Origin of the sequence: uncultured Algibacter sp. (genome assembly GCF_963976535.1) — a bacterium.
In the GTDB taxonomy this organism is placed as follows: Bacteria; Bacteroidota; Bacteroidia; order Flavobacteriales; family Flavobacteriaceae; genus Algibacter_B.
The window spans coordinates 1-57,671 of record NZ_CAXBLF010000014.1; the positions used below are offsets into that span (position 1 = coordinate 1).

At 31.8% G+C, this 57,671-nt stretch carries 53 protein-coding genes, 1 tRNA gene and 2 pseudogenes (1 of these 56 running past the window's edge); 35 read left to right on the plus strand and 21 right to left on the minus strand.

Annotated features, from left to right (window positions below; all coding sequences use genetic code 11):
* Positions 1-351 precede the first annotated feature (351 nt).
* The 3 genes from AAC024_RS05930 (at position 352) to murA (ending at position 2,677) form a co-directional block, all read left to right on the plus strand.
* The gene (locus tag AAC024_RS05930; protein ID WP_339894290.1) at positions 352-645 is read left to right on the plus strand and encodes a DUF493 family protein; all 294 of its coding nucleotides are present in this window, start codon (positions 352-354) and stop codon (positions 643-645) included.
* A gap of 67 nt (positions 646-712) precedes the next feature.
* Entirely contained in the window at positions 713-1,363 is a 651-nt protein-coding gene (locus AAC024_RS05935; RefSeq protein WP_339894291.1) for a DUF4290 domain-containing protein, read from the plus strand.
* Between the two features lie 6 nt (positions 1,364-1,369).
* Positions 1,370-2,677 (plus strand): UDP-N-acetylglucosamine 1-carboxyvinyltransferase, encoded by a 1,308-nt coding sequence (gene murA, locus AAC024_RS05940; RefSeq protein ID WP_339894293.1) that lies wholly within the window; start codon positions 1,370-1,372, stop codon positions 2,675-2,677.
* A 2-nt stretch (positions 2,678-2,679) separates the two neighbouring features.
* Here murA and AAC024_RS05945 read toward each other — a convergent pair whose 3' ends face one another.
* Complete coding sequence (locus tag AAC024_RS05945) at positions 2,680-2,916, minus strand: hypothetical protein (protein ID WP_339894294.1); 237 nt, start codon at positions 2,914-2,916, stop codon at positions 2,680-2,682.
* 143 nt (positions 2,917-3,059) lie between these two features.
* Positions 3,060-5,294, minus strand: a complete 2,235-nt coding sequence (locus tag AAC024_RS05950; RefSeq protein ID WP_339894296.1) for a M1 family metallopeptidase — start codon at positions 5,292-5,294, stop codon at positions 3,060-3,062.
* A gap of 126 nt (positions 5,295-5,420) precedes the next feature.
* On the opposite strand from AAC024_RS05950, the gene AAC024_RS05955 reads away from it, so the two are divergent.
* The 4 genes from AAC024_RS05955 (at position 5,421) to AAC024_RS05970 (ending at position 11,696) form a co-directional block, all read left to right on the plus strand.
* The gene (locus AAC024_RS05955; protein WP_339894297.1) at positions 5,421-5,948 is read left to right on the plus strand and encodes an inorganic diphosphatase; all 528 of its coding nucleotides are present in this window, start codon (positions 5,421-5,423) and stop codon (positions 5,946-5,948) included.
* Positions 5,949-6,078: 130 nt separating this feature from the next.
* Complete coding sequence (locus AAC024_RS05960) at positions 6,079-8,493, plus strand: sodium-translocating pyrophosphatase (protein ID WP_339894298.1); 2,415 nt, start codon at positions 6,079-6,081, stop codon at positions 8,491-8,493.
* A gap of 295 nt (positions 8,494-8,788) precedes the next feature.
* Positions 8,789-9,784: a phosphatase domain-containing protein gene (locus tag AAC024_RS05965; RefSeq protein ID WP_339894300.1), complete on the plus strand. Its 996-nt coding sequence runs from the start codon at positions 8,789-8,791 to the stop codon at positions 9,782-9,784.
* A 166-nt stretch (positions 9,785-9,950) separates the two neighbouring features.
* Positions 9,951-11,696: a chondroitinase-B domain-containing protein gene (locus AAC024_RS05970; RefSeq protein WP_339894301.1), complete on the plus strand. Its 1,746-nt coding sequence runs from the start codon at positions 9,951-9,953 to the stop codon at positions 11,694-11,696.
* Positions 11,697-11,716: 20 nt separating this feature from the next.
* On the opposite strand, the gene AAC024_RS05975 is transcribed toward AAC024_RS05970, so the two are convergent.
* The 3 genes from AAC024_RS05975 to AAC024_RS05985 form a co-directional block, all read right to left on the minus strand.
* Positions 11,717-13,333: a glutamate synthase-related protein gene (locus AAC024_RS05975; protein ID WP_339894302.1), complete on the minus strand. Its 1,617-nt coding sequence runs from the start codon at positions 13,331-13,333 to the stop codon at positions 11,717-11,719.
* Between the two features lie 357 nt (positions 13,334-13,690).
* Complete coding sequence (locus tag AAC024_RS05980; protein WP_339894303.1) at positions 13,691-14,305, minus strand: deoxynucleoside kinase; 615 nt, start codon at positions 14,303-14,305, stop codon at positions 13,691-13,693.
* Positions 14,306-14,308: 3 nt separating this feature from the next.
* Positions 14,309-15,088: a hypothetical protein gene (locus AAC024_RS05985; RefSeq protein WP_339894305.1), complete on the minus strand. Its 780-nt coding sequence runs from the start codon at positions 15,086-15,088 to the stop codon at positions 14,309-14,311.
* Positions 15,089-15,490: 402 nt separating this feature from the next.
* On the opposite strand from AAC024_RS05985, the gene AAC024_RS05990 reads away from it, so the two are divergent.
* The 4 genes from AAC024_RS05990 (at position 15,491) to AAC024_RS06005 (ending at position 20,736) form a co-directional block, all read left to right on the plus strand.
* Positions 15,491-16,378 (plus strand): GLPGLI family protein, encoded by an 888-nt coding sequence (locus AAC024_RS05990; protein ID WP_339894307.1) that lies wholly within the window; start codon positions 15,491-15,493, stop codon positions 16,376-16,378.
* 254 nt (positions 16,379-16,632) lie between these two features.
* A complete protein-coding gene (locus AAC024_RS05995; protein ID WP_339894308.1) occupies positions 16,633-17,502 on the plus strand; it encodes a GLPGLI family protein in 870 nt (289 codons plus the stop codon).
* Between the two features lie 46 nt (positions 17,503-17,548).
* Positions 17,549-20,287, plus strand: coding sequence for a TonB-dependent receptor (locus AAC024_RS06000; RefSeq protein WP_339894310.1), 2,739 nt, complete (start codon positions 17,549-17,551; stop codon positions 20,285-20,287).
* A gap of 367 nt (positions 20,288-20,654) precedes the next feature.
* Positions 20,655-20,736 (plus strand) — tRNA-Tyr (locus AAC024_RS06005).
* A 346-nt stretch (positions 20,737-21,082) separates the two neighbouring features.
* On the opposite strand, the gene AAC024_RS06010 is transcribed toward AAC024_RS06005, so the two are convergent.
* The 6 genes from AAC024_RS06010 to AAC024_RS06035 all read right to left on the minus strand — a co-directional run bounded on the left by AAC024_RS06010 (position 21,083) and on the right by AAC024_RS06035 (position 27,672).
* The gene (locus tag AAC024_RS06010) at positions 21,083-21,451 is read right to left on the minus strand and encodes a DUF2200 domain-containing protein (RefSeq protein ID WP_339894311.1); all 369 of its coding nucleotides are present in this window, start codon (positions 21,449-21,451) and stop codon (positions 21,083-21,085) included.
* Positions 21,452-21,511: 60 nt separating this feature from the next.
* On the minus strand, positions 21,512-23,131 hold the full coding sequence (locus tag AAC024_RS06015; RefSeq protein WP_339894312.1) for a M28 family metallopeptidase: 1,620 nt from the start codon (positions 23,129-23,131) through the stop codon (positions 21,512-21,514).
* Between the two features lie 130 nt (positions 23,132-23,261).
* On the minus strand, positions 23,262-23,699 hold the full coding sequence (locus AAC024_RS06020; RefSeq protein WP_339894313.1) for a GNAT family N-acetyltransferase: 438 nt from the start codon (positions 23,697-23,699) through the stop codon (positions 23,262-23,264).
* A gap of 57 nt (positions 23,700-23,756) precedes the next feature.
* Positions 23,757-24,380 (minus strand): tRNA (guanine-N1)-methyltransferase, encoded by a 624-nt coding sequence (locus AAC024_RS06025; RefSeq protein WP_339894314.1) that lies wholly within the window; start codon positions 24,378-24,380, stop codon positions 23,757-23,759.
* Between the two features lie 300 nt (positions 24,381-24,680).
* Complete coding sequence (locus AAC024_RS06030; RefSeq protein ID WP_339894315.1) at positions 24,681-26,129, minus strand: glyceraldehyde-3-phosphate dehydrogenase; 1,449 nt, start codon at positions 26,127-26,129, stop codon at positions 24,681-24,683.
* Between the two features lie 139 nt (positions 26,130-26,268).
* Complete coding sequence (locus AAC024_RS06035) at positions 26,269-27,672, minus strand: trypsin-like peptidase domain-containing protein (RefSeq protein WP_339894317.1); 1,404 nt, start codon at positions 27,670-27,672, stop codon at positions 26,269-26,271.
* A 427-nt stretch (positions 27,673-28,099) separates the two neighbouring features.
* On the opposite strand from AAC024_RS06035, the gene dapF reads away from it, so the two are divergent.
* From dapF to AAC024_RS06060, 5 genes are all read left to right on the plus strand, one after another.
* Positions 28,100-28,873: a diaminopimelate epimerase gene (gene dapF / locus AAC024_RS06040; RefSeq protein WP_339894318.1), complete on the plus strand. Its 774-nt coding sequence runs from the start codon at positions 28,100-28,102 to the stop codon at positions 28,871-28,873.
* Positions 28,870-29,394, plus strand: a complete 525-nt coding sequence (locus AAC024_RS06045; protein ID WP_339894319.1) for a GNAT family protein — start codon at positions 28,870-28,872, stop codon at positions 29,392-29,394. The genes dapF and AAC024_RS06045 overlap by 4 nt, the downstream gene beginning before the upstream one ends.
* Positions 29,395-30,438 carry an endolytic transglycosylase MltG gene (gene mltG, locus AAC024_RS06050; protein WP_339894320.1) on the plus strand — a complete coding sequence of 348 codons (1,044 nt, stop codon included), beginning with the start codon at positions 29,395-29,397 and terminating at the stop codon, positions 30,436-30,438.
* Positions 30,438-31,349 (plus strand): DUF2279 domain-containing protein, encoded by a 912-nt coding sequence (locus AAC024_RS06055; RefSeq protein ID WP_339894321.1) that lies wholly within the window; start codon positions 30,438-30,440, stop codon positions 31,347-31,349. Before mltG ends, AAC024_RS06055 begins: the two co-directional genes overlap by 1 nt.
* Positions 31,350-31,459: 110 nt before the next feature.
* Positions 31,460-32,119 (plus strand): peptidoglycan-binding protein LysM, encoded by a 660-nt coding sequence (locus AAC024_RS06060; protein ID WP_339894322.1) that lies wholly within the window; start codon positions 31,460-31,462, stop codon positions 32,117-32,119.
* A 72-nt stretch (positions 32,120-32,191) separates the two neighbouring features.
* On the opposite strand, the gene AAC024_RS06065 is transcribed toward AAC024_RS06060, so the two are convergent.
* The 3 genes from AAC024_RS06065 to dnaA are packed head-to-tail and all read right to left on the minus strand — an operon-like array spanning position 32,192 to position 34,849.
* Positions 32,192-32,908, minus strand: a complete 717-nt coding sequence (locus AAC024_RS06065) for an SAM-dependent methyltransferase (protein WP_339894324.1) — start codon at positions 32,906-32,908, stop codon at positions 32,192-32,194.
* Positions 32,909-32,959: 51 nt separating this feature from the next.
* Positions 32,960-33,409, minus strand: coding sequence for a low molecular weight protein-tyrosine-phosphatase (locus tag AAC024_RS06070; protein WP_339894325.1), 450 nt, complete (start codon positions 33,407-33,409; stop codon positions 32,960-32,962).
* 12 nt (positions 33,410-33,421) lie between these two features.
* Positions 33,422-34,849, minus strand: a complete 1,428-nt coding sequence (gene dnaA, locus AAC024_RS06075; RefSeq protein WP_339894326.1) for a chromosomal replication initiator protein DnaA — start codon at positions 34,847-34,849, stop codon at positions 33,422-33,424.
* 188 nt (positions 34,850-35,037) lie between these two features.
* Here dnaA and AAC024_RS06080 point away from each other — a divergent pair, with 188 nt between their 5' ends.
* Positions 35,038-35,436, plus strand: a complete 399-nt coding sequence (locus AAC024_RS06080; protein WP_339894328.1) for a thioesterase family protein — start codon at positions 35,038-35,040, stop codon at positions 35,434-35,436.
* 198 nt (positions 35,437-35,634) lie between these two features.
* Here the strand turns inward: AAC024_RS06080 and AAC024_RS06085 are convergent, their stop codons facing one another.
* Genes AAC024_RS06085 through AAC024_RS06100 form a run of 4 tightly spaced genes read right to left on the minus strand, consistent with a single transcriptional unit; the run spans position 35,635 to position 38,320 of the window.
* The gene (locus AAC024_RS06085; RefSeq protein WP_339894329.1) at positions 35,635-36,249 is read right to left on the minus strand and encodes a YigZ family protein; all 615 of its coding nucleotides are present in this window, start codon (positions 36,247-36,249) and stop codon (positions 35,635-35,637) included.
* A 4-nt stretch (positions 36,250-36,253) separates the two neighbouring features.
* On the minus strand, positions 36,254-36,865 hold the full coding sequence (locus AAC024_RS06090) for an HAD family phosphatase (RefSeq protein WP_339894331.1): 612 nt from the start codon (positions 36,863-36,865) through the stop codon (positions 36,254-36,256).
* Complete coding sequence (ribD, locus tag AAC024_RS06095; RefSeq protein ID WP_339894332.1) at positions 36,858-37,862, minus strand: bifunctional diaminohydroxyphosphoribosylaminopyrimidine deaminase/5-amino-6-(5-phosphoribosylamino)uracil reductase RibD; 1,005 nt, start codon at positions 37,860-37,862, stop codon at positions 36,858-36,860. The genes AAC024_RS06090 and ribD overlap by 8 nt, the downstream gene beginning before the upstream one ends.
* Before the next feature lie 2 nt (positions 37,863-37,864).
* Positions 37,865-38,320: a hypothetical protein gene (locus tag AAC024_RS06100; RefSeq protein WP_339894333.1), complete on the minus strand. Its 456-nt coding sequence runs from the start codon at positions 38,318-38,320 to the stop codon at positions 37,865-37,867.
* 155 nt (positions 38,321-38,475) lie between these two features.
* On the opposite strand from AAC024_RS06100, the gene AAC024_RS06105 reads away from it, so the two are divergent.
* The 6 genes and pseudogenes from AAC024_RS06105 (at position 38,476) to AAC024_RS06130 (ending at position 44,095) form a co-directional block, all read left to right on the plus strand.
* The gene (locus tag AAC024_RS06105) at positions 38,476-38,979 is read left to right on the plus strand and encodes a GNAT family N-acetyltransferase (RefSeq protein ID WP_339894335.1); all 504 of its coding nucleotides are present in this window, start codon (positions 38,476-38,478) and stop codon (positions 38,977-38,979) included.
* Positions 38,980-39,030: 51 nt separating this feature from the next.
* Entirely contained in the window at positions 39,031-39,897 is an 867-nt protein-coding gene (prmC, locus tag AAC024_RS06110) for a peptide chain release factor N(5)-glutamine methyltransferase (RefSeq protein WP_339894336.1), read from the plus strand.
* A gap of 56 nt (positions 39,898-39,953) precedes the next feature.
* Positions 39,954-42,395, plus strand: coding sequence for an NAD-dependent DNA ligase LigA (gene ligA / locus AAC024_RS06115; RefSeq protein WP_339894337.1), 2,442 nt, complete (start codon positions 39,954-39,956; stop codon positions 42,393-42,395).
* Positions 42,392-42,982 (plus strand): annotated as a pseudogene (locus tag AAC024_RS06120) (3'-5' exonuclease); the annotation flags it as partial. The gene ligA and the pseudogene AAC024_RS06120, both read left to right, overlap by 4 nt.
* A 54-nt stretch (positions 42,983-43,036) precedes the next feature.
* Positions 43,037-43,270 (plus strand): annotated as a pseudogene (locus AAC024_RS06125) (BRCT domain-containing protein); the annotation flags it as partial.
* Positions 43,271-43,357: 87 nt separating this feature from the next.
* Positions 43,358-44,095: a hypothetical protein gene (locus tag AAC024_RS06130; protein WP_339894339.1), complete on the plus strand. Its 738-nt coding sequence runs from the start codon at positions 43,358-43,360 to the stop codon at positions 44,093-44,095.
* A 3-nt stretch (positions 44,096-44,098) separates the two neighbouring features.
* Here AAC024_RS06130 and AAC024_RS06135 read toward each other — a convergent pair whose 3' ends face one another.
* The 3 genes from AAC024_RS06135 to AAC024_RS06145 form a co-directional block, all read right to left on the minus strand.
* Positions 44,099-44,479, minus strand: a complete 381-nt coding sequence (locus AAC024_RS06135) for a DoxX family protein (protein ID WP_339894340.1) — start codon at positions 44,477-44,479, stop codon at positions 44,099-44,101.
* A gap of 66 nt (positions 44,480-44,545) precedes the next feature.
* A complete protein-coding gene (locus AAC024_RS06140) occupies positions 44,546-45,463 on the minus strand; it encodes a metallophosphatase (RefSeq protein WP_339894342.1) in 918 nt (305 codons plus the stop codon).
* Between the two features lie 2 nt (positions 45,464-45,465).
* Entirely contained in the window at positions 45,466-46,158 is a 693-nt protein-coding gene (locus AAC024_RS06145) for a 5'-nucleotidase (RefSeq protein ID WP_339894343.1), read from the minus strand.
* A 125-nt stretch (positions 46,159-46,283) separates the two neighbouring features.
* On the opposite strand from AAC024_RS06145, the gene AAC024_RS06150 reads away from it, so the two are divergent.
* The 12 genes from AAC024_RS06150 to AAC024_RS06205 form a co-directional block, all read left to right on the plus strand.
* Positions 46,284-46,802: a hypothetical protein gene (locus AAC024_RS06150; RefSeq protein ID WP_339894344.1), complete on the plus strand. Its 519-nt coding sequence runs from the start codon at positions 46,284-46,286 to the stop codon at positions 46,800-46,802.
* A gap of 5 nt (positions 46,803-46,807) precedes the next feature.
* Positions 46,808-47,686 (plus strand): 4-hydroxy-tetrahydrodipicolinate synthase, encoded by an 879-nt coding sequence (gene dapA / locus AAC024_RS06155; RefSeq protein ID WP_339894346.1) that lies wholly within the window; start codon positions 46,808-46,810, stop codon positions 47,684-47,686.
* Between the two features lie 119 nt (positions 47,687-47,805).
* Positions 47,806-48,645 (plus strand): outer membrane protein assembly factor BamD, encoded by an 840-nt coding sequence (gene bamD / locus AAC024_RS06160; RefSeq protein ID WP_339894347.1) that lies wholly within the window; start codon positions 47,806-47,808, stop codon positions 48,643-48,645.
* Positions 48,646-48,657: 12 nt separating this feature from the next.
* Positions 48,658-48,987 carry a DNA-directed RNA polymerase subunit omega gene (locus AAC024_RS06165; RefSeq protein ID WP_339894348.1) on the plus strand — a complete coding sequence of 110 codons (330 nt, stop codon included), beginning with the start codon at positions 48,658-48,660 and terminating at the stop codon, positions 48,985-48,987.
* A gap of 88 nt (positions 48,988-49,075) precedes the next feature.
* Positions 49,076-50,308 carry a bifunctional phosphopantothenoylcysteine decarboxylase/phosphopantothenate--cysteine ligase CoaBC gene (gene coaBC / locus AAC024_RS06170; protein WP_339894349.1) on the plus strand — a complete coding sequence of 411 codons (1,233 nt, stop codon included), beginning with the start codon at positions 49,076-49,078 and terminating at the stop codon, positions 50,306-50,308.
* Positions 50,301-51,188 carry a DUF4835 family protein gene (locus tag AAC024_RS06175; protein ID WP_339894350.1) on the plus strand — a complete coding sequence of 296 codons (888 nt, stop codon included), beginning with the start codon at positions 50,301-50,303 and terminating at the stop codon, positions 51,186-51,188. Before coaBC ends, AAC024_RS06175 begins: the two co-directional genes overlap by 8 nt.
* 71 nt (positions 51,189-51,259) lie before the next feature.
* Positions 51,260-52,912 carry a DNA repair protein RecN gene (gene recN / locus AAC024_RS06180; RefSeq protein WP_339894351.1) on the plus strand — a complete coding sequence of 551 codons (1,653 nt, stop codon included), beginning with the start codon at positions 51,260-51,262 and terminating at the stop codon, positions 52,910-52,912.
* A 120-nt stretch (positions 52,913-53,032) separates the two neighbouring features.
* Complete coding sequence (locus AAC024_RS06185) at positions 53,033-53,848, plus strand: SDR family oxidoreductase (RefSeq protein WP_339894352.1); 816 nt, start codon at positions 53,033-53,035, stop codon at positions 53,846-53,848.
* Positions 53,849-54,325: 477 nt separating this feature from the next.
* Positions 54,326-55,333, plus strand: a complete 1,008-nt coding sequence (locus AAC024_RS06190) for a glycosyltransferase (RefSeq protein WP_339894353.1) — start codon at positions 54,326-54,328, stop codon at positions 55,331-55,333.
* 15 nt (positions 55,334-55,348) lie between these two features.
* Positions 55,349-56,305 carry a YbbR-like domain-containing protein gene (locus AAC024_RS06195; RefSeq protein WP_339894354.1) on the plus strand — a complete coding sequence of 319 codons (957 nt, stop codon included), beginning with the start codon at positions 55,349-55,351 and terminating at the stop codon, positions 56,303-56,305.
* On the plus strand, positions 56,302-56,886 hold the full coding sequence (gene coaE, locus AAC024_RS06200) for a dephospho-CoA kinase (protein ID WP_339894356.1): 585 nt from the start codon (positions 56,302-56,304) through the stop codon (positions 56,884-56,886). Before AAC024_RS06195 ends, coaE begins: the two co-directional genes overlap by 4 nt.
* A 115-nt stretch (positions 56,887-57,001) precedes the next feature.
* Positions 57,002-57,671 carry the 5' end (the start) of a HAMP domain-containing sensor histidine kinase gene (locus AAC024_RS06205; RefSeq protein WP_339894357.1) on the plus strand. The gene runs 863 nt beyond the window's last position, so 670 of the gene's 1,533 nt are visible here — the first part of the coding sequence; its start codon is at positions 57,002-57,004; its stop codon lies beyond the right edge, outside the window.

Consider the following 57,671-nt stretch of genomic DNA (forward strand, 5'->3'; position numbering starts at 1 on the left):
GAGTAAGAAACAAAATTCTATAATTAAGAAGAAATAAAACCTCCACTTAGTTTCCTGTGTTTATGTTTTTTGTCATTCCGACGCAGGAGGAATCTCGTCCTGAATTTAAAAGCTTATTATGTAATTTCTCCTTTGTCGAAATGACAAACGGGTTTCAGATAAGAACTGTACTTAGCGGATAAGTGGTTAGGGATTGAACGCCCCGATAGCTATCGGGATGTTTGAGCTCCCCGACGTAGGAGGGAGCGTGTAGTGAAAGCCCGACCCTTTTTTGGGAAGCGCCCAAATAATATTGCTATATTTTTTAAAATGTATTTTGGTGCCGTATATTTGCATTTTATTTTTACACTTATGAGCACACCTCCAAATCCTGAAGAATTTTATAAAAAATTAAAGGCGCAATTACTTGATACAGCGCTTTGGCCAACAGCGTATCTGTATAAATTTATTGTGATTACTGATAAAGAAAAGATAAAGCAAATAGAAGTGATTTTTAATCACCTAGGAGCTGTTATTGAAACTAAAGCATCGAAAAACGGTAAATATACTAGTTTGTCAATTCATGTTAATATGAAAAACCCTGATGCAGTAATCGAAATATATAAGGAAGTTGCAGAAAAAGTTGAAGGCGTTATAAGTCTTTAATTATTTTTTGTATTTTGCGCTGGCATAAGAACTTCGTGCAACAACATTTAACTCTACACATTTTATTTTGATAGATAATTTAGAATACAACACAGAGCGTGAACATTTAATCATTCCGGAATATGGTCGCCATATGCAAAAAATGATTAATCATGCAAAAACACTTGAAACAAAAGAGGAACGGAACAAAGTAGCAAAAGGTATTATTGCTGTAATGGGCAATATGCAACCGCACTTAAGAGATGTTCCAGATTTTCAGCATAAATTGTGGGATCAACTCTTTATCATGTCTAATTTTGAATTGGATGCTGATTCTCCTTTTGAAATACCTACCAAGGAAATTTATGAGGAGCGCCCAGAGGTATTAGAATATCCGCAAAATTTTCCTAAATATCGTTTTTACGGAAACAATATTAAAACCATGATTGATGTGGCTAATACATGGGAAGATGGAGATTTAAAGGAAGCATTGACCTACACGATTGCTAACCACATGAAGAAGTGTTTTTTAAATTGGAATAAAGATACGGTTGAAGATGCCGTAATTTTCGATCACCTTTTTGAACTTTCTGGAGGGAAACTTAATCTAAAAGATTCTGAAGAAGGTTTATCCGACTCAGCCAGTTTGTTGCGTACAAAAGGTAAATATTCAAGTAATACTAGTAAGAAACCTCACCACAAGAAAAACACAAGCAACCGCCAAAGAAAACGCTACTAATCAAGCATGGGAACATTTAAAATTGAAGGTGGTCACCAATTAAAAGGAAGCATTCAACCTCAAGGAGCCAAAAATGAAGCGTTACAAATTTTATGTGCTGTTTTGCTGACTCCAGAACTTGTAACAATTAACAATATACCTGACATCGTAGATGTAAATAAACTGATTAGTTTATTAAAAAAGCTTGGTGTTAAAGTTGAAAAACTGGGTAAAGGTTCTTTTAGTTTTCAAGCAGATGAAGTTGATTTAAATTACCTAGAATCAGACCAATTTAAAATAGATGGACGTGGTTTACGAGGTTCAATTATGATTGTTGGCCCTTTATTAGCTCGTTTTGGTAGAGGATATATTCCTAAACCTGGAGGCGATAAAATTGGTCGTCGTCGTTTAGATACGCATTTTGATGGCTTAATAAAACTTGGTGCCAAATTTGGCTATAGCAAGGAAGAACAGTTTTATGGTGTTGAAGCAAAAAGGCTAAAAGGGACTTATATGTTGCTTGAAGAAGCTTCTGTAACTGGTACAGCAAATATTGTAATGGCTGCCGTTTTAGCTGAAGGGCAAACGACTATTTATAACGCCGCTTGCGAACCATATTTACAGCAATTATGTAAGATGCTGAATAGAATGGGCGCTAAAATTAGTGGTGTTGGTTCTAACATGTTAATTATTGACGGTGTTGATAATTTAGGTGGTACCGATCATACTATGCTTCCAGATATGATTGAAATTGGAAGTTGGATTGGTCTTGCGGCTATGACCAAAAGTGAGTTAACAATAACCAATGTATCTTGGAATGATTTGGGAGTGATACCAAACGTGTTCAGGAAATTAGGAATTACTGTTGAAAAGCAAGGTGATGATATTCACATTCCGGCACATACAGATGGGTATGAAATTCAAAGTTTTATTGATGGTTCTATATTAACTATTTCTGATGCACCTTGGCCAGGGTTTACTCCAGATTTATTGAGTATTATTTTAGTTGTCGCAACACAAGCAAGAGGAAGCGTTTTGATACACCAAAAAATGTTTGAAAGCCGATTGTTCTTTGTGGATAAACTAATAGATATGGGAGCGAAAATTATACTTTGCGATCCACATCGTGCTACAGTTATTGGTCATGATTTTAAGTCTACATTAAAAGCAACTACAATGACTTCACCAGATATACGTGCTGGTGTATCATTATTAATTGCAGCACTTTCTGCAAAAGGAACATCGACTATACAGAATATAGAGCAGATTGACCGTGGTTATGAAAATATTGATGAACGTTTGCGTGCTATTGGAGCTAGAATTGAACGTATTTAGAGTTAAGAGACGCTTTTAAAATTAGAATAAACTATTTTTAAATTCGATTGGAAGGGGTCTACGTTTTCTATAATTTCTTCTTGTTTTAATGATTCTACGTACTCTTCTAGAATGGATAGCGGAATTTTTATGTGTTGGGCAGTTTTTATGTTACGCTTGAACTCTATTTCTAAAGTTTTATCCTTTTCATTAAAACTAAGATTTTTGATAATTGAAGGGTTAAAATTTAGACGTATCATAACTTGTTGTTTTTTAGATTCGTATATAAGTAAAGGTAAGTCTAAAATTTATCAAATGAAATACGTAGAAGTACGTACTTTAAGTTTGTGAAGATGATTTGAGTATTATTTTGATAGAAATTATAAGTAAATCACTTTATTCACTAAATACGAGATTTTTTATCCTTAAAGTTTTCAAAATTTGATTTTGTATTGGCTTTTGGAAAACTATTATTTTTCATATCCGTATCTGCAAATTCAAAATTAGGATCTAAATTTACTTGACGTACTTCTTTTTCTTTTATAAACGTTTTCTGAATTTTATATTCATTTCTTCGCCAAATATCTGAAGGTAAAGTATCAATTTCTGAAGTGCCATCTGTAAAAATCCATTCAATTGAAACGGGCATTACTAGTCCACCTAAATTCTTAATTGTCACCTCATAAATATTTTTTCCAGAGAGTTGTTTACGAATTTCAGGCTCATTTATTCTAGATAAAAATTGGCCGTAAGCCTTATCTGGAGTAGAAGTCATAGTTACTACTTCAGGACCATTAGAAAAATCTTTAGCTTCTATTTCAGCATTATTACCATCAGCTGTAATTTTTACCTTTGAAGTGCTTTTTTGATCTTCAATATTAGAATTTTCTTCATAAACTTTAAACCATTTTACATGACTTAGTTCCATGTCAACATGATCAGTAGTAAAAAACCAACCTCTGTAAAACCAGTCTAAATCGGTTGCGGTAGCATCTTCTAATGTTCTAAATAAATCAGCAGGATTTGGGTGTTTATATTTCCAGCGGTTTGCATATTCTCTAAAAGCTTCATCAAAGAGTTCTTTTCCAATAATAGAGTTTCTAAGCATCTGTAATCCAACCGTTGGTTTTAAATAGAAATTAGCGCCAAATTGCGACAATAATTCATTGTCAGAAGTGGTCATAATAGGTCTTAATATGTTTTTATCACCACTCATAAAAGGCACAATGCTTTTTGGTGTTACATTATTGAAATTTGGGTAACGTTCTTTTACTGTTCTTTGATGAAGAAAAGTATTTAAACCTTCATCCATCCACATCCATTTACGTTCGTCCGAGCTTACAATCATAGGGAACCAATTATGTCCAACTTCATGAATAATAGTACCAATCATACCTTGTTTTGCCTTATCACTTATTTTTCCATTTATTGGTCTTCCGCCATTAAAACTAATCATTGGGAATTCCATTCCAATATTTGAAGTGTTAACTGAAATACATACAGGATAAGGATAATCAAAAGTAGCTTCAGAATATACTTCTAAGGCATGCATAATGGCTGTTGTAGATGATTCTTGCCATATTGGTAATCCTTCTTTAGGATAGAACGACATGGCCATAACCGTATTAGTTGGTAATTTTACAGCTTGGGCATCCCACATAAACTTTCTAGAAGATGCAAATGCAAAATCTCTAACATTTTTCGCATTAAACTTCCACGTTTTTTGTTTTGTTGATTTTTGTTTTTCGTTAGCCTCAGCTTCTTCTTTGGTGATAATCATTACTGGTTTATCTAAATATTTTTTAGCTTGTTCTAACCTTTTTCGCTGCGTCTTGGTTAATACGGATTCGCTATTTAGAAGCACTCCCGTAGAAGCAATAATATGGTCTTCGGGCACAGTAATTTCAACTTCATAATCACCAAATTCTAAAGCAAACTCTCCTAGTTTTTGAAACTGTTGATTTTGCCAACCTTCTGTATCATTATAAACGGCCATTCTTGGAAACCAATGCGCAATCAGGTAAACGGTATTATCATCTTCAGGAAAGTATTCATAACCCTCTCTTGATAATATATACATGCTTCTATCAGTAATGGGGTAAGACCAAGCAATAGAAAGTTTAGTAGATTCACCAGACCTTAAAATAGTATTCAATTTAACTTTCATCATGGTATTATTAACCATGGTTTTTATATTGTTACCATTAGCATCTTTAACATGCTTTATTGAATAACCGGCAGGAAAATCGATAGCTCTAGTAAGAAATTGCAAATTTCTAGTGTTTATAGAATCCTTCATTCTATTATTCATACCACCAAAATCTTCATTCTCTTTTTTATTGACGTTTTGTTCAAGTTGCATCCATAAATAACTTAAATCATCAGGAGAATTATTAAAATAAGTTATGGTTTCTTCACCGTTTAACGTATTGTTTTTTTCGTCAATTATTGCCTTAATTTTATAATCTGCACGTTGCTGCCAATAAGCGCTTCCTGGTGCTCCACTAGCTGTTCTATAAGTATTTGGGGGATCAATCATTTGATCTATAGGTTCAAATTTACCTTGCCAAGGTTTCGTTTGTGCTTTTATTGTTGAAAACGAGAAAAATGTCAGAAATGCTAAAAAAAGAAATCGCATAATCTTTAAATTATTTTAGAATTAGTTACGTGCAAGATAGCAATTAATTAATATAAACTACTTGGTTTTTTGTTGCTTAAAGCATAAGTGTTCAGTACATTTGCAGCCCTAAATAGAAATTAAATCATGACTAAGAAAAAAGATTTAACCTTTGATGTGTTAATAGAAATACCAAAAGGAAGTAGAAATAAATATGAATACGATTTTACACTGCATAAAATTCGTTTTGATCGTATGTTATTTTCATCAATGATGTACCCTGGAGACTATGGTTTTATTCCAGAAACTTTGGCATTAGACCAAGATCCTTTAGATGTATTGGTAATGGGAACAGAGCCAACTTACCCTATGGTAGTTATGGAAGTACGACCTATTGGAGTTTTTCACATGACCGATGAAAAAGGACCAGATGAAAAAATTATTTGTGTACCTGTTTCTGATCCTATTTGGAGTAATAATAAAGATATTAGCGATTTAAACCCACACAGATTAAAAGAAATTGAACACTTTTTTCAAGTTTATAAAGATTTAGAAAAGAAAAAAGTTGATACTGGAGGTTGGGGAAATGCTGAAGAAGCTGTTAAAATATATCATGAATGTGTAGCACGTTATGATAAAAGTGAGCACAAGAAAAAACGCACATTTACAATCTAATAATCAGATTCTTAAAATACCTACTGAAAAATGAGTCATCTTTAATTAAAGGTGGCTTTTTTTATCACTAATATTTTCATATTTTCGTCGAGTTAAAAAAAAATATTTAATTTAAACTAACTAACTGAATATGGAATTAATAGTAAAATTTTTACCACTTTTTGGTGTTGTAGCTTTAATTTTCGTTTTTCTAAAAAGCGGATGGGTTTCAAAACAAGAAGTTGGTAATGAAAAAATGTCGCGTATAGCTAAGAATATTGCAGACGGAGCCATGGCATTTTTAAAAGCCGAATACAAGGTTTTAGCAATTTTTGTGGTAGCAGTAGCTATCTTGTTATATTTTAAAGGTGCTACTGAAACAGGGTCTAACGGAATGGTAGCATTATCATTCATTGTAGGAGCTATTTGTTCTGCTTTAGCTGGATTCATCGGGATGAAAGTGGCAACCAAAGCCAATGTTAGAACTACGGAAGCTGCAAGAACATCATTAGGACGCGCATTAGAAGTGGCGTTTGCAGGAGGAGCCGTAATGGGCTTAGGTGTTGTAGGTTTGGGTATTTTAGGATTAAGTGGCTTATTTATGGCATATCAATGGATGTGGCCTGGAGCTGAAAATCTATCGATGGTATTAAATGTGCTTTCAGGATTTTCTTTAGGAGCATCATCTATAGCTTTATTTGCACGTGTTGGTGGAGGAATTTATACAAAGGCAGCCGATGTTGGTGCAGATTTAGTTGGTAAAGTTGAAGCCGGTATCCCTGAAGATCATCCATTAAACCCAGCAACTATTGCAGATAATGTTGGTGATAATGTTGGAGATGTTGCAGGTATGGGCGCTGATTTATTTGAATCTTATGTTGGTTCTATAATTGGTACTATGGTATTAGGAGCTATTATTATAACACCTAATTTTGATGGTTTAGGAGCTGTTTACTTACCTTTAGTTCTAGGAGCTATAGGAATTGTAATGTCTATCATAGGAACATTTTTTGTAAAAGTAAAAGATGGTGGCAATCCTCAAACAGCATTAAATATTGGCGAATTTGGTTCTGCAGGGTTAATGGCTGTTGCAACTTATTTTTTAATTCAAGAATTTATTCCAGAAACGTTTAACTTAAATGGTGTAGAGTATACCTCTTTGGGTGTGTTTTTTGCTGTAATTGCTGGTTTAATTGCTGGTTTAGCTGTTGGGAAAATAACGGAGTATTATACGGCTACAGGTAAAAAACCTGTCATGTCAATTGTTCGACAATCTGAAACTGGAGCAGCTACAAATATTATTGCTGGTTTAGGTGTTGGTATGATGTCAACAATGATTCCTATTCTTTTGATTGCTGCGGCTATTATGGTATCGCATCATTATGCAGGTTTATACGGTATTGCTATTGCTGCGGTAGGTATGCTAGCAAATACAGGTATCCAATTAGCAGTTGATGCTTACGGCCCCATCTGTGATAATGCAGGTGGAATTGCTGAAATGGCTGAACTACCAAAAGAAGTACGCGAACGTACCGATAAATTAGATGCGGTTGGTAACACGACTGCAGCAGTTGGTAAAGGTTTTGCCATTGCTTCTGCAGCCTTAACAGCCTTAGCATTATTTGCTGCTTTTATGCAGACTGCTGGCGTTACTGCAATTGATGTGTCAAAACCAGGCATTATGGCAGGTTTATTAGTTGGTGGGATGTTACCATTTGTGTTTTCAGCATTATCAATGAATGCTGTTGGAAGAGCTGCTATGGCAATGATTGAAGAAGTTAGACGTCAATTTAGAGATATTCCGCAATTAAAAGCGGCATTAGTAGTAATGCGTAAGTACGATTCAGATATGACTAAAGCTTCTAAAGAAGATAGAGCTATTTTTGATGCTGCTGATGGTGTTGCAGATTATGGAAAATGTATTGATATTTCAACAAAAGCATCAATTAAAGAAATGGTATTACCAGGGTTATTAGCAATAGTTGTTCCTGTAGCTGTTGGTTTTTTTGGTGGTGCTGAAATGTTAGGTGGATTACTTGCGGGTGTTACAACTTGTGGTGTGCTTATGGCAATTTTCCAATCTAATGCTGGTGGTGCTTGGGATAATGCTAAGAAAACTATTGAAGAACAAGGTAAGAAAGGAACGGATGCACATAAAGCAGCAGTTGTTGGTGATACTGTAGGCGATCCTTTTAAAGATACTTCAGGACCTTCTTTAAATATCTTATTAAAATTAATGTCGGTTGTAGCCCTAGTAATTGCACCTAGTATTTCAATATCTGCGGAAGATGTAACGGTATATGCAAATAATACAAATGTTGCAGAACAGATTGAAGTTTCTAAGGAAATTAAGGTTGAAATGACTAAGAATGATGATGGTGTTACCAAAGCAGTCGTTACAACGGTAACCACTAAAAATGGAGAATCATCTACAGCTTATGAAACTTTTGAGGGAACAGAAGCTGAAGTTAAAGCTAGTATTAGTGCTTTAAAAGAAGATGGTAGAGACCTTATGGTTAATACTAAAAAGATTGTAAAAGAGATTGAGGAAGAAGTTGTAAACTAGTTACCTTTTATCTTTTTTCTAGAATAAAAAAACCACGCAGTAAGCGTGGTTTTTTTGTATTTTTATATCAAATGAATTTCAAAAGGATTGATAATAAATTTGAATTATATTTTCTTTAGATGAAATAGAAATCGAAGATTCATGAACTCATTAATATAAAATATAGAATCGTGAACTAAAATATAAGCATAGCTTTTGTTACGGTTTTATTTTATATTGAAATTTAAGGGAAATAGAAACGAATTTAATCAGTTGTTTTGATGTTCCTTTGGTATTTACTGAATTTAAAACACTTATGTTCAAGAAAGACCCACTTCAAATTATTGCTTTTCAAACTTACGGTACTTCTAACCATTTTTATTTGCGTGGACGTGCCCTGGAAGATGAAACTATTAATTTGGAGCAAAAGGGGTTGTTTGGTTTATTTATTAATTCTTGGAAACGTTTTGAGAGTGATGAAATAAAACACACCGAACTCAAAATCACTTTGCCTAACGGAATGATTTTAAAAACTGTTTCAGACGATCACGGCTATTTTAAAGTTGACGAACATGTTGATGGATTGGGTGCGTTAGCTAATGATGAAGGTTGGCTTAACTTTGAAATCGCCTATAACGATGTCAATTTAAAACGCAGTATTCAAAACTCAAATCGATTTTCAGGCGAATTATTAATTCCGAGTATTCAAGCTCAATTTGGAGTGATAAGTGACATTGATGATACCATTATTCATACAGGTGTAGTATCAACATTAAAATGGAAAGTATTACTTAATAGTATTTTTAAAAGTGCTGCTAGCCGAATTCCATTAGAAGGTGCAGCGGCGTTTTATCATAAATTGCATAGAGGCCGATCTGGAAAAAACGCTAATCCGATTTTTTACGTGAGTCATAGCCCATGGAATTTATACCGTTATCTCGAATTCTTTTTAAAACAGAATGCCTTTCCTAAAGGTCCAATTTTATTACGAAGTTTTAAAGATATATTCAAAAATAAACCTGGTGATCGTCCACAAAAACATATAGAAATTGTTAATATTTTAAAAACCTATCCAAAGTTAAAATTCATTTTAATAGGTGATAGTGGTGAGCATGACCCTGATATTTATAAGGAAATAGTTGAGGCTTATCCTAAAAGGATTTTAGCCATTTATTTACATAGTGTTAATCATAAAAAGAAAATGCTTCGTGTTTCTAGATTATATAAAGATTTTAAATCCACACCAGTGCTTTTAGTAAAAAATAGTGTTCTTGCTACTGAACATGCAAAACAAGATGGTTTTATTAATTAGTTGACATAAATTATTTATCCGTATTTATTTTTCTAATCAATTTAAAATTAGAGTTTTTATTTAATTTCATTTTGTCTATGGTATTATTATTTATCAACATTTTTTAAAATAAACTCACTATATTTGTAATTGGTTAACCAATTTGGTTCTCCAAAAATCAAATGTTATGAGGAATTGTTTTTACTTATTAATAATATTATTTGTTGTTAATACCAATGCCCAAGTTGTTAGTAATAATGCAGAACTTCAAAATGCTATTTCTAATGCCTCTGCAGGTAGTATTATTGAGTTGGCAGATGGTACATGGGTAGATGTTCAAATTTCTATTAATATCAATGCAACCGAACTTCAACCTTGTATTATAAAAGCTCAAAATCCAGGTAATGTGTTTTTTGAAGGACGAGCTAATATAAGTTTAGGAGGCTCTTATATTATTTTTGAGGGTATTATTTTTCAAAATGCTTCTGGACTTATTTCAAGTGGCAATAGAATAGAACCGATTATAGAGTTCAGAGATACAAGTAATAACGACTGTGTAAACTGTCATGTTCGAAATATAAAAATAGATTCATATAATGGTATATCAAGTCAAGAAGAAGATGTTTTTAAATGGATAATTATTTATGGCGAATATAATGAGGTAAGTTATTGCTCATTTTTAGGTAAAAATGGTGTAGGAAGTATCATTAATGATAATCATAACAATTCAACGCCTGACTATTCTAAAATTCATCACAATTATTTTGCAGATAGAGTACCTGTTGATAATAACGTAAATGGATTAAACGATCAAGATGCCATACGAATTGGGGTTAGTACAACATCACTGTCAAATTCTTTTACCGAAGTTTATGATAATTTTTTCAATAATTGGTCAGGTGAAGTAGAAATCATTTCAAATAAAAGCGGAAGCAACAAATATTATAATAATACTTTTAGAGATTACCAAGGTACCTTAACCTTAAGACACGGTAATAATACCGAAGTATTTGGTAATTATTTTTTTGGAAATAACAATCCGTTTTCTGGAGGTGTAAGAGTTATTGGAGAAGATCATAACGTATATAATAATTATTTTGAAGGCCTTAGATATAGAAAGCCAAGTGGAGCTGGATCTAATACTACTGGAGCGATTAACATAACAAACGGAAAGCCAAATTCTGCTCTTAATGAATATTATCAATCTAAAAATGTAACAGTAGTTAACAATACGCTAGTTGATTGTGATTTTGGAGTTAGAGTGGGTACAGTTCAAAACAGTGAAACAACATTAGCCCCAGAAAATCTTACTATTGCAAATAACATAATGCTAAACTCTGATATTTCAGCATTTCAAGAAGTTACGGTTCCAACTGGAACATCTATTTATGAGGGAAATATAACTCAAAACGGAAGTTGGGATTTAACTAATGGTGTGAATTCTAATCAAACAGTAAGTTCAGGATTGTTAATAAGCGGAAGTGATTTTTATAGACTTGTAGTTGGAAGTCCTGCAATTGATGCTGGCGTAGGAAACTATTCATTTTTAACTAAAGATATTCTTGGTGGAGATAGAGCGGTTGATTTTGATGCTGGTGCAGAAGAGTTTGAAGCAAGCGGTACTCTTGGGCCTTATGATTTATCTGACGTTGGGCAAACATTAGGCTTTGGAGCCTTAAATTCATTATCAATAGGTGATAATATAATAAATGAAAAAGGTATTAAAATTTATCCTATACCTAGTAGTGATGAATTAATTATTTTATCAAATAGCGGCGAAATTGGTACAGTAAATATATTTGATGTTTTTGGAAAATTAGTTTTTAAAACGAATGTTGAATTGAATAAAACTAGGATTGATATAAGCAATTTTTCAAGTGGCGTATATATTTTAAAAACGGAGAAATATACAAATCGTTTTGTAGTTGAGTAAAAAGGTATTCATAGAATGCATTAAGAGTTTATTCCAGCGTAATTAATGCCAGTTAATTTGTGTATATCTAAGTCAAATGTCGATAAATCATCATGATTAAATTTTGAAATATTATTGTATCCACAAGATCTCGCAATTACTTTAATAAGGTTATTTGTTGCATCAAAATAATTATATAACTGTTTTGCAGATTGATTAATAATCAATCTGCTACGTAAAGATGCTTTTTGAGTTGCAATACCCACTGGACAGTTGTTTGTACCACAAGCGCGCATGCCTAAACAACCAATAGCTTGTAACGCAGAATTAGACACTGCAATAGCATCTGCACCTAACATCATGGCTTTTGCAAAATCTTCCGCAACACGTAAGCCACCAGTAATTACTAAAGTTATATTGGTTGCACCCACTTTATCCATATAGGCTCTCGCTCTTGCCAAAGCAGGGATAGTTGGTACATTAATATGGTCTCTTAAAATAGTTGGAGCAGAGCCTGTTCCTCCACCACGACCGTCTAGAATAATATAATCCACACCTACATCGAGTGCGAATTGAATATCTTTTTCAATATGACTTGCAGCTATTTTAAATCCTATCGGAATTCCTCCTGTGCGTTCACGTACCTTATCGGCAAATACTTTAAAATCTTCAACTGAATGAAAGTTTGGATTTGCCGCTGGCGAAATAGCTGTTTCTCCTTCTTTTAACCCTCTTACTTCTGCAATTTCTTTACTTACTTTATTTCCTGGTAAATGACCGCCTGTTCCTGTTTTTGCACCTTGTCCACCTTTAAAGTGAAAGGCTTGCACATTATCTAATTTGTCCCAAGAGAAACCAAATTGCGCTGATGCTAATTCATAAAAATATTTGGAGTTATTCGCTTGTTCTTCTGGTAGCATACCGCCTTCACCAGAACAAATACCAGTACCTGCTAATTGTGCGCCTTTTGATAATGCTATTTTTGCTTCGCGAGATAAAGCTCCGAAACTCATATCACTTACAAAAAGAGGCATGTCTAATTCTAAAGGTTTTTTTGCATTCGGACCAATTACAACTTTGGTATATACATCTTCATGATCTAACAAAGGACGTGTTGCTAATTGAGCAGGTAAAAATTGAATATCATTCCATTTAGGAAGTGTATTTCTATCAACGCCCATAGAAGCTGAAAATCCATGATGCCCAATATTCTTTAAACCATTTTTTGCTAATTCTTTTATATATCCAGTATAAGGTTCGGTATCTTCTGGATGCGTATCTGCATAAGTGCCTAAATAGTCTTCACGATTAAAGGGCTGTGGGTGATTGATCTCGAAAGCAGCGATTTCGTTTTCATCAACCATAAGCGAGTCACCTTCAATATATTCTTGAAATTTATGTAGTTGCTCGTCGTTATTATATTCACTAATCCCTGTATCATATCGATAATCCCAGCCATGGACACCACAAATAAGGTTATGCCCGTCAATATGACCATCGGCTAATAAAGCACCACGATGATGGCATCTTCCATAGAGAACAGAAACACCTTTATTATGTTTTATAATGACTAAATCTGTGTTTTTAACTAGAGCTGAAGCTGGTTGTTTTTCTTTTAATTTTGAAAGTTTCGCAATTTCAATTTTGATAATGGTCATTTAGTTGGGTTTTTACATTACTAAAGTTACAACTATTGGACGAAAGATTAAAAGTTTAATTACAAACTTAAATTTAATTGGTATTGCTTCAACGAATTTATTAAGTGCTTTTAAGATGAAGAATAATAAATTGTTAAAAGAATAATTTACAATCAATAGTGTCCGATTAAAATTTGTATGATAGTCCGAACGATAGATTGGGTATAGGCTAAAAGATTTTTTTGAGATATGCCCCTTACTTTTACAACAAGTAAAAAATCAAAAGCTTTCTGAAATGACAAATCTATTGTAAATTGATTATCAATGCGTTAAAATCAAGTCTTGATTCTTTTCTCGGAAAATAATGATTAAAGAATGCTAAAACAACCCGTTAATTTCTGCATCAATAGTATTTATAACACTTCCTAAGTCTTCAGGATTATCAACAAAGTTTAAATTATCTACATCGATAATTAATAATTTGCCTTTGGTGTAGCCATGAATCCAAGCTTCATAACGTTCGTTTAATCTACTTAAATAATCAATGCTTATAGAATTTTCATAATCTCGACCACGTTTATGAATTTGGGATACCAGATTAGGAATTGAGCTTCGTAAATAAATGAGAACATCTGGTCCTTTAACCAAAGATTCCATTAAATCGAAAAGGGATTTGTAGTTTTCAAAATCGCGATTGGTCATTAAACCCATAGCGTGCAGGTTGGGCGCAAAAATATGAGCATCTTCATAGATAGTTCTATCTTGAATAATATCTTTACCGCTTTGGCGAATTTGTAATACTTGGCGAAATCTACTATTTAAAAAGTACACTTGTAAATTAAAACTCCAGCGCTCCATTTGATTGTAAAAATCATCTAAATACGGATTGTCCACTACGTCTTCTAATTGTGCTTCCCATTTGTAATGTTTGGCTAATAATTTTGTAAGAGTTGTTTTTCCAGCACCAATATTTCCGGCAATAGCAATATGCATAGTTTAGTTGATTTTTAATTGAAATTGTTGTAAGATTTCGCTGTTGTAAATATACAAGGTTTCATTGGTTACAAAAAACTGATTTATCAACAAATTTGGAGTTATAATAGGTAGGATTTCATCTTTGTTCCTTTTCATAAAAAATAAAGCATGGTCTTTCTTTAAGATAATATTTTCATTGCTTTCAACTAATGCGGTATATCCGTTATTTTTTACTTTTTTTAGTAAACTTCCAAAGTAATTATAAACGTATAAAAAGTCCTCTGTTAGCAACCAACAAGAATTATAATTGCTCGTTAAATCGAGCACTGCACTCTGCACAGGAACGGTTTGTGCACGTGTTGTTCTGGTTTTATAATCAAATAATTCAAGCTTTTGCAAATCTTGATTAAATACCCAAATAGTATTATCATGACCTGTAGAAATATGAGAAACGTTTTTATAGGGAGAAAGTGTATTGAAATCTATTTTGAATATTTCGGCTAACCGATTGTCAAGAATAATTACCGTATTAAAATCTTTATAAAACAGATTAATTTTTAAAGGGTTGAAAGCGTTTGCTGATTGTAATGTTCCTAATTGTAAATTATTATAAGTGATGGTTTTGACATTGGTTTTTTTATGAATCACATCATTTTTTAAATAATATTGAGTACCAAAATTATCAACAGAAATAAGGGTTTCAGCTTTTAAATCTGTTTTATCAATAAACTTAGCCTCAACAGATTCTTGTGCGAATATTGAAATAGAATAGAATAAAAGAATGTAATACGTATATTTCATTGTAGCTCGAAAAATACAAAAATCAAACCACTTTCAACCCGTATTTTATGTTAGAGAATCGTAATGAAGCTTAAAACTACAAAGAAAGATGACTTTTTATAAGTTTCGGCATAGTATGCTATGGTTAAACTTATAAAAAGTAGTGAAGCGTTATATTTCGCATTAGTTTAAAGATGTAATAGATTTTATAATGTCAAATGCGGGTTAAAAAATTAGTTTATAACCATAACCGCGAACATTAAAAATTTTACTGCTTCAGACTTGATGGGCGTGTTATGATTAGAGTTGGTGGTTTATTTTAACTTTTAATTAACGACTTGGTTTTAAACCCAGGGTAAATATTGTGGTCTAAGTGTAGTTAAACTATGTTTGTTAAACATTTCAGTTATTTATACATCCGCAATGAAAACTACAATCACTAAATTTTATGTGCTGTGTCTTATTTTATTAGTTACAGTTTCAATTAATGCTCAAGACTTTCAGGGTAAAGCCTATTATTTTTCTAAAACAACTATGGATATGAGTCGCTTCAATAGAGGCGGAGGGCAGATGAGTGAGCAACAAAAAAAACAAATGGAAGCTCGTATGAAATCCTGGTTAGAAAAAACCTATGTGCTAACGTTCAATAAGGAGGAGTCAATGTTTAAAGAAGATGAAAAATTATCATCACCTGTTAATGGAAGAGGTCCTAGTGTTTGGGGAAGTAGTTTTTCGCCTGGGCCACAGTATAAAAATATAAAAGAGCGTGTCTTTTTACAAGATCAAGAATTTTTTGGAAAACAATTTTTAATTAAAGAAGAGATGAAACCTCTTGAGTGGAAGATGGGCACAGAAACTAAACAAATTGGTCAATATTTATGTTTTAAGGCTACAGCTAAAAAAGTTTCAACAGAAGTTGAAATGGCACCTCCAAGAAGAGGAAACAATGAAAAGAAGACAGATTCTCTTAAAGTTAATGACTCTATTAAATCTAAAGAAGAAAATACAAAAGATGAAGATGTTAAAATGATAGACGTTATTGCGTGGTACACGCCGCAAATACCAGTAAGCCATGGGCCATCTGAATATTGGGGATTGCCAGGTTTAATTTTGGAAGTAAGTGCAGGAAATAATACGATGCTTTGTTCTAAAATTATAATAAATCCAGAAGAGAAGACTAAAATTGAAGCTCCAAAAAAAGGACAAGTTGTTACCAAAAAAGAGTATAACGACATCATCACCAAAAAAATGAAAGAGTTTAGAGAAAATAGAGGAAGAAGTGATAGGGGATCAGGGGGAGGAAGGCATTAAAAATTCTTATTTAGTGTCTGGACGGAAACAGACGATTTTTAAAATTTGAATTATTTTTGATGTCATTTTTGTTTAGTTTTTATGAGTTGATGCCTTAGTATCAAGCGATTAAAAATAAACTGAAAGGGCGCAAAAAGGAACAAATTTAATTTTGCTGTGTTTCCGTCCAAACACTATTTACATAATCAAATTAATATTGTTTAATTATTTAGTATTTTTGTTGAACAAAAAAACAATCAATTATATTATTAGCAATGAAAACACTTTTAAACAAATTAACAATTACATCATTAATTTTATTTACATCGGTAACACTTAATGCTCAAGAATTTCAAGGTAAAGCATACTATTTTTCAAAAACACCAATGGATCTTGGCACTTGGGGGGCAAGAATGAGTGAAGCACAAAAAAAACAGATAGCGGGGCGCTTAAAAAACAGGTTAGAAAAAACCTATGTTTTAACCTTCAATAAAGAGGAGTCTGTGTATTATGAAGATGAGAAATTGGACGCGATTTCTGGGGCAACAGATTCATGGGGAAAGAATTTTACACCAGGAAAGCAATATAAAAATGTAAAGACAAATAAGTTTATACAGAATCAAGAATTCTATGGTAAACAATTTTTAGTTAAAGAAAACCTATCTAAAATAGAGTGGGAGATGGGAACCGAAACCAAACAAATAGGGAAATATACGTGTTTTAAAGCAACTTGTAAACGACCTGTATTCGATACCTCTTGGTGGACTTTTTCTTGGAATAGTACAAGAAACAATACTGTAGAAAAGAAGGTTGATTCTATAAAAACTGAAGATGCAGCAAGTGTAAAAGCAGAACCTATAGAAGAAGAAGTTATCATGATAGAGATTGAAGCATGGTATACACCAATGGTTCCTGTTAGTCAAGGTCCTGGTGATTATTGGGGACTTCCGGGTTTAATACTAGAAGTGAATGTAGGTAATACAACATTACTATGTTCTAAGATTGTAATGAATCCGAAAGAAAAAATTAAAATAGAAGCTCCAGATAACGGTAAAGTAGTTACCAAAAAGGAGTATAAAGAAATTATTACCGGAAAAATGCAAGAAATGAGAAATAACCGAGGTAGAAGAAGCAATAGAAGGTAGCATAATAAATGAATTTTAACAACCAATTTATATTTCAATTATAATAATGAATAAGATATCTTTTATAGTCATGTTTTGTTTAACCAACATCACTTTTTCTCAGATTAAAATGCAGGGTGTGGTAAAAGATAGCATTGGCACATCTCTAGAATTAGCTAATGTTATTGCTATTAACCAAGAAACAAAAACATTACAGTCTTACGGAATTACAGATCAATCAGGTCGTTATAAACTAAGTTTATCAAAAAATACCTCATATAGTATACAAGTAAGTTATATAGGGATGAAGACCTTTACAGAGGCTATATCCACTAAAGAAGATGATATTACTAAAGATGTTGTTCTGCAACCTGATAATGCTTTGGATGCTGTAGAATTGACTTATGAAATGCCTGTTACCGTAAAAGGTGATACTTTAATTTACAATGCTGATTCTTTTAAAAATGGAACAGAACGAAAGCTTGAAGATATTTTAGAAAAATTACCTGGAGTTGAAATAAATGATGATGGTCAAATTGAAGTTGAAGGAAATGTTGTAAGTAAACTAATGGTAAATGGCAAAGACTTTTTTGATGGCGATACAAAACTGGCAACAAAAAACATTCCGTCTAATGCAGTTGATAAGGTACAAGTATTACGAAATTATTCTGAAGTTGGACAGCTAAGTAGTGTCACAAATAATCAAGATAATGTAGCCATAAATATAAAGTTAAAAGAAGGAAAAGAAAACTTTTGGTTTGGTAATGTAACTGCTGGTGCTGGTGCTTCTCCAGATAGCGAACTTTATTTATTACAACCAAAATTGTTTTATTACAGCCCAAAATTTAGCTTGAATTTTATTGGAGATTTAAATAATACTGGTGAATTAGCTTTAACACGACGCGATATTAGAGGTTTTGGAGGTGGTTTTAGATCGCCAAGTAGAAGCAGTGGCACTAGTATTAATTTAGGTGACAATGGTCTCGGTTTTTTAACCACTCAAAATAATGCGCTTGAAATAGAGAACAAACTGGCAGCTTCAAATTTTAGTTATTCCCCTAATCAAGCATTAGATATTAGTGGGTTTGCGATATATAATAGTAGTCGTATTTTATCTAAAGAGTTAAGCTTTGTGCAATACACAGATTCAGATTTAGGAATTCCAGATGAAACTACAGAACAAGATAGTAAAGAGCGTTCTAATCAAGGCTTAGTAAAACTTAGTGTCGCTTACAAGCCGAACATCAATAATCAATTAGATTATGATGTATTAGGTCGTTTTTCTAAAGATGTGCAAAATCAAAATTTTATCTCGTCAGTAGTTGGAAACACGAAACAATTAGATGAAGTGACACCCTTTAGCATCAATCAAAATGTGAATTATTATTACACACTTAACGACACTAATATTTTTGCTTTTGAAGCGCAGCATTTAATAAAGAATGAAGATCCTTTTTATAACGCCCTGTTGGTAAATGATCCTGATAATAATGATGAATTAGATCCTAACAATAGAGATGCTTTTGATACAACAGCAGAAGCTATGGGTTTTATAACGTCGCTTAATAATTATGATTTAGGTCAAAACAGGCGTATAAAATCGAATCAATTAGATGCCAAGTTGGATTATTACAACATTCTTAATGCTAAAAGTAATATCAACTTAACATTAGGTACTATTTTGAGTCGTCAAGAATTTAATTCAAATATCTTTCAGTCTTTAGACGATAGTTCAGAATTTGAACCTACACCAACGTTTAATGATGGTCGTGCTACGAATGATACGGAGTACAATTTCAGTGATGTTTATTTAGGTGCTCATTATACTTTAAAAACTGGTAAATTCACTATTACTCCTGGATTTTCGCTTCATGCTTACGGTAATAAAAACAGCCAGTTCGGAGAAACTTTTGAAGATAATTTCTTTAAATTTTTACCAGATTTTGAAACCCGTATTCAGTTTAAAAAGAGTGAAAGTTTAACGCTGCGGTATCAGATGCAAAATCAGTTTACAGATGTAACTCGTTTGGCTCAAGGCTTAGTGTTTAATAGCTTTAGCAGCATTCAATTTGGAGAACCTGAATTGCAGAATGCCATATCACATAATGTTAGTTTATTTTACAGGAGTTTTAATCTTTTTAATTATACTAATGTTTTTGCTCGTTTGTCTTATAATAAAAATATCGATCAGATAAGAGGTTTAACCAATTTTGAAAATGTTATTAGAACAAGCTCCTTTTTCAATTCAAATTTTGCAGATGAAAGTGTTTCTGCTAGTGGGCGTATACAACGTACATTTGGGAAGTTAAGAGCGAGTCTTTCATCTAATTTTAACTATAGTAAAATCAATCAGTTTATTCAAGGGCGACAATCGTTAAATGAACGATTTACACAATCATATACACCAGAATTGCGCACTAATTTTAGACAAGCACCTAATGTAAGATTAAGATATCGATACAGTGTTTCAGATAACAATCAAGGTACAAATTCTACAAAATTTGTAACCAATGCGCCATCTATTGATTTTGATGCCTATATCTGGAAGTCCCTTACATTCAGAACCGATTACACTTATAATAATCAAGATGATGGCGTTAATCCATCTCAATCCTTTCAAACTTGGGACGCTTCATTATCCTATAGAAAAAATGAAAATTCTAAATGGGAATACGAAATTAAAGCCACTAACTTGTTGGATATAGATTCTAGAATAAGAAATAGTGCTAATAATTTTTCTGTACTTAATTCAGAGACGTTTATACAACCACGATTTGTTACGTTTAAAATTCGTTATGAGTTGTGATATATGTTACTGAACCTCTTTCAAGGGCTTATCAAAAAGCAGGTTTTAAGTAATACTCAATATTTATAGTTTGACCTTTTATAATTTACTGTGTTATTTTTTCACCCCTAAAGTCCCCTCAAGGGGACAACCGTTTTATTAAACTGAGTGAGTTGTCCCCTTGAGGGGACTTTAGGGGTGTCTTTTAACTTTTTACATAATTATTCCTTCCTTTATTAAAAGCAATTATATTTTGAATTTATATTACTTGTCTTCTGGATAGTTATGTTTTCTAAACTTCATAGCATTATAATAACAAATTTTACAATTAAATATTTAGTTTCCTTTTGCAGAATAAAGAATCAATAATATATTTGCGGTCAGTTTTGGGGAGATACTCAAGCGGCCAACGAGGGCAGACTGTAAATCTGCTGACTACGTCTTCGCAGGTTCGAATCCTGCTCTCCCCACTTAACTCGAAAAGTTTGCATGGAAATGCAGGCTTTTTTGTTTTTAGGAAAACCCAAAACGTGTTTTAGGGTTTTCCTAAAAATAAAAATGTCAAGCTGTGATAACAGCTTAACTTTTCATTTTCACGAGCGGGGAACTAGGATATCTAATCCTGATTTTAACTTATATAAAATTTGTCAATTCGAGTGAATTTTACTCATTTTTATGAGTGGAATTGTATCGAGAATGAATTTTTCGGTTTTTAAACCTGTTCTCGATAAGATCCCGATAAAAATCGGGATCACTCGAACTGACATTCAGTTTTATATCATAGCTCTAAATGCATGAAGATTGTATAAAATTTTTCTACTTCGAAACCCGCAAAATCTTCTCCATTTTACGTCCTTTTGCTAATTCATCTATCAACTTGTCCAAATATCTTGCTTGTCGTGTTAATGAATTGTCTATTTCTTCAATTCGATAACCGCAAATTACTCCTTTTATGAGGTGGGCATTAGGGTTCAGATTTGCCTGTTGAAAGAATGTTTCAAATGTTACTTTATCATCAATTAGCTTTTGAATTTTGTTTTCATCAAATCCTGTCAACCATTCGATCACTTGATGCAGTTCTTCCTTTGTTCTACCTTTCTTTTCAACTTTTGTTACATAATGTGGATATACTGAAGCGAATATCATTTTAGCAATACGCTCATCGTGGTGGCTTGTATCGTTCATCTTTTATAGAGGTATTAGTGTTTAATTATTTTTCAACTCAGTTCTTTGTTGGCAATATTATTATTGTTCTCTAGCTGTTTTAAACTCACTTCCATCATACCATTTTGGAAAATAATCTTCATTAGCTAATTTTAGTCCTACATTAAAAAATAATTGTAAATCTAATTGTACACCACTTAAATCTGTTGTTTCAGGATTGTATTCATCTGAAGGTTGATGGTATTTATTGATACGATAATTATCATTATAGGCTTTTATGTCTTCAATGCTTTTATCAAATCCTTCATAAGTACCACTAGCATATAAAGCTGGAATTCCAATTTTCGCAAAATTAAAATGATCAGACCTGAAGAAATAACCTTTTTCGGCTTCTGGATCAGGAATAATATATCTATTTTGTTTAGTAGCAGCTTCTTTAGCATATTCATCCATTTCAGATTGACCATAGCCAGTAATAGTTAAATCTTTCATTTTACCTGGACTATCAAGAGCATCAATATTAATATTTGCCACTGTTTTTTTAGGATTAAAAATGGGATATTCTGAATAATATGCTGAACCTAATAAGCCTTGTTCTTCTCCGGTAACAGCAATGAACACAACAGAACGTTTTATAGCTTCACTTTTCTTAAAAGCCTCTGCCATAGCTAATAAACCTGCAGTTCCAGAAGCATTATCTACAGCTCCGTTGTATATTGAATCACCTTCAATAGCTTTACTAACTCCAAAGTGATCCCAGTGTGCGGAGTAAATAATAAATTCGTCTTTTCTTTCTGTGCCTGGTATAAGCGCAATTACATTTTTAGAAACATCTTTTTTAATTTTATTTTTAACACCTACAGAAACCTTTAAGTCTAAGAGAACTGGTTTGAAATCTTTTTCTCTAGACATGGTTTTATAATCTTGACCTTTCATAGAAGATATATCAAACATTTTTTTTGCACTTTCGTCACTTATCCATGATTCCACATTTAAAAGAGGCAAATCACTTTCAATAATCAAATGGGAACCGCTCCAACCAGATTCTATAACATTCCAACCATAAGAAGCTGGCTCCGTGTCATGAATAATAATAACGCCATCAGCACCTTGTCTTGCAGCTTCCTCATATTTGTATGTCCAACGACCATAATAGGTCATTTCGTTTCCTTTGAATAAAGTTGAATCTCCAGATTTAAAACCTGGGTCATTAATTAATACTATAGCTGTTTTTCCTTTCCAATCGATGCCTTCATAATCATTCCATTCATACTCTGGGGCAACAATTCCATACCCAGCAAAAACAAGTTCGGAATTTTCAAGATTAACATCGGTTACTACTTTATTTGTTGAAGCTACAAAATCTTTAAATACTTCTAAATTGATTTTTCCACTTTTTCCAGAAATAATCATGTTTTCTGATGGTGTTCCTGAAATTTCTACCATTGGAACATCTTGAAAAAAGCTATTACCATTTCCTGGTAAAAGACCTAATTTTTCAAACTCATCTTTTAAGTAGTTTATAGTTTTTACTTCTCCTTCAGTAAATGGTTTTCTTCCTAGAAACTCATCTGAAGCTAAGCGCTCAATATGATTTGCTAAAGTTGTTTGTTTAACTTGAACCAATTCAGTGGTGTTTTTCTTGTCATTCCCACAACTTACAAATAGTATTAATACTAAAAACTTTAAGTAATTCTTCATAATTTATATTTTAAGTAATTTATTGTAATGCAAAAGGTGAAGTTTCGTTTTAATTCTGAAATAAGTTCAGTACAGGTAACATTTATAGATTATTAAACAATCTACCGTTTTTTTCTGACAAACCCAAGTTTCAATTAGCCTTCCAAAAAAATGATAAATCGGCATCCAAAACAAACCCTTCACGCTGATATAAATGCTGCGCAGGATTATTATTTTCAGTTTGGATTATAATGCCTTTGTATCCTTTTTCTTTACAAAGTGCTTTAGCCTTATTGATTAATGCGGTGCCGATATTTTTGTTTCGATAATTAGAATGTATATATAAATCATTCAATAAAAACACAGGTTTCATACTTACTGACGAAAATAAAAAATAAAGCTGTGTAAAACCAACAGCAATAGCGTCTAAATAGGCAATATAGATTACTGAGTCTTGTTTGGTTAGGCGTTCTTTTAAAAATGCTCGAACATCTTTAATATTAGAGGGTTGCCGGTAAAACACGCGGTATCCATCGAAAAGCGGAATCAAATCATCTAAATGTTCAGTAGTTGCTTGTATAATTGTCATAACAAAAAAATCTGCAATGTGAAGTTATACCAACATAAGTAAAGCGAAAAAAAGTTATTATCCTTTCTTCTGCTTATTAATTTCGTCTTGTAATTGGCGTCTTACTTTTTGCTCACGCTCTAAAGCTGTTCTGCGGTGTTCTTCAAATTCTTCTTCAATTTCTGCTAAACTATGTTTTGCTTCTCGAGTAACTGAATTACTGTTTTTAAATTTATAGATAAAGAAAATAAGTAGCCCTAGTAAACCTGCAATAATAGTCCACATAAGCACATTATAGTTGATTTTGCTCATTTGCATACCAAACAAAGCCATATTGTTTTTCTCAGAATTGGTTTTGTCTAAATCTACTTTAGTGTTAGAAAGACTAGATTTTAAATCTGCAATTTCTTTGGCTTGATTTTTAACTACTACTTGTGTTTCTGCTAAGTTTTTATGAACTGTTTTTAAAGAATCCATAGTATGGGCTCTTAAGGCTAGAAACATACTGCGCTTTACAGCTTCATAAGCTTGACCGTTTGTACCTTTAAAATTACCAGATTTTTTAAGAATATATTCAAACTGATTATCAATAGTGCCTTTGTATAAAGACAATGTCTCGTCGTCTTGTTTGGCTTGTGAAAATGTGGTGAAGCTAATTAAGCAGGTAAATACTATGAAAAATAAAGATTTGAAAGGATTCATTTTAAAATGGATTTTATTGGTTGTATTTGGTTTGCGAATTTATAAAATATTGTTTATTAAATGATTATAATAATCAAAAAGCCTCATAAAATGAGGCTAATTTATATACGGTTTAAATTTGAATTTAGATGACGGTACCATTACTACATTAAATTGACCAAATCAAAATGGTTCTTTTTCCTTTATATTTCAAAATAAAAAAGAACCGTAACTATTGCTATGCTTAATTTTTTTTTTTCATCTAAAGAAAAAATTACTGCTTCTTATTTTGGTAAATTTAAAATAGCAATGGTACGTATTTTAATAGTATGTATAACGTCTTACTTTTGCTATATATTTTGCTAGTCTTATAACTTGATGACTATAACCGTATTCGTTATCGTACCAAATGTATAAGATGATGTTTTTACCATCTTTACGAACAATAGTGGCTTTACTATCATAAATGGATGGTGCTGAACATCCAACTATATCGCTAGACACTAGTTCATCGCTGAGTTCATATTTTATTTGCTCAACTAAATCGCCTTCTAGAGCATATTTCTTTAAAATGGTATTGATGCCATTATGAGACGTTTTGCTTATCAATTCTAAATTAAGAATAGCCAAAGATCCGTTAGGTACTGGCACGCGAATAGCATTAGAAGTTAATTTGCCTTCCAGACTTGGTAAGGCCTTAGCAACGGCACTTCCAGCACCAGTTTCGGTGATTACCATATTTAAACCAGCGGCTCTACCACGACGGTATTTTTTATGAAAATTATCAACCAAATTTTGATCGTTTGTATAGGCATGAATGGTTTCTAAATGGCCACTTTTAACTCCAAAAGAATCTTCAATAGCTTTTAAAACAGGCGTTATAGCATTGGTTGTACAAGATGCAGCTGAAAAAATATTTACTTTATCTGGGTTGTGTTCTTTATGATTAACCCCGTAAACTATATTAGGAACGCCTTTTCCAGGAGCCGTTAATAAAACTTTATCTACACCTTTAGATTTTAAATGTTTACTTAAAGCTTCTTTATCTCTAAATGCACCAGTATTATCAATAACTAAAGCATTATTAATGTTGAATTTGGTATAATCAATGTCTTCTGGGGTATTTACTGAAATAATATTCACTGTTGTACCATTAATAATCAATGCGCTATTTTTTGCATCAACAGAAACCGTTCCAGGAAAATCGCCATGTACAGAATCGTTACGTAAAAGAGACGCTCTTTTTTCAAGTATTTGGGCATCAATGGCACCTCTCGTTACAATGGCTCTTAAACGTAATTGACTACCTTTTCCGGTTCTAGTCATAAGCTCTCTAGCAACCAATCTGCCAATTCTACCAAAACCATAAAGAATAACATCTTTAGGTTCTATGTCACCATTCTTACTGGCATCTTTCAATTTATTAGCAACAAACGCTTTGGCATTGTTATGTTTATTATCATCTAAATGATATTCATAGGTAAGTTTCCCTATATCTAATTTTGCTGGCGCAATATTTAGGATGTTAATAGCCTGAGCAATCTCTACAGAATCAAAAATTGAAATCGGTTTTTGAACAAATTTACCTGCGTATTCATGTAAATTTAAAATCTGACTTACATTTCTATCAATTAGTTGATTTCTAAATAGAACCAATTCAATGGATTTATCATACCATAAATCACTTACGGTTTTAATAAATTCTACCGTAGCTTTTCTGCGATCTGCTTGAAAGGCTAATTCTTTTTCATAAGCTTTGTTAGAACCCATTGCTTAATTAGTTTAGTTTGTGTTTAAAAATTTTGGCAAAAATACCATATTTCAAACGTTTTCGTAGCGTATTTTAACAAAAAAATAACCCTTCAAAAAATAACTAAATTTGAAGGGTTTATTACAATGTAAAAACTAACTATTTAAAATTATAACGCTCTTTTTCTCCTTTAGAATTAATAAGCTCTATTCTTAATGCTCCTGAATTTTCTTGATTTTTTAAGGCATTTTGCACATCATCAATAGATGTAACCTTTATATCGTTTACTGAGGTTATAATGCAACCTTCTTGAATACCATTTCTTCGCCAGTAATCAGCATATTTAGAATTTAAGTCGGTTATTTTAACGCCATAAGTTGCTTTATGTTTTTTCAAATCAGAAGCTTTAGCATTTTTAATTCTTCCAACTAAAGGCATTGTAAAAGTCTCATTTTTAGCTAAAGTAACAGGAATATTTGTAGTTTCTCCATCTCTTAATACGCTTAAATTTACAACATCACTAGGACGTTTTGTATTTAAATGGCCTGTTAAATCTGAAAATTTAGAAATTTTAATATTGTCAATTTCTTTGATAATATCACCTTTTTTTACCCCAGCTTTTTCAGCACCAGAATCTTCAACAACACTATCAATATACACACCTTCAGTATCAGTAACGCCTATTTTTTCAGCAACCAAACTGTTTAATGCGCCACCTTGTATTCCTAAAATACCATTCTGTACATTGCCATATTCCATGATATCTTCAATTACTTTTCTAGCAATATTACTTGGAACAGCAAATGAATACCCAACGTAAGAGCCCGTTTGAGAAGTTATAGCTGTATTTATACCAACTAATTCTCCTTTAGTATTTACAAGCGCTCCACCAGAATTTCCTGGGTTTACTGCCGCATCAGTTTGAATAAAAGATTGCTTACTTGTGCCAGATAAGTCTCTGGCCTTTGCACTTATAATACCTGCTGTAACGGTTGATGTTAAATTGAATGGGTTACCAACTGCTAAAACCCATTCACCAATTTTTGCATTATCTGAATCACCAAATGTTACAAATGGTAAATCTTCATCCGAATCAATTTTTAAAAGCGCAATATCGGTTTTTGGATCAGTTCCAATAAGTTCAGCTATATAAGTTTTATTATTGTTCATGGTAACCGAAATTTCTTGTGCATTATTAATAACATGATTATTGGTAATAATATAACCATCAGTATTAATAATTACCCCAGATCCCGAACCAATGTGTGGGCTTTGAGACCGTCTTCCAAAATATAAATCCTCAAAAGTCATTTGTCCAGAACTTTGTGCTAAATTTTTAACATGTACAACTGCATTAACCGTGTTTTCAGCAGCCACAGTAAAATCAGGTGCTTTTTCAGCATTAAATACCGTGTCAATACTACTGGTAGGTAAAAATGTTGGGTTTGCTATTTCAGTGGCAACCAAAATAGGTTTGTCGTCTTCTATAAAAAGTTTGTAGGCTCCTAATGTGAAAATGCCACCTAAAGCTGAAACCAATACTAATGTTAAAATCTTCTTCATAATTTTCATTTAAGTTTTATCTAAAAATAATGCCTTGAGTCATTTTGTCTTAAGGTTTCCTTTATATTTGTCGTTCCGTGCAGACGGTAATCATACAACGATTAAAATTAAATAAATATTGAATTGCTAATAAAGTTTTAACGATTTTTAACGCCAACTTTAACGCCTATTTAACAATCCATAAAAGTTTCAAGACTAAACTGTTTTCAACCAATAATTATTTGGGCGTTACCACAAGGGGCGGGCTTTCCGCTGCAAGTCCTCGTTCGTCCCGATAGCTATCGGGACTCACTGTGGGCTTTTCACTTCAATCCCTAACGCGCTTCCCATTCATATTTACCCATTATCAAGAGGCCTTTATATAAAAATCAAAATTCTAGCTAACAACCAAAAAATTTAAAACACTTCTTTATCTTTGCCTTACATTATGCAACAGACCTTTTATAAATACCAAGGAACGGGAAACGATTTTGTGATGATTGATAATCGTCAACAAATATTCGATAAAAACGATACCAATCGTGTTAAGTTTTTATGCGACAGACGTTTTGGAATAGGAGCAGACGGACTTATCTTATTAGAGAATCATCCTGAGTATGATTTTAAAATGGTTTACTATAATGCCGATGGCAATGAAAGTTCTATGTGCGGAAATGGTGGACGTTGTTTAGTGGCATTTGCAAAACAATTAGGTGTTATCACAAACAAGGCTGTTTTTGAGGCAACAGATGGCGTGCATCATGCTACAATAAGAGGTCATATTGTTAAGCTTCAAATGTTGGATGTTGATACCATTGAAAAACATGAAAACCACGTGTTTTTAGATACAGGTTCGCCGCATCATGTTCAATTTGAAAATCAAATTGAAGATTTTGATATTAAATCTAAGGGAGCAAATATTCGATATGGTAAACCTTATAATCCAACCGGTAGCAACGTTAATTTTGTAAAGAAACAATCTGATACAACCTTTAGAGTTAGGACTTACGAGCGCGGGGTTGAAGATGAAACCTTATCATGCGGTACTGGTGTTACAGCTGTAGCTATAGCGATGCATTACATTGGGGAAACTAAAAAAAATCATATTGTCCTAAATGTTGAAGGCGGAGCGCTAGAAGTGTGTTTTGATGTTGAAAACAATACCTATAATAATGTGTGGCTCATTGGTCCTGCAACGTTTGTTTATAAAGGCAGTATATGATAACTTTAAAAGGTAAGAACATATATTTACGTGCCTTAGAGCCCGAAGACTTAGAGTTTATTCATGCTATTGAAAATGATGAGTCAATTTGGGAAATTAGCAATACCCAAACGCCATATTCTAAATTTTTAATTAAACAATATCTTGAGCATGCTCACAAAGATATTTTTGAAGTTAAACAATTGCGGTTGGTGATTTCAAATTACGAAAATATAGCTTTAGGAATGATTGATTTATTTGATTTTGATTTTAAAAATAGTAGAGCAGGAGTTGGTATTTTAGTAAAAGAATCTAATGACAGAAAGAGAGGTTACGGGCGTGAAGCCTTAAAATTATTGATTGATTATAGTTTTACACATTTAGGCTTGCATCAGTTATATTGTAATATTTCAGAAGAAAATGAAGTCAGTGTAAAATTGTTTGTAAATCATGGTTTTAAAAAAATCGGACTTAAAAAAGATTGGAACTACGTAAATGGTTCTTATAAAAACGAATATTTATTTCAGCTTATTAATAATTAAATGTACATAAAAAAGATACTTTTAGCGATTCTAGTCATAGGTCTTATTGTGGCTGCTTTTTTTGCGAATTTTGTTTATAAAGCCATGTTGAAGCCAAATACAGCTTTTAATAATGAAACGGCTTATATATATATTCCGTCCAGTGCAAGTTATGATGATGTTAGAAGTCAATTAGAGCCGTTGTTGGATGATATTGATTCGTTTGATGATTTAGCAAAACAGAAAAAATACACCACAAATATAAAAGCGGGAAAGTATGCTATTAAAAAGGGCATGACTAATAACGATATTATTAATTCTATCCGAAGTGAAAATTTACCAATAAAAGTTTCGTTTAATAACCAAAGTACTTTAGAAAAATTAGCAGGACGCATTTCAAATGACATTGAAGCAGATAGCATTTCGCTTATAAAAGCTATGCATGATAGTGCCTTTTTGGTTGAAAATAAATTTAACGAAGCCACTGCATTGGGCATGTATTTACCTAATAGTTACGAGTTTTTCTGGAATACTTCAGCGGAAGCTTTTAGAAGTAGAATGCTCAGAGAATATAAGCGTTTTTGGACTGATACAAGAATTGAAAAAGCACATGATAATGGTTTATCTCAAAACCAAGTGATTGCTTTGGCATCCATTGTTTATGAAGAATCAAAGCAAGCTAGTGAGCAACCAAGAATTGCCGGCGTTTACATGAATAGATTACGAATAGGTATGCCACTTCAAGCAGACCCTACTTTAAAATTTGCAGCATACAAACTGCCAAAGTATAAGAATACCGTTATAAAAAGAGTATTAAATGTTCATAAAGAAATTGAATCTCCTTATAATACTTATAAATATAGAGGATTGCCACCAGGGTTAATTGCAATGCCAGATATTTCAGCAATTAAAGCTGTTTTAAATTATGAGAAACACAACTATTTATATTTTGCTGCCGATGCTAAACGCTTTGGTTATCATAAATTTGCTAAAACCTTAGCACAACATAATGTAAATGCCAGAGAATATCAACGTTATTTGTCATCTCAAGGGATAAATAAGTAGTGCGTTTTTCTAGAGTAAAACATATTATACTGTTAGTTTTAATACCATTAACCGCTTTCTCTCAAACTAAACTTGATGCTTTTTTGACACCAAGTGATTCACTTAATAAACCACGGCGAAATGCTATTTTAGTTTCAGAAGCTTCTTTAGGAATAATCACGCTTGTGGGTTTAAATCAGCTTTGGTATGCTGATTTTGAACGCTCTAAATTCCATACGATTAATGATAACAGTGAATGGTTGCAAATGGATAAACTGGGTCATGTATTTACATCATACCAATTAGGAAAACATGGTGCAAAACTATTAAACTGGAGTGGAGTTAGTGAACGCGACCAATTGTTGTATGGAGCAACTTTAGGGTTTACATTTTTGACTGCCGTTGAAGTATTGGATGGATATTCTGAGGAATGGGGATTTTCATGGGGAGATATTTTGGCTAATGGAACAGGTACTGGACTTTATATTGGACAAGATTTACTGTGGAAAGAGCAACGAATTGCTTTAAAATACTCTTTTCATCAAACAAAATATGCTAAACAACGTCCAGATAAGCTCGGTGAAACATATTTAGAGCAAATTTTGAAAGATTATAATGGGCAAACGTATTGGCTTAGTGCTAATTTGCATGCATTCTTTAAAGAAAGCAAGATTCCTAAATGGTTAAATATAGCTGTAGGCTATGGCGCAGAAGGGATGCTAACAGGAACAAAAGATATTGACACTCCAGTGTTAACAAGTAATCAGCGATATAGGCAGTACTTTTTGAGTTTTGATTTAAATTTGACTAAAATTAAGACAAACTCAAAATTGTTAAGGTCTGTTTTTGATGTTTTTAATATGATAAAAATACCATTTCCCACCCTTGAATTTAATAAAAAAGGAGTTGTATTTCATCTATTCTACAATTAAAAATAGCACATAAGCGATTAATTTTGATGTTATTAAAAAAAAGCTTAATTTTGCACGCTCAAATTTCAAGGTATATTATATGTTAAAATGTACTGAAAAAATTTAAAATTATGGTAAAAAATATTGCAAGTTACGCGACCCTGACGCTTACAATATTAGCACTATTGTATGTTTCGTTTCAGTCAAATGAAACGATTGATTTAAGTAAGTACTCTACGGAAGGCTTAGTCTTAAATTACACAGTCAGTATTGATGCTCAAGAAGTAAACAATTCTTTAGTATATAATGATGAAGATAACTCGTTTTCACCTTATTTAGGAAAATCTTTTGTTGGCTTTAAAGAAGCTTTAGCCTTTAAAGAGTCTGGCGGCGATTATTCTTCAGTGAATACTTATGGATATTTAGGTAAATATCAATTTGGAACTGAAACTTTAAAAATGATTGGGATTAATAACCCTGCTAGTTTTTTAAAGAATCCAAGATTGCAAGAAAAGGCATTTATTGCTAATGCAGCCCGTAACAAATGGATTTTACGACGTGATATTAAGAATTTCGTTGGAAAACGTATTAACGGTATTATTGTTACTGAGTCTGGGGTATTAGCAGCAGCACATTTAGCTGGACCTGGAAGTGTAAAAAAATATTTAAGAAGTTATGGTTTAGATAATTTTGCTGATGGTTATGGCACTACAGTTCATTATTATATGAAGCGTTTTTCTGGATATGATACCTCTTTTGTAAAACCAAATAAGCGAGCTAAAGCTATTTAGTTGAAAAAGATACTCCGAATTTTTTTAATCTCGGTTTCATTTGAAATTGTCATTCTCGCGGAGGCGGGAATCTTAGGATTTATGAATAATAAAAATGGTAGGTCTCTTATGGAGGTCTACCTTATTTTTTTTCCATTGATTTGCGGATTGTGTTTTTATAAACTCACTGCTTAAAGTAATATCGCAAGCCACACAGACACTCGTGTTGTTTTCTAAAACAGTAGATAAATCTTCTAGCATTTTATTGTTCCTATAAGGCGTTTCAATAAATATTTGTGATTGATTATGTTCAAATGATAAACGTTCTAAATGTTTAATTTCGATTTTTCGTTCATCTTTATCAATTGGAAGGTATCCATTAAAAGCAAAACTTTGTCCGTTCATGCCAGAACTCATTAGAGCCATTAAAATAGAAGAAGGACCGACTAGAGGAACGACTTTTATGTTTTTCTCATGGGCTAATTTTACAATATCAGCACCAGGATCAGCTACACCTGGGCAACCAGCTTCGGATAATAAGCCAACATCAATCCCATGTAAACAAGGGGTTAAGAAAGAAGGTAATTCGGCTTTATCAGTAAACTTATTTAAATGAAACATGTTTAGAGATGGTTGCGATTTTTCGGGACTTATCTTTTTAATGAAACGTCTTGCTGTTTTATCGTTTTCAACGATAAAAGTGTTAATATTATCAATAGTGTGTTTAACTGTTATAGGTAAAACTTCTAATGGATCGTTGTCTCCTAATGTTGTTGGAATAAGGTATAATTTACCAATATGATTCTTCATTTTATCTATAATAAAGTTTTTAACAGCTTTAGAATTATTATTCTTATAAAATTAGATGAGTTTCTTCACTATATTATCGCAGGCTTCATCTAGCATTTGATATACATTTTCAAAACCATGGTCGCCTCCATAGTACGGATCAGGAACTTCATAATTTTTATTGGGATGCACTTCATTCAAAATTAATTTCACTTTAACAATATCTTCATCGTTTCTTGCTAGTTTAACAATGTTTTGAAAATTCGAGTCGTCCATAACGTAAATCATATCAAAAACATCAAAATCAGAACTATCAAATTGACGCCCGCTTAGATTTGAAATATCCAATCCGTGTTTTCTAGCAACGGCAATAGAGCGTTTATCAGGAGCGCTTCCTACATGATAGTTAGCGGTACCAGCTGAATCTACTATAAAATCATTTGAAAGTTTTGATTTTAAGATACCCTCGGCTAGAGGAGAACGGCAAATGTTTCCTAGGCAAACCATCAAAATTTTAGTCATGATGTGATTATTTTAAACGGAAAGTTTTTTGGTAATGTCTTCAACATATTTTCTGAATTGTTTATCTGTTGAAGATAAGTTATCTACGGTTTTACAAGCATGCAGAACAGTGGCATGGTCTCGTTTTCCTATTTGAGAACCAATACTTGCTAAAGAAGCTTTAGTGAGTTTTTTAGCAAAAAACATGGCTAATTGACGCGCTTGAACAATATGACGCTTTCTCGTTTTTGATTGTAAAGTATCAACGTCCATTTGAAAGTAGTCAGATACTATTTTTTGGATATAATCTATTGAAACTTCGCGTTTTGTGTTCTTGACAAATTTCTCAACGATAATACGGGCTAAATCAATAGTAATTTCCTTTTTATTGAAAGACGATTGTGCAATTAACGAAATAATAGCGCCTTCAAGTTCTCTAACATTAGATTTAATGTTTTTGGCAACGTACTCAATAATATCATCTGGCATTTCAACACCATCGCGATATAGTTTGTTTTTTAGTATCGAAACTCGGGTTTCAAAATCTGGATTTTGTAATTCAGCGGATAGTCCCCATTTAAAACGCGATAATAAACGTTGTTCAATATCTTGCATATCAACAGGTGCCTTATCACTAGTTAAAATAACTTGCTTTCCGTTTTGATGTAAGTGATTGAAAATATGGAAGAATACGTCTTGTGTTCCTGTTTTTCCCGATAAGAATTGTACGTCATCTATGATAAGGACATCTATAATTTGGTAAAAATGAATAAAATCATTTCTATTATTCTTTTTTACGGCGTCAATATATTGTTGTGTAAATTTTTCAGCAGAAATATATAAAACTGTTTTTTCTGGGTATTTGTCTTTAATGTCAACACCAATAGCATGAGCTAAGTGTGTTTTTCCTAAACCAACGCCTCCAAATATTAATAATGGATTGAAAGAAGTACCTCCTGGTTTATTTGCAACTGCTAATCCTGCGCTACGTGCTAATCTATTAGAATCACCTTCTAAGAAATTTTCAAAACTATAGTTAGGATTAAGTTGAGATTCAATTTTTACATTTCTAATACCAGGAATTACAAACGGATTACGTAATTGTGGGCTCTTATTATTAAAAGGAACATCAACATCTTGAGATTTTAACGAACCTCTATTTGAACTAGGAATTTTTTCAGTAAAAGGTTGCTTATTACCATATGTGTTTTCCATTTTAATAATGTAAACAAGTTTGGCAGTTTCACCTAATTCTTTAGTAAGAGCAACTTTTAGGATTTTCACATAATGTTCTTCAAGCCATTCGTAAAAGAATTTACTAGGTACTTGAATACTTAATGCGCTATCAGTAAGTTTAACTGCTTTAATGGGTTCAAACCAAGTTTTATATGCTTGCGGTTGGATGTTATCCTTAATAAATTCCAGACAATTAATCCATACCGATTGCGCAGTTACAGTCATGCTTTAGTTTTGTTGATTTTTTTTGTTAGATTTTATATGAAAACTGACTTTTCATATCCCCCTTTTATTGTGAGGCAAATATGTGAACAAAATTCTTAAAAAAAAAATGATTTACTATTGAATATTAAGAAATTTTTCCTCATGTTTAAGCTCTTGCCGAAACTACAAAAAAATATTCAATAAAGCTTATGAAAATCGATGAAATACAAATAAGAGTGAGATATGGTGAAACAGACCAAATGGGTGTTGTATATCACGGTAACTATGCGCTATATCTTGAAATGGGGCGAATTGAGTGGTTGAGAAATTTAGGAATTTCTTATAAATCAATGGAAGAAAATGGGATTATGTTACCAGTGGTTTCTTTGAGTATAAACTATAAAAAATCAGCAGGTTATGATGATGTAATTAATGTAAAAACACAACTAAAAAGCAAGCCAACTGCTAAGATTGAATTCGAGTACGAAATTACTAATAAAAACGGCGAAATTATAACAATTGCAAATACAACTTTAGTTTTTATAGATATGAAAACAAACAGACCAGTAAAGGCTCCAAAATATATTTTAGACTTACTTGAGGATTAAATTATAATCTAAGTTATTAGGTTAACAAATAATTGATTAGCTATAGTATAGTAATCCTATAAGGTTTTTAAAACCTTGTAGGTCTGTTTTTTGAATTTTGACACCTACAAGGTCAAAACGAGACCTTGCAGGAGATGACATTAATTGTTTATTAAACCTAGAAATTTAGAATGTTATATGTCTGATAATTAATCGAAATCAGGCTAGTAGCTCTTTTATATCAATTTCATAAAGATTCTTAAAAATTTTAAAAATGGATTCAGCTTCATTTTTTCTTACCGATATAGTAATCTTGCAATCCATTTCTAATTTTTGATTCATAATATTAAGAGACTTCTCTTTTATAACTCGCATGACGGTATTCATATTCTTATAGTCAAAAGAAATCAAATAGTCAATATCAATAGTTTTTTCAATAATGTTTGAAGCTTGTAGAATTAGTTGTGCAGTAGTTTTATAAGCGTTAATTAAACCGCCGACACCAAGTTTTACCCCACCAAAATAGCGAACTACAACAATTAAAATATTGGTAACTTCAAAAGATTGTATTTGTCCGTAAATGGGCATACCTGCAGAATTATTTGGTTCGCCATCATCATTAGCACGATAGGATATGGTTTCAGTCCCAATCTGGTATGCATAACACCAATGTCTTGCAGAATGATGTTCTTTTTTTAATTTTTCTAAATGTAATCTAACAGTATCTTCATTTAAAACAGGAAAGGCATAGCCGAAGAATTTGCTGTTTTTATCTTTGAATAAAACAGGTTCAGGTGTTGCTCCAATAGTTTTGTATGTGTCTTTTTCAAGCATTTAATTAAAACAAGTTTTTCTTAGTTTCAAATAGATTGATAACATCTTCAGTTTCGGGGTTTATATGCCACGTTTTAAGCTTCAAGGTATGTGCTGCATTTATATTGTCTTGATTATCATCAATAAAGAGACATTCTTCAGCTTTGAGTTTATTATCATTTAAAACAAATTCAAAAATATCTTGATTGGGTTTTACTAAATTTATTTCGTGAGAAAGATAGAATGCATCAAAACAATTTTTGAATTCCGCATAAAAGGAAATATGTTCTTGTATGTAATTTATATGAAGGGTATTGGTGTTACTCAATAAAATCAATTTATATTTTGAAGATTGTTGTAATGTTTTCAAAAAGTCTAAACGATTTTCAGGGAAATCTTTGAGCATAAAATTCCAAATATCTATAAGTTCTACTTTTGATAATTTTGGAAAGTTTTCAGCGTAAAACTCAAGAAATTCATCCGTAGAAATTAATCCTTGCTCATAAAAACTATTAAATCCCAGCATTTCTTCTGAAAGAGCGTCAATTTGAAAGGTGTCTAAGGCATGTTTGTGTGCGGCATCAATATTTAAGTTAACGAATACATTGCCGAAATCGAAAATGATGGTTTTAATCATTCTTATAAATTTTAAGAGTATCAGTTATTATGTTTTCTTCGGAAATTAGTTTCCCTTTAAATTTAGGTGCTTTAATGCCTTTTTTGAATTCCAGTTGTCCAGTAAAGACTCTGGCTTCATCCCAAAGATTTGCATCTATACATGATTGTAGTGTTTTTGCACCACCTTCAATGATAACAGAATTAATATGCTTTTCGAATAGAAAGTCACATATTTGTTTTGCAACGTTTTTTGAAAAATTAATATTGTTTTTTGAAATTAAAATAGTTTCAACATCTGCATTAAAGACCGTGTGTGTTTTTGAAAGCTTTTCATTTTTATCAATAACGATCCTAATCGGATTTTCTCCAGTCCAATCTCTAACAGTTAATGAAGGATTATCCTCTTGCACAGTGTTTGTTCCAACCAAAATAGCTTGCTCTTCTGCACGCCATTTATGCACTAATTGTCTTGAAAAGGCATTGGTAATCCATACGGGTTTTTGTTCGTTTTTAGTTTCTGGAGCAATAAAGCCATCATTGGTTTCTGCCCATTTTAAAATAATATAAGGCCGTTTTTTATTATGAAAAGTAAAAAATCGTTTATGATGATTTTTACACTCATTTTCTAAAACACCAACAGTGACATTACAACCACTAGTTCTTAATTTGTTAATCCCTTTGCCGGCTACTTTTTCATTATCATCAACACAACCAATAACCACGTTTGGTATTTTGTGCTTCACAATAAGATCGCTACAAGGTGGTGTTTTGCCAAAGTGCGAACACGGTTCTAGAGTTACATAAAGCGTGGCTTCTTTTAATACATCTTTATTTGAAACGGAATTTATTGCATTTACTTCGGCATGATTTCCTCCGTAAGGGCTGGTAAAACCTTCGCCTATAATGGTATTCTTATAAACAATTACACTGCCAACCATGGGGTTTGGGCTGGTGCTTCCTAAACCATTTTTAGCAATTTGTATACAACGCTTTATGTAAATATCGTGTTGTGTCAATACTAAAATTTAATTTTTACATCTTCGGTTTTGTCAATATTATAGGTGTACGAAAAGCCTAATACTTTATATTTAATATCGCCTATGTATTGCACTTTCACTTTCTTGCTAAACAAACTTCCAATTAAGCCGCCAATACTTTTGTTGCTAAACAGGCTATCAGTAGGAACATTTGTTTTTAATGGAATTGAAAATTTCTTTTTTGCTGGTACTTCAAAACGCTCTGTTGAAACAGAAGCCATTTCATTATCATTTATAAACACTTTTATTTCATCGGTTTGCAATTCGCCGCCAATATCATTTGGATTGATAAACAAGGCATCTGCAGTAAACGTAACGTACTTCGAAGTCGATTCTAAAACCTTGATATTATCTATGCCAACGAACTGAGGTTTTTCATTTACAGAACAGCTAATAATAGCGATGCATATTGTTGATAAGATTATAAGTTTTTTCATCTGTTTGATTTTTTTATTGCTGAATTTTATAAAAAATAAATACATTCAGTAACTCTCACAAATTTCAATCATTTTAAGTTCATATAAAATAATGAAAATTCATGTTGGTTTCATTTCAATTTTTTTCAATTTAATGTATCTTCACTACTTCAAAAATGCCAATTAAAGTGAGTAAAGATACTATAGTTATTCGAGAAATTGAACCTCAAGATAATGCACAATTAGAGCAAGTTATTAGAGCTTGTTTTCATGAGTTTAAAATTCCCTTAGAAGGCACAGCCTATTCTGATGCTGAAACACCAAGGATGTTTGAGTCTTATCAAAATGATAACGATGTGTATTATGTGATTGATGCTAACGGAGAAATTTTAGGAGGTGGCGGTGTTAAACCATTAAAGGATAATGAAAATGAGGTTTGTGAAATTCAAAAAATGTATTTCTCGCCGAAAGTAAGAGGTAAAGGTTATGGAAGAGCTTTGTTTGAAAAATGCATGCAAGCAGCTAAAGCGTTGGGTTATAAACAATGTTATTTAGAATCGGCATCACAACTTAAAGCGGCTATCCATATTTATGAGAGTTATGGGTTTAAACATTTAGAAAATGCACTAGGAAATACGGGGCATTATTCATGTGGTGTATGGATGTTGAAGGATTTGTGAATTATGATTTACGATTTTTAGATTGGGATTCGTTATTAAAAATAAAATTAATTGAAACTAAAAGATATTCAAAATACATTTCATCGAGCCTTAGATTCTATGTATGGTAAAGAGGAAGTTGATAGCTTCTTTTTTATGTTGATAGAATCCTATTATGGTGTGTCAAGAATTCAGTTAGCTATGGATCCTGATTATGCTATTGATGGTTCAGAAAAAATCCTAAATGCTTTAGAATTATTAAAACAGCAAAAACCAATTCAATATATAATAGGAGAAACGGAGTTTTATGGATTGCCTATTAAAGTGAATGACCATGTTTTAATTCCCAGACCAGAAACCGAAGAATTGGTAGCATGGGTTTTGAAAAAAAATGATGGTAATAATCCTATTAATATTTTGGATATAGGAACAGGAAGCGGTTGTATTGCTATTTCGTTAGCTAAAAATTCACCAAATGCTAAGGTTTATGCTCTGGATGTTTCCGCGGAAGCGCTAAAAATAGCAAAACAAAATGCGGATTTAAATGATGTTAATGTTGAGTTTATTGAAGCTGATATATTGACCGCAGGTCATACTGAACTAGTTTCAGTATCTCATAAATTTAATATCATAGTTTCCAATCCGCCTTATATAAGAGCCCAGGAAAAAGAACTTATGAAAGCTAATGTTATAGATAATGAACCACATTTGGCGCTTTTTGTAAAAGATAAAAATCCGTTGCTTTTTTATGAAGCAATAACTCAATTTGCATCGAATAACCTAACTAATGAAGGGCAGTTGTTTTTTGAAATTAATGAATATTTAGGGAATGATATGATTGAATTATTAAATGATAATGATTTCAGAAACATAGAGTTGAAACAAGATATTTTTAGAAAAGATAGGATGATAAAAGGAGAAAAGATTGACGAATTTTGATTAACGATTTTAGAATTTGAAATTTTCAAAATTTCAAGTAAATATTTTACAAGTAAATGAGTATAGAACAACAAATAAAAAACCTAAGGATTGAACTAAGAGAACATAACCACAATTATTATGTGCTTGATAAGGCAACCATTTCAGATTATGATTTTGATATTAAACTGAAGACACTTCAAGAATTAGAAGCTAAACATCCTGAGTTTTTTGATGCCAATTCGCCAACACAACGGGTTGGGGGCGCCGTGACTAAGAATTTTGAAACCATTGTTCATGAACATCGTATGTATTCTTTAGAGAATTCTTATTCTAAAGAAGATTTACAAGATTGGGAAACACGAATTAAAAAATTGGTTGATGGTGATATTAAATATACTTGTGAATTAAAATATGATGGGGCGTCCATAAGTTTAACTTATGAATCTGGTACATTAGTAAAAGCGGTTACTAGAGGAGATGGTTTTCAAGGTGATAATGTAACGGCGAATGTAAGAACTATAAAATCTGTACCGTTGCAATTAAAAGGGGATTATCCATCAAAGTTTGATATACGAGGTGAAATTGTATTGCCTTTTGATGGTTTTAATAAAATGAATGAAGAGCGGATTGAAATTGGTGAAGAGCCTTATAGAAATCCAAGAAATACAGCTTCAGGGAGTTTGAAATTACAAGATAGTGCTGAGATTGCTAAACGCCCACTAGAATGTTTGCTTTATAATTTAACAGGATCTAATTTAGGAATCAATACGCAATTTGAAAGCCTTGATAAAGCGAGACAATGGGGTTTTAAAGTGCCTGAAGCTGCTACATTGGCTCATTCTATTGAAGAAGTTTTAGAATTTATTGCCTATTGGGATGTGCATCGTCACGATTTGCCTTATGAAACCGATGGTGTTGTTATAAAGGTTAATGATTTACAGCAACAAGAAGAATTAGGTTATACTGCAAAAGCACCACGTTGGGCCATGGCTTACAAGTTTAAAGCGGAACAAGTATCTACACGATTAAACAGTATTACATATCAAGTTGGACGAACTGGCGCCATTACTCCTGTGGCTAATTTAGAGCCTGTAGAATTAGCAGGAACAACGGTTAAACGTGCATCATTACACAATGCAGACCAAATTGAAAAACTGGATATTAGAGTAGGTGACGTCGTTTATGTTGAAAAAGGTGGCGAAATTATTCCCAAAATTCTTGGAGTAGATTTAAGTAAGCGTTCAATAAGTTCTAAACCAACACAATACATCACTCTTTGTCCAGAATGTAAAACACCATTAGAAAGATTAGAAGGTGAAGCAAAACATTTTTGTCCAAATTATAATGGTTGTCATCCACAAATTGTTGGACGTATTCAACATTTTGCATCAAGAAAAGCAATGAATATTGATGGTTTAGGTATAGGGATTATAGAATTGTTATATCATCATGATAAAATTCATAATTACTCAGATTTATATTATTTAAGTTATGATGAGATTAATGGAATTAGAATGTGGTTAGATAATGAAGAAGCAGGATTGAAAAAGAATAATCAATTACAAGTTCCTATTGGTAAGTCTATTTATGGGTTAAGTCAAGGCTGGGGAAATCTGACTCGTTCAGATTCAGATTTTATTGCTAAACATTTAAATAAAATTGAAGATATTTTTATAGAAGAATTTGAATTGCCTGATGGAATTGATTTAAAGAAATTTTATAAATTTAAAGAAAATCTAAAAGAAAAATTTCATACAGTTGATTTATGCAACTATTCAAACTTTAAACATTTTTCTTCTTTTAATTTACTTCTAGATTTAAAATTTTCAAGCACAACTAGTTTAGATTTATTTGACGATTCTAATTTAGATTCTTTGAGTTTTATAGATGAGGCTTTAAATATACCTAAATATAATGAGCAAGATAAATTTGAAGAGTTTATAATTAGGGTAAGTGATAGAAGTAGAGTTGGTATTCAAAGTAAGACAGCTGAAAATCTTTTAAAATCAATCGAAACATCGAAAGAAAGAACTTTCGATAAAGTGTTGTTTTCTCTAGGAGTAAGTGACGTTGGGGAGGTTAGTGCAAAAAATTTAGCTAACCATTTTTTAATATTAAAGGATTTGGTTAAAGCTAGTTTTGAGGATTTGGTTGCCATTAGAGATATTGGTGAGAGCGTTGCAAATAATATTTTGTTATTTTTTAGTAATGAAGAAAATATCAAGATAATTAATAGGCTTCAAAGAGTTGGACTTAATTTTGAAATTGAAAAAAAAGAGTTGAATTCTGAAAAATTAAAGGGGTTTTCTTTTGTTGTTTCTGGTAAGTTCAATATCGATAGAAATGAGCTTAAAAAAATGATTGTGGAAAATGGCGGAAAAAATGTTGGTTCGTTATCAAAGAGTACATCGTTTTTAATTGTAGGTGATAATATGGGACCAAGTAAAAAGGATAAAGCGGAAAAAGAAAATATAAAAATGATAAGTGAGGAAGAATTTTATGAGTTATTAAAATGATTGAGAATTACGTTGCATTTGATTTTGAAACAGCAAGCGGGAAAAACCCTTGTTCAATTGGTATTGTTGAGTTTAATAAGGGAGAAGTTGTAAATGAATATTATTCGCTGATAAACCCTAATATTGAAAAATTTAATCCTTTTACGACAAGAATTCATGGGATTAGAGAAAGCGATGTTTTAAATGAACGTGAGTTCAATGAAGTTTGGAATGATATCAATCATTTTTTTGAAAATAAAGTTATTATTGCTCATAATTCTAGTTTTGATATTTCTGTTTTAAATTATTCTCTTAAAAGATATAATTTAAAACAACCCATAAATAATTGTTATTGTACATTAAGAATTTCAAGAAAGGTTTTGGAATTAGAAAATTATAAACTAAGTACTTTAGCAGAGTATTATTCTATTCAGCAAGATAATTATCATAATGCGTTGGAAGATGCTTATGTCTGTGGTAGAGTTTTTTCAAAATTACTACTAGAGATTGATGATGTTAGCTCATTTTTAAAAAGCACATCAACTAATTCTATTAAAAGGAAAAAACCGCAAAGTCAAACAAATGCTTTTAATTCTTTTAAAGAACTTGAAGAGGAAATAATAGACAGAAGATTCAAGATTGAACAAGTATTTGGTATAATGACCAATATTTTAGAAGGAAAAAAGATTGTTATTTCTGGTATTTTTCATTCAGTTTCTAGAAATGAGCTAAAAAAACTAATCGAAGATAACGGGGGGAAGGTAAGCAGCTCCATTTCATCAAAAACAAGTTATATAGTTGCTGGAGATAATATGGGACCCAGTAAAAAGGCGAAAGCTGAAACGCTAGGAATAGCGCTACTTACAGAATATCAATTCCTACAAAAAGTAAACTAATTCATGTTTTTTATCGATTAAATGTAATTTTTTAACGTTTAGTTGTAAATTTTAATTATATTTGTACTCGAACAATAAATTACTTTTATGTACAAGTCGAAAGTCTTGATAGGTTTTGTTTTAATATCCTATTTCTTATTTGCTATTTTTGAATTTAGCGGTAATGAAGTGGTCGCGTTTTATTTTAATGCTTTAATTGTACCATTAATAACCATCCTTTACGTTTTATTTATAGAACGGAAAAGCAAATTGTTTTTGATGTTTTTAGTAAGTTATTCGTTGTCAGATATCTTGGGTATAGTCATTCGTAACATGCCCTATGATGAGTCGTTAAAACTCTACGATTTTGAGTATTATATTGGTAATGCATTATACATAATGGCTTATGTTTTTTTAATAATTAAAATAGTTAAATCTCTTAATTTTAAGTACGTTATAAAACATTTAAAAATGCATTTAATAGTTTTAAGTATTTTAAATATTTACTTATTATATGTTTTGCATGCTATAATTAATCCGAACCTCGTACTAGAAAGCGATTATTATTTAGAATTAACTTATAATATAGTGCTACTCCTATTGTTATCTTTAGCATTATTGAATTATTTTTACAAAGACAATAAAAAATCGTTTTACTTATTCTTAGGTGCTTTATTTATTGTTTTTTCAGAGGTAATAGATATAGCATATATCTATGTGGCTCCAAGATGTTTTTTAAACTTTTTGTCTACCACGCTTTCTCTAGGAGCCTTTTATTTCCTTTACCAACAATCAAAATTATTGAATGTTTCTAACGAAGAAGGAGAATATGTAATTATAGAATAATTGTTATGCTTTCTTTAAAAAGGGAATATTTTTTTTGTGTAAGAAAAGAATTAGCGCAGAAAGTATAAACGTAAGTACGGCTGTACCAAAAAGTAAACCGCCATCATTTTTTACTTCAATTCCTAATTTTGTGAGATGCATAACAATAGCACCTCCAATAAGGCCTAAAGTTAAACCTGCTCCTATCCAAATAGTTTTTGGGATAAGTATCAGGATTGCAGCAATAAGTTCTAGAATGCCAATACCTATTCTTCCGATGGGTTCTAAACCTACTTTTTCAAATATATAAACACTATCAGGGTGTGCAGAAAATTTGAAACGTAAAGTTTGAATTAAAATAATTGCTACAATTAGTCGCAAAGCTAAAGGAAAGTATTTTTTCATAATTAAGATGCTTTAGTTGGATGCTTAGACGCATTTAACCTCAATTATTAACAAAAAAACAGCAAACTAAACAATTATTGAAGTTCCATTTGCAGATTTGTTCTTATCCGAATCAAAATAAAAATCTATTTTCCCCAAATTTATACCATAATATCCTACTTGGTTGACTAGCATATTTTCGCCTTCAATATTCTTTGCAACCGTTGGTTTTGGAAGAAAAGTATGAGTGTGTCCGCCAATAATCAAATCAATGTCTTTAGTGGCTTTAGCTAGAGTTAGGTCGCTAATTTTATCAGGATTATTTCTATAATGATACCCTAAATGCGATAAGCAGATTATTAAATCGCAGCCTTCTTCTGTTTTTAAAATTCTAGTCATGTCTTGACTAATTTCAATAGGATCTAAATATTTGGTTTCTTTAAACATATCAGGAGTTACCAATCCATCAAGTTTAATACCTAAACCAAAAACACCAATTTTAATCCCATCTTTTTTAAATATTTTATAGGGTTTGGTTTGGGTATCCATTATAGTGTTTGAAAAATCGTAATTGGCAGTTATAAATTGGAATTCGGCATGCGGAAGTTGTGCATACAAGCCATCAATTCCGTTATCAAAATCATGATTTCCAATTGTTGCAGCGTCATACTTTAGCATGCTCATTAATTTAAATTCCAATTCACCACCATAATAATTAAAATATGGAGTGCCTTGAAAAATATCTCCAGCGTCAAGTAGTAATGTGTTTGGGTTTTCTTGTCTTAAAGCTTCAATTAAACTAGCGCGTCTTGCTACACCACCTGTGTTAGGGTTTCTAGCATTTTCAGGTCCAAAAGGATCAATATGACTATGCACATCGTTAGTATGAAGAATAGTGATTTTAGTGGTTTTTACTGCACTAGTAAATGATTGCAACCCTAGACTCCCTAGTGTAACTAAAGCTGTTCCCGCTAATGCTTGCTGAATAAAATCTCTACGCTTCATAATTATTTTGTTTGAATAAATCTATCGTCAATAACAGGGTTTATAGAGTCAAGTTTGATGAACTTATCAATTAAGGCATTTCTAATTTTATAATTCAAATAATAAACGCTATCGTTCGGTTTAAAAAAGCGCATATTATCACCCCCATTATATAGATAGTCGCTAGTGGCAACGTAATAGGTTTTATTCTGCTTGATTCCTTCTCCATTTATCTTAGCTTCTACTACATCAAAATCTTTATTTAAAACAAGTTTCAGTTTAGAAATTGGATGTGCACTTTTTGATTGTCTTAAATAACCTATTAAACTATCAATTTGAGTGCCTTTAAACGCAATCACTACAATACTGTTTTCAAAAGGCATTAATTCAAAGGCTGTTCTTTTTGATACATTACCTTTGTTTAAAGACGATCTAATGCTTCCGTAATTAAGTAGCACCATATCTATATCATGCCCAGTTCTACTTTTAAAAACAGGATTTGATTCACTATAAACCGCATCGGCCATAAAATTCCCTAAAGCAGTATTAAATTCACCGTCAGTTTTTGAATACGTGTTTGCAGAATATGCCAAAACACTATCTAAATCTTTTTGAATATTATCTCTATATGGCTTGATAAAAGCTTCAATTTCAGAATCTAATTTCAGTGTGTCTGAAATTAAAATTTGCTTGCCTTCAATTTTTGTAAGCTGCATTTTTTGTTGTTTACAACTCGAAAAAATGAAAATATTTAACAAAAAAAATAAATGTGTAAACCTCATAATATAAAAAAGAAAATTTGAATGTACTTTTGTTACCTTTGGCCAAAGCATAAAGATAAATGATTTTAAAGGGTTTTAGAGAAAAATCTAATAAAAAGTACTTAAACAAATTGTTGTCTGAAAGGCAGGTAATTGTTAACGACGATAAGTTAATAAGTTTAGGAATTATCTTTAATATTGATGAAATTCATGATTTTGAATCATTTCGAAAACTATCTGATTTTATAAAAGTTAGGCCAAATAAATTAAAAATCATTGCATTTTCCGAAAGCAAAAAAAATGATTTACATGCTTGGGATGAATGTTATAATTTAAAAGATTTTGGATGGAAAGGAAAGATTAAAAACGCTGATTTACAGGAGTTTTTGGATGTACCATTTGATATTCTGATTAGTTATTTTGAAAAAGATGTTTTAGAATTGAAATTGATGACTGCTAAGTCTAAAGCAAAATTTAAAATAGGCATTTTACAAACGGATGAACGTTTAAACGATTTGATTATTAAAACAAGTCTAAAACAGTTTGAGTTATTTAAGAAAGAAGTTTTTAAGTACCTCAGTATATTAAATAAAATATAGTAAAAATGAATAGTAAGTTTCTTGGAACTGGAGTGGCATTGGTAACCCCTTTTAAGGCAGATTTAAGTATAGATCATGCAGCCTTGGCACATATTGTAAATTATAATATTGAAAAAGGCACAGAATATCTTGTAATTTGTGGAACAACTGGAGAAAGTGTAACACTTACAAAACAAGAAAAAAAGGAAGTTGTAGCCACTATTTCAAAAGCTAATAACGGAAAATTGCCATTAGTTTTGGGGATTGGAGGAAATAATACAACTGCCGTTGTTGAGGAAATAAAATCTACTGATTTAAGCGGAATTGATGCTATTTTGTCAGTTTCTCCATATTATAGTAAACCAACTCAAGAAGGTATTTACCAACATTTTAAGGCTATTGCTGAAACTTCACCTATAGATGTTATTTTATATAATGTTCCTGGACGTACTTCAAAAAATATTGAGGTAGAAACCACTTTAAGATTAGCTAACGATTTTAAAAACATAGTTGCAGTTAAAGAGGCTGGAAATAACATGTCTCAATATTTAGAGTTAATTAAAAATAAACCAGAAGATTTTTTAATAATTTCTGGTGACGATGATTTGGCTCTTGGAGTAACTTTAGCTGGTGGAGCAGGAGTAATTTCAGTTATAGGTCAAGCGTTTCCAAAAGAGTTTTCAAATATGATTCGGTTAGGTTTAAAAGGTGATGCTAAAGGAGCTTATAAACTGCACTATAAGCTTATGGCGGTAATAGGTCTTATTTTTGAAGAGAATAACCCTGCAGGAATTAAAGCGGTTTTTGAAGCTTTAAATTTATGCCAAGATTCGGTTAGATTGCCACTAGTTCCAGCATCAAGTCAACTAAAACAAAAGATTGTAGATTTCGTAAATACTTTTTAAGTCTGTTAAAAATTACTTAAACCTTATGATCGTTGACTTTAAGCTGTTATTTTAGCATGAAAATAATATTTTTAAAATCCATATTAATAGCGTATTTTTGCGTGCTGTATTAAAAACCTATGATAAAATTTTTTTACATTCTAATAGTTTTAGCAGTTTTAAGTAGCTGTAGCGAGTATCAAAAGGCTTTAAAAGCAGATGGAGAAGGTGCTATTGCTACAAAATTTAAAATGGGAGAAGCGTTGTATAATGAGGGCAAATTTGCGAAAGCTAATAGACTTTTTGCTCAAATTGTCCCAAGTTATAGAGGAAAACCTCAAGCTGAGAAGTTAATGTATTTGTATTCTAATACATTTTACAAAATGGAAGACTATTATGTAGCAGGTTATCAGTTTGAACGATTTGCATCAAGTTATCCTAAAAGTGAAAAGGTTGAAGAAGCTGCCTTTTTGAGTGCTAAAAGTTATTATCAGTTATCACCTGTTTATAGTAAAGAACAAAAAGAAACAAAGGAAGCTCTTGAAAAACTTCAAGAGTTTATCAATTTGTTTCCTGATTCAAAGTATGTTTCTGAAGCCAATCCATTAGTTCAAGAGTTAGATTTTAAACTGGAGAAAAAAGCTTATGAAATTGCTAAACAATATAATAAAATATCAGATTATCCTGCCTCGGTAAGATCTTTTGATAATTTTATATTTGAATTTCCAGGCTCAAAATTACGTGAAAGCGCCTTGTTTTATAGATTAGATTCGGCATATAAATTGGCAGTAAACAGTGTAGAGATTAAAAACTCTTTGCAGAAGGGATTAGTATATTTAAAAAAGCAACGCTTGGAAACAGCAAAAGAGTATTCGGAGGCGTTCAAAGAGATTTATGCCAATTCAAAACATATTGAAGATGTTAATGCCATGGTATTAGCAATAAACGAAGAATTAAAAGGTTACAGCACCAAAAGTTAAATTATAATAAGAATGGATTTAAAAAAAACCAATGCTCCAGTTAATACGGTAACGTATGATAGAAATCAAATAGATGAGCCAACTGAGAATATCTACGAGTCAATTTCAATCATTGCAAGACGTGCAGATCAAATTAACACAGAGATTAAAAAAGAACTTATTGATAAGTTAGAAGAATTTGCTACTTATAATGATAGTCTTGAAGAAATCTTTGAAAACAAAGAGCAAATTGAGGTTTCTAAATTTTACGAAAAATTACCAAAACCTCATGCGTTAGCTGTTCAAGAATGGTTAACAGATAAAATTTATTTTAGAAATACAGAGGAAGATTCTCAAGAATAATTTCTAAATTTAAACACCATTAAACAAACTCCAATACCGTTTTAATAAATGGTCTTGGAGTTTATTTGGTTATTAACATAAGATTTTTATGAGCATATTAACTGGGAAAAAAATACTACTAGGCGTAACAGCTGGCATTGCTGCTTATAAATCTGCTTCATTGGTTAGGTTGTTTATTAAATCTGGTGCTCAAGTAAAAGTAGTTATGACACCTGCTGCCAAAGAATTTGTTACCCCTTTAACATTATCAACATTATCAAAACATCCTGTACATTCGTCTTTCACAAATGAAGAGGATGCCATGGCTGCCGGCAGGCAGGACAATGCTATATGGAATAGCCATGTAGATTTAGGGCTTTGGGCGGATGTATTTGTTATTGCACCAGCAACTGCGAATACCTTATCAAAAATGGCAAATGGCGTTTGTGATAATTTATTATTAGCTACATATTTATCGGCTAAATGTGCTGTGTATTTTGCACCTGCCATGGATTTGGATATGTACAAGCATCCAACTACAATTCAGTCTTTTGAAAAACTAAACAACTTCGGAAATATTATGATTCCTGCTACTAGTGGCGAATTGGCAAGTGGTTTAGTAGGAGCCGGTAGAATGGCTGAGCCAGAAGATATCGTTGCTTTTATAGAAAATGATATTTTAGGAAAACTTCCACTACGTGGAAAAAAAGTATTAATTACCGCAGGACCAACTTACGAGACTATTGACCCTGTTCGTTTTATAGGTAATCATTCTAGCGGAAAAATGGGATTTGAAATAGCTAAAGCAGCAGCTAATTTGGGAGCTGAGGTTATTTTGATTACAGGACCAACACATCAAAAAGTATCTCATGCTTTAATAGATGTTATACCCGTTGTAGGTGCGCAAGAGATGTTTAACGAAGTTCATAAATATTATAAAAATAGTGATGTGGCAATACTTTCTGCGGCTGTAGCAGATTATAAACCTAAAGAAGTGGCATCTCAGAAAATAAAAAAGAAGTCTGAAACGTTAACTTTAGAGTTAGAAAAAACTAAAGACATTCTAGCTTCTTTGGGAGACCTTAAAAAGAAACAATATTTAGTTGGTTTTGCATTGGAAACCAACAACGAATTAGAAAATGCAAAAGGAAAATTAAAAAGGAAGAATTTAAATTTAATTGTGCTAAATTCGTTAAATGATAAAGGTGCTGGCTTTAAAACCGATACTAATAAAGTGACTTTCATTGATGATAAAGAAAATATTTCAGAGTTTCAGTTAAAGTCGAAAGCAGAGGTAGCTTCAGATTTATTAAACAAAATTATATCAGAAATTGATGCGTAATATTTTAGTTGTATTATTAATTTGCCTTAGTTTAAAGGGGATTTCACAGGAGTTGAATTGTAATGTTGTTGTAAACGCAGAACAAACTGGTAATGAAAATTTTCCTATTTTTAAAACACTAGAGAAGCAACTCAATGAGTTTATTAATAATACAAAATGGACTAAAAAAGCCTTTAAAGATCAAGAACGTATTAGTTGCAATATGTTTGTAAATGTTGTTAATTACAGTGGTGAGTCGTTTCAAGCAACATTACAAATACAATCATCACGACCAATTTATGGGTCTTCTTTTAGTACACCTATTTATAATTTCAACGACAAAGATTTTAATTTTAGGTATCTAGAGTTTCAGAATTTAATTTATAATCCTTCTCAATTTGAATCTAACCTTATTTCTGTTATCGCTTTTCATGTCAATATGATTTTGGCTTTAGACGCCGATTCATTTGAAATAAATGGAGGCGATGAGAATTTCAAACAGGCTCAAATTATAACCAATTATTCCCAACAGGGTAATTTTAAAGGTTGGAAATTAGAAGATGGATTACAAAGTAGATTTTCGCTTATTGACAATGTGTTGTCGCCAACATTTAAGGAATTTAGAAATGTTATGTATACCTATCACAGAAATGGTTTAGATGTTATGAGTGATGATGTTAAGGAGGGTAAAGAAGCAGTGGCTTCATCTTTAGAAAAGTTTCAAGCTATGAATAGCCGGAGACCAAATTCTTTCTTATTGCGTACCTTTTTTGATGCCAAAGCAGAAGAAGTAGAGCAAATTTTCTCAGATGGACCAAATGTGGATATAGCAAGTTTAAAAGAAACATTACAAAAAATTGCGCCTATGCATAGTAGTAAATGGCAAAATATTAAATATTAAAAGAAGTCAGTATGTGTCAGTCACAGTATGTAGTTACTGGATACTGGAAACTGAAGACTGAATACTAAAATATGCTAATCTCCCTTTCCATAAAAAATTATGCTTTAATTGACAATCTTAATGTCGATTTTAATGATGGTTTTTCAATTATTACAGGTGAAACTGGTGCAGGTAAGTCTATATTACTTGGTGGTTTATCATTAATTTTAGGTAAGCGCGCTGATTTGAGTAGTTTAAAAGACGCCACACAAAAGTGTATTATAGAAGCCGTTTTTAATGTTTCTAATTATAATCTAAAACCGCTTTTTGAGTCTGAAGATTTTGATTATGAAGCGCATACTATAATTCGAAGAGAGATATTGCCTTCTGGTAAATCCAGAGCGTTTGTTAACGATTCTCCTGTTAACTTAACAAGCTTACAATTGTTAGGAGAGCGTTTAGTCGATATTCATTCTCAACACCAAACGTTGCAATTAACTAGTAACGACTTTCAATTTCAGGTTATTGATGCTTTAGCAAAGAATGAGGATTCACTTCAAAATTATAAAACAGAATTAAATACTTATAAGAAGCTGCAAAAAGCACTAAAAGATCTAACTTCTTTTCAAGTAGAAGCTATCAAAGAGCATGACTATAACTCGTTTTTATTAAACGAATTAGTGGAAGCTAATTTAGTTGCAGGCGAGGTAGAGGTATTAGAAGAAGAATATGAAACCCTAAATAACATTGAAGGCATCAAAGAAAATCTTGCTGAAGCCTATCAGCTTTTAAGTGACGAACAGGTAGGCGTGTTATCTTCTCTTACGTCATTGAAAAATGTCTTTCAAAAGTTAACTGGTTTTTCTTCCAAATATGAAGCGTTATTCGATAGAGCAAATAGCAGCTTGATTGAAATGGATGATTTGTTTAGCGAGATTAATGAATTACAAGACCATATAGAAGCCAACCCGAATAGACTTGAAGTTGTTGATGCTAAATTGAAAACAATTCATGGTTTAATGCAAAAGCACGTAGCTTCTGATGTATCAGAATTAATTACTATAAAGAATCAATTAGAAGAGAAAGTTTCAATTACTGAGAACTTAGATGAAACCATTCAGAAAAAACAATCTGAGATAGATGCAAAAGAAACCGAACTAAACACAATTTCTCAAGTCATTCATAAAAACCGTTCAGAAGTTGTTCCACAATTAAAAAAACAATTGGAAACTATTTTGGTAGATTTAGGTATGCCAAATGCACAGTTTAAAATTGATGTTGTAAGGAGCGAAACGTTTTATGCAAATGGAAAAGATGCCTTGTCATTTTTATTTTCAGCCAATAAAGGCGGAAGTTTTAATGAATTGAAAAAAGCAGCATCAGGAGGCGAACTCTCAAGGATTATGTTAGCTATAAAATCAGTTTTAGCAAAATATATTCAATTACCAACTATTATGTTTGATGAAATAGATACTGGTGTTTCTGGCGAAATTTCAAATAAAATGGGTGATATCATGTTGCAAATGAGTAAAACTATGCAGGTGTTTTCTATCACGCATTTACCGCAAATTGCGGCTAAAGGACATTCGCATTTCAAAGTTTATAAAGAAGATGTTAACGAGGTGACTCAAACCAATTTAATTAAGCTGAATCATGATGAACGCATCGTTGAAATTGCACAAATGCTTGGTGGTTCAGAAATGTCTACTTCTGCGATAGCTCATGCTAAAGAATTACTCAATTAACTTGTCATTCCTACGAATGCAGGAATCTTATTATAAAAATAATAATTTTAATATTATCTTTAGCCCATATTAATTAACTAGAATTAAACATATAACTAATCAACATACAAACCATTAAATATGTATAACTTATTAAAAGGAAAAAAAGGAATCATTTTCGGAGCATTAGATTCTAATTCAATTGCTTGGAAAACTGCTGAGCGTGTACATGAAGAAGGAGGTCAATTTGTACTAACTAACGCGCCAGTAGCAATGCGAATGGGACAAATTAATGAGTTAGCAGAAAAAACAGGTTCTCAAATTATTCCAGCTGATGCCACATCACTTGAAGATTTACAGAATTTAATTGACAAGTCTCAAGAAATTCTTGGAGGAAAAATCGATTTTGTTTTACATTCTATTGGGATGTCTATAAATGTTAGAAAAGGCAAGCATTATACAGATCAAAATTATGAATGGACGCAGAAAGGAACCGATGTTTCAGCCATGTCATTTCATAAATTGATGCAAACATTGTACAAATCTGATGCTATGAATGAATGGGGGAGTATTGTGGCATTAACTTATATGGCTGCACAACGTGTTTTTCCAGACTATAATGATATGGCAGATAATAAAGCATATTTAGAAAGTATTGCACGTAGTTTTGGATACTTCTTTGGAAGAGATAAAAATGTTCGTGTAAATACTATTTCGCAATCACCAACGCCAACAACAGCTGGTAGTGGTGTTAAAGGATTTGATGGTTTTATCGCTTACGCGGAAAAAATGTCGCCACTTGGTAATGCAACCGCTTTAGATTGTGCCAATTATACGGTGTCTTTATTTAGCGATTTAACAAAGCGTGTAACCTTACAAAACTTATTCCATGATGGTGGTTTTAGTAATATGGGTGTTAGTGATGCTGTAATGAGTACGTTTGTAGGGGAAGAATAAAAATTATTAAAGACCTGTCAACCTGAGTTCGATATAAAAATCTTCATTTTAAGGGTGAAAATCAACAAAATAGTTGGGTTGTCACCTTGAGCGCAGTCGAAAGGTCATTAAAATCGATAAATTCTTTGGGTTTCGACTGCGCTCAACCTGACATTGAAACATAAATAATTAATTTTCATTAGAATATGTTTGTTCTTACGTCGAACTCAGGTTGTCAGGTTTTTAAAACCTGACAGGCCTCAAAATGCATAAAGAAAGCTACCCTAAAAACGGTGGCTTTTTTGGTTTTATAATTTAAAAAATTATGGCGAGTTTTAAAAAAAACCGCGCTATCCGTTACTAGTTTTGGCTCGATGCGCGCCTCGCCAAAAGCTAACCACTACTATCGCTCTCGCACCTATCTGCCAATTAAGAGTCCAATCGAAAAGCAGTTGTAAGTTTGCTAATAAATGTAACAGGATTAATTACATTTGTATTATGCAATTAGAGTATTCATTCATAATTCCAGTCTATAATAGACCAGATGAAATTCAAGAGCTTTTACAAAGTTTTGAAGCTTTAGAGGGAAATATGTTGTATGAAATTGTAATTGTTGAGGATGGGTCAACTAAAACTTCAAAAGATGTCGTTGAAACGTTCAATAAAAAGCTAAATATTTCTTATTTTTTTAAAGAAAACTCGGGACCTGGAGATTCAAGGAACTTTGGAATGAAGCATGCCAAAGGAAACTATTTTATCATTTTAGATTCTGATTGTATTCTACCTAAACAGTATTTAACTGAAGTAGAAAAGAGTTTAGCAACAGATTATGTTGATTGTTTTGGAGGACCCGATGCCGCTCATGATTCGTTTTCAAATCTTCAAAAAGCGATTAATTTTTCAATGACCTCGTTTATTACTACAGGAGGCATACGTGGTAATAAGAATAGTATTGATACATTTCAACCAAGAAGTTTCAATATGGGGCTTTCAAAAAAAGCTTTTGAAGATTCAAAGGGATTTGGAAGAATTCATCCAGGAGAAGACCCAGATTTATCTATTAGATTATGGGATTTGGGTTATAAAACAAAATTAGTTCCTGATGCCTATGTGTATCATAAACGACGTGTTTCTTGGGAGAACTTTTACAATCAAGTCAATAAATTTGGTATGGTTCGTCCTATTTTAAATAAGTGGCATCCTTCAACAAAAAAAGCGACCTATTGGTTTCCAACTTTATTTAGCATGGGTTTAATATTGGCTATTTTGTTATTTGCTATTGGATTTAAATGGCTCTTAATCGGATATGGATTATATTTTGTAATTGCTTTTTTATTAGCTTTATCTAGCACAAAGAATTTAATAGTCTCTATATTGGCTATTCTAGCAATTTTAATTCAGTTCACTGGTTATGGCTATGGGTTTTTAAAATCTACTTTTGCGGTTTCTATGTTGAATAAAAATCCTGAAACGCATTTTCCTAAATTATTCTTTAAGTTGAAATAATGAAATAATGAAATAATGAAAAAATTAAAAGCAGATATTATAGCGTCCTTTAAAAATAAAAGAATCAATGTATTCATTTTATTTTTACTATTTGCTTTCGTTATTTTAATTTTTACCAAGCTATCAAAAGAATACACAAATACAATAGCTTTTGAAATAGAAAAACTAAATGTACCTCAAGAAAATATTATTTTTAATGATTCTGTCAATTTAAATATCACTTTAAAAACACATGGTTTTAAATGGTTAAAGTACTACGTTTCTAAGCCAAAGATTAAAATAGATTTTAATAAAGATGTATTTAAGAAAGAAGGCGTTTTTGTTTGGAATAAATCAAAATCATTTCTAAATAACACGCAATTTGATAAACAAGTGGAGCTTTTGAGCATAGCACCAGACCCAATTATTTTTAGATATGGCATTAATATGGTGAAAAAAGTCCCTGTTATATTGAATGCTGATGTTAGTTTTGATCCAGGTTTTAATATGTCTGGTAATCTAATTTCTGAACCAGATTCGGTTATAGTGGTTGGCCCAGATATATTAGTTTCTAAAATTACAGCTCTTGAAACAGAAGCTGTGACTTTAAAAGAGATACGAGCAAATGTATCAGAAATTGTAAAATTGAAGTTGCCAAAAAGCACCTCAGATTTAAAGTTTTCTACTGAACAAATTGTCTTAAAGGGGCAAGTAGAAAAGTTTACAGAAGGCACTCTTAAAATTCCTATTTCTGTAATCAATATTCCGAAAAACACAAAACTAAAATACTTTCCAAAGGTAGTTAGTGTTTCTTATTATGTAAGTTTGAGTAATTTTAATACCATTACACCCAATGATTTTAAGGTTGTTTGCGATTTTAATAAAACTAATGAGAGTCAATCTTTCTTAATCCCAGAACTTGTTAAATATCCTGAGACTGTAAAGAATGCAAGAATTGAACAACAGCGTATTGAATTTATTATAACAAAATGATTATTGTAGGACTTACAGGTGGCATTGGGAGCGGGAAGACAACTGTCGCAAAACAGTTTTCAGAAATGGGTATTCCTGTTTATATTGCTGATGAAGAAGCAAAAGGCTTGATGCGAAGATCTAAAATTATCAAAAGAAAACTCATCAAATTATTTGGTGATGAGGCTTATATTGATGATGAATTAAATAAACCCTTCTTAGCAAATATCATTTTCAATGATAAAAGGTATTTACAAAAAATGAATGCTATAGTACATCCCAAAGTGGCGCGACATTTTCAAAAGTGGGTAATAAAACAAGATACACCCTATGTGATTAAAGAAGTTGCTATCTTATTTGAAAATGGAGGACATAAGGCATGTGATTTTGTAATTACTGTAACTGCTCCAATAGAAACAAGAATAAAGCGTTTACTCAAACGCGATAATACTTCAAAAGAAAAAATTGAAGCCATTATGAAAAATCAATGGACAGATAAAGAAAAAGTAAAGCATTCTCATTTTGTTATTGAAAATATTGAACTTGAAAATACTAAAAAACAAGTTGTAAAGATTCATAAGGAAATTCTTAAAATGGGCTAAGAAACTACAATTTTAACATTTTTGTTAATGTAAGGTTAAAACATAAGATTACTAAATGTTAAAATGTTAATTTTGAATGATGGGCAAAAAATTATTTATCCTGTTAATAATACTCATGAGTTTGTCTCTAGTTGGTATTATTGCTATTCAAGCTTATTATATTAATGATTCGGTAGATAACGAAAATGAACGTTTTAATTTTAATGTTGTTAAAGCACTTAATTATGTTTCTAATACCATTGAAGAAAACGAATCAGAAATGTATTTTTCTAAGTTTTTTAACTTAGATAGTGAGAAAAAAACAGATGAAGATGCTGTTTCTCAGTTGCTGATTTATCAGAAAAACAACAGCACAAAAGAAATGTTCATTTATAGAGGTGATGTTTTAGAAGAAAACTATAAACTATCTTCTTCGCTCTTTGACATTGGTTTAGATAGCATTGATATTAAAAATATTACTGCAAAATCAACTACAGAAATATATAATAGTGCAGGAATTACTGAAAAGGACATTAAAAGTCCGATTACTAAAATCATAAGAAGTGGTACTATTGATGAAGCACAAAAGTTGAGTTTTGATAGGAGTTTTAAAGAAATTTCAAAACGAACACCAATTCATAAGCGGGTTTCAGAAAAAGAAATTAAAAGGTTGTTATCAGAGAAACTTGAAAAAGATGGTATTGATATCGATTTTGAATTTGCCATTTATAGTAATGATTTAGCAACTAAAGTACGAAGTGATAACTTTGAGTATAATCCCGAATCTAAACTTAGAGTTCCTATAT

Coding starts and splice junctions, on each gene's coding strand:
- AAC024_RS05930 (WP_339894290.1), top strand. CDS start 352: ATGAGCACACCTCCAAATCCTGAAGAATTTTATAAAAAATTAAAGGCG.
- murA (WP_339894293.1), top strand. CDS start 1,370: ATGGGAACATTTAAAATTGAAGGTGGTCACCAATTAAAAGGAAGCATT.
- AAC024_RS05945 (WP_339894294.1), bottom strand. CDS start 2,916: ATGATACGTCTAAATTTTAACCCTTCAATTATCAAAAATCTTAGTTTT.
- AAC024_RS05950 (WP_339894296.1), bottom strand. CDS start 5,294: ATGCGATTTCTTTTTTTAGCATTTCTGACATTTTTCTCGTTTTCAACA.
- AAC024_RS05955 (WP_339894297.1), top strand. CDS start 5,421: ATGACTAAGAAAAAAGATTTAACCTTTGATGTGTTAATAGAAATACCA.
- AAC024_RS05960 (WP_339894298.1), top strand. CDS start 6,079: ATGGAATTAATAGTAAAATTTTTACCACTTTTTGGTGTTGTAGCTTTA.
- AAC024_RS05965 (WP_339894300.1), top strand. CDS start 8,789: ATGTTCAAGAAAGACCCACTTCAAATTATTGCTTTTCAAACTTACGGT.
- AAC024_RS05970 (WP_339894301.1), top strand. CDS start 9,951: ATGAGGAATTGTTTTTACTTATTAATAATATTATTTGTTGTTAATACC.
- AAC024_RS05975 (WP_339894302.1), bottom strand. CDS start 13,333: ATGACCATTATCAAAATTGAAATTGCGAAACTTTCAAAATTAAAAGAA.
- AAC024_RS05980 (WP_339894303.1), bottom strand. CDS start 14,305: ATGCATATTGCTATTGCCGGAAATATTGGTGCTGGAAAAACAACTCTT.
- AAC024_RS05985 (WP_339894305.1), bottom strand. CDS start 15,088: ATGAAATATACGTATTACATTCTTTTATTCTATTCTATTTCAATATTC.
- AAC024_RS05990 (WP_339894307.1), top strand. CDS start 15,491: ATGAAAACTACAATCACTAAATTTTATGTGCTGTGTCTTATTTTATTA.
- AAC024_RS05995 (WP_339894308.1), top strand. CDS start 16,633: ATGAAAACACTTTTAAACAAATTAACAATTACATCATTAATTTTATTT.
- AAC024_RS06000 (WP_339894310.1), top strand. CDS start 17,549: ATGAATAAGATATCTTTTATAGTCATGTTTTGTTTAACCAACATCACT.
- AAC024_RS06010 (WP_339894311.1), bottom strand. CDS start 21,451: ATGAACGATACAAGCCACCACGATGAGCGTATTGCTAAAATGATATTC.
- AAC024_RS06015 (WP_339894312.1), bottom strand. CDS start 23,131: ATGAAGAATTACTTAAAGTTTTTAGTATTAATACTATTTGTAAGTTGT.
- AAC024_RS06020 (WP_339894313.1), bottom strand. CDS start 23,699: ATGACAATTATACAAGCAACTACTGAACATTTAGATGATTTGATTCCG.
- AAC024_RS06025 (WP_339894314.1), bottom strand. CDS start 24,380: ATGAATCCTTTCAAATCTTTATTTTTCATAGTATTTACCTGCTTAATT.
- AAC024_RS06030 (WP_339894315.1), bottom strand. CDS start 26,129: ATGGGTTCTAACAAAGCTTATGAAAAAGAATTAGCCTTTCAAGCAGAT.
- AAC024_RS06035 (WP_339894317.1), bottom strand. CDS start 27,672: ATGAAGAAGATTTTAACATTAGTATTGGTTTCAGCTTTAGGTGGCATT.
- dapF (WP_339894318.1), top strand. CDS start 28,100: ATGCAACAGACCTTTTATAAATACCAAGGAACGGGAAACGATTTTGTG.
- AAC024_RS06045 (WP_339894319.1), top strand. CDS start 28,870: ATGATAACTTTAAAAGGTAAGAACATATATTTACGTGCCTTAGAGCCC.
- mltG (WP_339894320.1), top strand. CDS start 29,395: ATGTACATAAAAAAGATACTTTTAGCGATTCTAGTCATAGGTCTTATT.
- AAC024_RS06060 (WP_339894322.1), top strand. CDS start 31,460: ATGGTAAAAAATATTGCAAGTTACGCGACCCTGACGCTTACAATATTA.
- AAC024_RS06065 (WP_339894324.1), bottom strand. CDS start 32,908: ATGAAGAATCATATTGGTAAATTATACCTTATTCCAACAACATTAGGA.
- AAC024_RS06070 (WP_339894325.1), bottom strand. CDS start 33,409: ATGACTAAAATTTTGATGGTTTGCCTAGGAAACATTTGCCGTTCTCCT.
- dnaA (WP_339894326.1), bottom strand. CDS start 34,849: ATGACTGTAACTGCGCAATCGGTATGGATTAATTGTCTGGAATTTATT.
- AAC024_RS06080 (WP_339894328.1), top strand. CDS start 35,038: ATGAAAATCGATGAAATACAAATAAGAGTGAGATATGGTGAAACAGAC.
- AAC024_RS06085 (WP_339894329.1), bottom strand. CDS start 36,249: ATGCTTGAAAAAGACACATACAAAACTATTGGAGCAACACCTGAACCT.
- AAC024_RS06090 (WP_339894331.1), bottom strand. CDS start 36,865: ATGATTAAAACCATCATTTTCGATTTCGGCAATGTATTCGTTAACTTA.
- AAC024_RS06100 (WP_339894333.1), bottom strand. CDS start 38,320: ATGAAAAAACTTATAATCTTATCAACAATATGCATCGCTATTATTAGC.
- AAC024_RS06105 (WP_339894335.1), top strand. CDS start 38,476: ATGCCAATTAAAGTGAGTAAAGATACTATAGTTATTCGAGAAATTGAA.
- ligA (WP_339894337.1), top strand. CDS start 39,954: ATGAGTATAGAACAACAAATAAAAAACCTAAGGATTGAACTAAGAGAA.
- AAC024_RS06130 (WP_339894339.1), top strand. CDS start 43,358: ATGTACAAGTCGAAAGTCTTGATAGGTTTTGTTTTAATATCCTATTTC.
- AAC024_RS06135 (WP_339894340.1), bottom strand. CDS start 44,479: ATGAAAAAATACTTTCCTTTAGCTTTGCGACTAATTGTAGCAATTATT.
- AAC024_RS06140 (WP_339894342.1), bottom strand. CDS start 45,463: ATGAAGCGTAGAGATTTTATTCAGCAAGCATTAGCGGGAACAGCTTTA.
- AAC024_RS06145 (WP_339894343.1), bottom strand. CDS start 46,158: ATGCAGCTTACAAAAATTGAAGGCAAGCAAATTTTAATTTCAGACACA.
- AAC024_RS06150 (WP_339894344.1), top strand. CDS start 46,284: ATGATTTTAAAGGGTTTTAGAGAAAAATCTAATAAAAAGTACTTAAAC.
- dapA (WP_339894346.1), top strand. CDS start 46,808: ATGAATAGTAAGTTTCTTGGAACTGGAGTGGCATTGGTAACCCCTTTT.
- bamD (WP_339894347.1), top strand. CDS start 47,806: ATGATAAAATTTTTTTACATTCTAATAGTTTTAGCAGTTTTAAGTAGC.
- AAC024_RS06165 (WP_339894348.1), top strand. CDS start 48,658: ATGGATTTAAAAAAAACCAATGCTCCAGTTAATACGGTAACGTATGAT.
- coaBC (WP_339894349.1), top strand. CDS start 49,076: ATGAGCATATTAACTGGGAAAAAAATACTACTAGGCGTAACAGCTGGC.
- AAC024_RS06175 (WP_339894350.1), top strand. CDS start 50,301: ATGCGTAATATTTTAGTTGTATTATTAATTTGCCTTAGTTTAAAGGGG.
- recN (WP_339894351.1), top strand. CDS start 51,260: ATGCTAATCTCCCTTTCCATAAAAAATTATGCTTTAATTGACAATCTT.
- AAC024_RS06185 (WP_339894352.1), top strand. CDS start 53,033: ATGTATAACTTATTAAAAGGAAAAAAAGGAATCATTTTCGGAGCATTA.
- AAC024_RS06190 (WP_339894353.1), top strand. CDS start 54,326: ATGCAATTAGAGTATTCATTCATAATTCCAGTCTATAATAGACCAGAT.
- AAC024_RS06195 (WP_339894354.1), top strand. CDS start 55,349: ATGAAAAAATTAAAAGCAGATATTATAGCGTCCTTTAAAAATAAAAGA.
- coaE (WP_339894356.1), top strand. CDS start 56,302: ATGATTATTGTAGGACTTACAGGTGGCATTGGGAGCGGGAAGACAACT.